Below are 57671 nucleotides of genomic sequence, written 5' to 3'. Positions count from 1 at the left end.
GCCGACGCTGGCGCTGGCCAAGAAGCTGATCCGCTCCGGCGTCGACGCGCTGGTGATCGAGGGGATGGAGGCGGGCGGCCATATCGGCCCGGTCTCGACCAGCGTGCTGGCGCAGGAGATGCTGCCGGAGATCGCCGACCAGCTGCCCGTGTTCGTCGCCGGCGGGATCGGCCGCGGCGAGGCGATCGCGGGCTATCTCGACATGGGTGCCGCCGGGGTCCAGCTCGGCACGCGCTTCGTCTGCGCCACCGAGTCGATCGCGCACCCGCGGTTCAAGCAGGCCTTCATCCGCGCCAGCGCGCGCGACGCGGTCGCCAGCGTCCAGCTCGACCCGCGGCTGCCGGTGATCCCGGTGCGCGCGCTCAGGAACGCGGGCGGCGAGCTGTTCACCGCCAAGCAGCGCGAGGTGGCGCTCTCGCTCGACGAGGGCCGCGTCGCGATGGCCGAGGCGCAGCTCCAGATCGAGCATTACTGGGCGGGCGCGCTGCGCCGCGCGGTGATCGACGGCGACGTCGAGCACGGCAGCGTGATGGCGGGCCAGTCGGTCGGCATGGTGACCCGGGAAGAGCCGATCGCGGACATCATCGCCGCGCTGATGGACGAGGCGGCGCACGCGCTGGCGCGCCGCGCCGGCTGAGCGGACGCCCCCGACCCCGCGCGTGCAACGTCGTCGCGCGTGGCGGGTTGGGGCGGGCGAGGAGACCCACGATCTTCCACCTGATCTTCGCGACGCCCGCGCTCTACGTCGTCGTCCGCACGCTCTGGCCGCTGGCGCTGCCGCTCTGGGCCAAAGGGGGCGCCGCGGTGCTGCTGCTCGCCGTGTCGCAGTTCCATTACTGGAGCAAGCTGTCGTCTGGCTCGGTGTTCGCGCCCGAGTTCCCGCGCGCGGCGGTGGTGCTGTTCAACTGGGCGTTCGGCGCGATCGTGCTGCTGTTCGCGCTCCAGCTGCTGCTCGACCTCGGGCTGCTCGCCGCGCAGCTGGTGCGGCGCGGCGCGGCGCTGCCCGACGGCGCGCGCTATGCCGCGGCCGCGCTGGCGGCGGTGCTCGCCGCGGTCGGCGTGGCGAACGCGATGCGCCAGCCGCCGGTGCGCGACGTGACGGTCGAGATCGCCGGGCTGCCGCCGCGCTTCGACGGCTATCGCCTGCTCCAGCTCAGCGACCTGCATCTCAGCAAGCTGTTCCCCGCGCGCTGGGCCGAGGCGATGGTGGCGCGCGCCAACGCGGCGGGCGCCGACCTGATCGTCGTCACCGGCGACTTCATCGACGGCTCGGTGGCGATGCGCCGCGCCGACGTGAGCCCGCTCGCCGCGCTCCGCGCCCGCGACGGAATCTGGGCGGTGCCGGGCAACCACGAATATTTCTTCGACTATGACGCGTGGATGCGCCACCTCGCGGGGCTCGGCGTGCGGCTGCTGCCCAACGCGCACACGGTGCTGGCGCGCGGCGGCGAGCGGCTGGTGCTCGCCGGCGTGACCGACGCCTCCGCGGCGCAGACCGGGCACGCCGCGCCCGACCTCGCCGCGGCGCTGGCGGGGGCGCCCGCGGGCGTGCCGGTGGTGCTGCTCGATCACCAGCCGCGCCACGCGCGCGCCGCGGCGGCGCGGGGCGTGGCGCTCCAGCTCTCCGGGCATACCCACGGCGGGATGATCGTCGGGCTCGACCGGCTGGTGGCGCGCGGCAACGACGGGTTCGTCTCGCGCCGCTACCAGGTCGGGGCGATGACGCTCTACGTCAGCAACGGAACCGCGCTCTGGCCCGGCTTCGCGCTGCGGCTGGGACGCCCGTCGGAGATGACTCGGATCACGCTGCGCGCGGCGCCGCCGCCGACGCCCTGAGTCGCGCGACGGCAGCCACACGCCTGTCACACATCCTCCCTAACGCCGCGGAAAGCATAGGGAACGTCGGCGCGCCGGCGTGCTGGGAGGATCGATCATGGCCGCCGACGTCTTCATCAACGAGCTCCACTACGACAATGTCGGCACCGACGCGGGCGAGGCGATCGAGATCGCCGGCGTCGCCGGCACCGATCTCAGCGGCTATCGGCTGGTCTTCTACAACGGCTCGAACACCCCCGCCGCCGCGCCGGTCTATGACACGCTGGCGCTGACCGGCACGATCGACGACGAGGGCGCGGGCTATGGCGCGCTGTCGTTCGCGCGCGCGGGCATCCAGAACGGCGGCGCCGACGGCGTCGCGCTGATCGCGCCCGACGGCAGCGTCGTCCAGCTGCTCTCCTACGAGGGGACCTTCACCGCCGCCGCGGGCACCCCGGCGGCGGGCGTCACCAGCACCGACATCGGCGTGTCCGAGGACCCGGCGCCCGCCACCGGCCTCTCGCTCCAGCTCAGCGGATCGGGCGCCGACCCGGCCGACTTCGCCTGGGTCGCGGGGCAGGCGAGCAGCTTCGGCAGCGTCAACGCCGGGCAGAGCTTCCTCTCCGCCACGGGCACCGGGCGGATCAGCGTCGCCGACGCGCAGGTGGCCGAGGGCGACGACGGTGTCTCCGAGCTGGTCTTCACCGTGCGCCGCGCCGGCGGCACCGCGCTGGCCGCGAGCGTCGACTATGCGATCCACCTCGACGGTACCGCCACCGCCGACGACCTCGCCCCCGGGGCGGCGCTGGCGGGCACGGTCAGCTTCGCCGCGGGCGAGGCGAGCAGGACGATCGTCGTGCCGATCCGCGGCGACAGCGTCGGCGAGCCCAACGAGACGCTGTCGCTGACGCTCGGTGCCACCACCGGCGACGTGGTGGTCGACGTCGCGCACGCCACCGGCACGATCACGAACGACGACCCGATCGCGCTCGGCATCGGCGCGATCCAGGGCGCGGCGCACCGCTCCGCCTATGTCGGCCAGAACGTCACCACCACCGGCATCGTCACCGCGATCGACACCAACGGCTTCTATCTGCAGTCGGCGCACGGCGACGGCAACGACGCCACCTCGGACGGCATCTTCGTCTTCACCAGCACCGCACCCGAGGTCGCGGTGGGCGACGGCGTGTCCGTCGCCGCGACGGTGACCGAATATGCCGGCGACGCGCAGGGGCTGACGCTGACCGAGCTCACCCGCCCGACCGTGACGGTGGAGAGCAGCGGCAACGCGCTGCCCGCCGCGGTGCTGATCGGCCAAAGCGGCGTGCTGCCGCCGAGCGAGGTGCTCGACGACGACAGGCTCACCCAGTTCGATCCGCGCCACGACGGGCTCGACTTCTGGGAGTCGCTCGAGGGCATGCGCGTGACGATCGACGCGCCGCAGGCGGTGTCGAACACCAATGATTTCGGCGAGACCGACGTGGTCGCCTCGCACGGCCAGGGCGCCACCGGGGTCAACGACCGCGGCGGCATCACCATCTCGCCCGGCGACTATAATCCCGAGAAGATCCAGATCGACGACGACAGCGGCGTCTTCGCGGGCTTCCAGCCCCGCTACACGATCGGCGACCAGCTCAGCGGCGTCACCGGCGTGGTCAATTACTCGTTCGACCAATATGAGGTGATCGCCACCGAGGCGGTGACCGTCACGAAGGACGTGACGCTGGCGCGCGAGGTCACGTCGCTGGCGGGCGACAGCAACCATCTCTCGATCGCGACCTACAACCTCGAGAACCTCGACGCGTCGGACCAGAAGTTCGACGTGCTGGCGGGCGACATCGTCTACAACCTCAAGGCGCCCGACGTGATCGCGGTGCAGGAGATCCAGGACGCCGACGGCGCCGGCGGCGGCAGCGACCTGTCCGGCACGGTCACCGCGCAGGGGCTGATCGACGCGATCTACGCCCAGTCGGGGCTGCACTATGCCTATGTCGAGGTGGCGCCGACCGTCGCCGGCTCGACCGGGGGCGAGCCCGGCGGCAACATCCGCAACGGCTATTTCTACAACACCGATCGCGTCGGCTACGTCGACGGCAGCGCCGAGCTGATCACCGGCGCGGCGTACCAGGGCACGCGCAACCCGCTGGTGGCGCAATTTACCTTCGCCGGCGAGACGGTGACCGCGATCAACGTCCATCTCACCTCGCGGCTCGGCAGCGAGCCGCTGCAGGGCGCCGACCAGCCCGCGGTCGACGCCGGCGACGCCGCGCGCACCGCGCAGGCGGCGGGGGTGAAGGCCTATATCACCGCGCATCTCGCCGACGATCCCGCGCTGAACATCGCGGTGCTGGGCGACTGGAACGGCTTCTACTTCGAGGACGCGCAGACCCAGCTGACCGACCCTGTCAAGGGCGGCGTGCTGACCAACCTCAACACGCTGCTGCCGAGCGAGGAGCGCTACTCCTACCTGTTCGAGGGCAACGCGCAGCAGATCGACAACGTCCTCGTCACCGCCGGGCTGGTCGGCGGTGCAGGCTATGACTCGGTCCATCTCAACGCGCAGGCGGCGGGCGAGCGACCGACCGACCACGACCCGCAGGTGGCGCTGCTGTTCGTCGGCGCCGCGCCGAGCGAGCTGACGCTCAGCCACGCCAGCGTCGCCGAGAACCTGCCCGCGGGCGCGGTGGTCGGCACGCTGTCGGCGACCGACACGGCCAACGACACGCTGCACTACGCGCTGGTCGACGACGCCGGCGGCCGCTTCGCGGTCGACGCGCGGACGGGCGTGATCACCACCACGGCCGCGCTCGACCACGAGGCGGCGGCGAGCCTCGCGATCGTCGCGCGCGCCACCGACAGCGCGGGCGCCACCACCGAGCACGGCTTCGCCGTCGCGGTGACCGACGTCAACGAGGCGCCCGTGGCCGCCGCGGACGCGGTGCGCGTCGACGAGGACGCGACCAGCGCCACCCTGTGGGCGACCCTGCTCGGCAACGACCGCGACCCCGACGCGGGCGACACGCCGACGATCGCCGCGGTCGACACGCAGGGCACGCTGGGCCACGTCGCGTTCGACGCGGCGAGCCAGACGCTGCGCTACGTCGCCGACGCCGACTCGTTCGACGCGCTCGCCCCCGGCGCGACCGCGACCGACCGCTTCCGCTACACCGTCACCGACGCCGCCGGGCTGACCAGCAGCGCGACCGTGGAGGTGACCGTCACCGGGGTCGCCGACGGGATCACGCGCACCGGGACGATCTTCGCCGACCGGCTCACCGGCACCGCGGGCGAGGACCGACTGTCGGGCGGGCTCGGCAACGACACGCTGTCGGGCCTGGGCGGGCATGACTGGCTGAGCGGCGGCCTCGGCAACGACACGATCGACGGCGGCGACGGCAACGACCTGCTGTACGGCGGCCTCGGCAACGACGTGCTGCGCGGCGGCGCGGGGCGCGACGCCTTGTTCGGCGGCCTGGGCAACGATCAGCTGTGGGGCGGCGCCGGCGCCGACAGCTTCCACCTCGGCCGGATCGAGGGCCGTGACACGATCGCCGACTTCGACGTGGCCGAGGATCGGATCGTGCTCGACGATGGGCTGCGCGTGCTGCGTACCCGGGTGAGCGACGTGAACCGCGACGGCGTCAAGGACCTCGACGTGACGCTCAGCGGCGGCACGTCGGTGACGCTGCTCGGGGTGAGCGACCCGTCCAAGGTGGTCTACGCCGGCCCCGACGCGGACTCGGACAAGCTCGCCGGTCTCGACGGGCTGCTCGACGACGTCGGCGATCTGCTCTTCGGTCTGGCCGGCCACGCGCGCACCGACCTGCTCCACCCTTTCGCCTGAGCAGGGGCGAAATCTTCCAGCGCTCACCGCCGCTTGTGCGGCGCGGCGCGGGCGGCGATAGGGCACGCATGATGTCCCATCCCGCCCCGCACCCGCATCCGGCGCCGCGGGGCATGCACCCGCGCGAGTTCGTCGCCTTCATCGCCGCGCTGATGGGGGTCAACGCGCTCGGCGTCGACCTGATGCTGCCCGCGCTCGCCGACATCGGGCACGACCTGGCGGTGAGCGCGGCCAACCACCGCCAATGGATCATCACCGTCTACATGATGGGCTTCGGCCTGGGGCAGCTGCTCTACGGGCCCCTGGCCGATCGCTACGGCCGGCGCCCGGTGCTGATCGTGACGCTCGCCGGCTTCGTCGCCGCCAGCGTCTTCGCGGCGAGCGCGGCCACGTTCCCGGCGCTGCTCGGCGCGCGGCTGCTGCAGGGGCTGATGTCGGCCTCGACCCGCGTGCTGGCGGTGGCGATCGTGCGCGACACCGCCTCGGGGCGGCAGATGGCGCGGACCATGTCGATCGCGCAGATGATCTTCTTCATCGTCCCCATCATGGCGCCGACGCTGGGGCAGGGGCTGCTCGCCTTCGGGCCGTGGCGCTTCATCTTCTACGCGCTGGGCGGGTTCGCCGCCTTCGTGCTGAGCTGGACGCTGCTGCGCGTGCCCGAGACGCTGGCGGCCGAGCGCCGCGTCGCCATCTCGCTCGCCAACCTGCGCGCCAATTATCGCCGGACGCTGACCGACCGCTATTCCGTCGGCTATGCCGTGGCGGCGTCGCTGACCTTCGGCGGGATCATCGCCTTCGTCTCCTCGGCGCAGCAGATCTTCGTCGACGAGTTCGGCGCGGGCGACCGATTCACCTTGCTGTTCGCGCTGTGCGCGGGCGCGATGGGCTGCGCCTCCTTCGCCAACAGCCGGCTGGTCGAGCGGCTCGGCACGCGGCTGATCTCGCAGACGGCGGTGCTGGCGCTGATCGCGCTGTCGATGCTGCACCTGCTGGTGATCATCGCGGGGTGGGAGACGCTGGTGAGCTACATCGTCTTCCAGGCGCTGAGCATGACCTGCATCGGCCTGTGCGGCTCGAACTTCGGCGCGATGGCGATGGAGCCGGTCGGCCATATCGCGGGCACCGCCTCCTCGGTGCAGGGCTTCATCACCAGCATCGGCGCGGTACTGGTGGGCAGCGCGATCGGCCAGTCCTACGCGGGGACGACGCTGCCGCTGGCGCTGGGCTATCTCGCGATCGGGCTGGCGGTGCTGGCGCTGGTCTGGGTGATCGAGGGCGGCCAGCTCTTCCGCGCGCGGATGGCGTAGAAATCGACGATCCTCCCCGCTCGCGGGAAGGGGGACCATTCGCAGCATGGTGGAGGAGGGCTTCCACAGGCGCCGCGCCCGTGGAGAGCCCCCACCACCACTCGCTGCGCGAGCGGTCCCCCTCCCCGCGGGCGGGGAGGAGTTGGTTCAGAACCCCGACCAGTCGTCGCTCACCGCGGTGGCGCGCGCCCCGGCGACGCGACGGACGCCCGCGGCGGCGCGCTGCTGCAGCTGGTGGACCGGGCTCGCCGCGCGCGGGGCGGCACCGACCTTGAAGCGCGCCACCTGCTGCGCCAGCGAGTCGGCCTCCACCGCCAGGCTGCGCGCCGCGGCGGTGGCCTCCTCCACCATCGCGGCGTTCTGCTGCGTCACATTGTCCATCTCGGCCACCGCGGTGTTGACCTGCTGGAGCCCGGTGGCCTGCTGCTCGGCGGCGGTGGCGATCGTGCGCACCAGCCCGCTGAGCTCGCCGACGCGCGCGTTGATCCGCGCCAGCGCGTCGCCCGCGGCGTTGACGAGCGTGACCCCGGCGTCGACCTGCCCGGTCGCGGCGGTGATCTTGCCCTTCACGTCGCGCGCCGCCTCGGCCGAGCGCTGCGCCAGCGCGCGCACCTCGCTGGCGACGACGGCGAAGCCCTTGCCCGCGTCGCCCGCGCGCGCCGCCTCGACCCCGGCGTTGAGCGCCAGCAGGTTGGTCTGGAACGCGATCGCGTCGATCACCCCGATGATCTCGCCGATCTCGCCCGAGGCGCGCTCGATCCCACCCATCGCCGCGACCGCGCGCTCGACCACCTCGGCCGACTGCTCGGCCTCGACGCGCGCCGCCTCGACCGTGCGGTTGGCCTGCGCCGCGCTCGCCGCGGTCTCGCGCACGGTGGAGGTGATCTCCTCCATCGCCGCGGCGGTCTCCTCCAGGCTGGCGGCCTGCTGCTCGGTGCGCTGCGACAGGTCGTCCGAGGCGGCGCGGATGTCGGCGGCGCCGTCGTTGATGCCGTTGGTGGCGCTGGTCACCGCGCCCATCACCTGGGCCATCGCGTCCATCGCCGCGTTGAAGTCCTGCTCCAGCTTGGCATAAGCCGGGGGGAAGCCGGCGAGCCGCGCGGCGAGGTCGGCGTCCGCCAGCCGCGCGAGCCCATCGCCCACCTCGGCGAACACCGCCTGGCGCTCCTGCTCGGCGCGCGCCTTCTCCACCGCGGCGTCGCGGAACACCGCGACCGCGCGCGCCATCGTGCCGATCTCGTCACGGCGGTCGGCGCTGGGCAGCGCGACCTCGTGGCGCCCGGCGGACAGCTCCTCCATCACGCCCGCGATCGCGGTCACCGGACGCGCGATCGAGCGCGACAGCAGCCAGCCCATCGCGCCCGCCAGCGCCACCGCGATCCCGCCGCCCAGCGCGAGCGCGAGCGTCACCATCGTCTCGGCGTGGCGCTGCGCCGCGTCCTGTCCGTCGACCCAGGCCTGCTGCGCCGCCTGGATCTCCTTGATCGAGTCGCGCATCGCGCCGAGCTGCTTCGAGCCGGCGAGCTCGCGCGCCTGCTCGCGCGTCGCCGGATCGGCGAAGGCGGCGAGCGTCGGCTCCACCTTGGTGCGCTGCCAGGTCTCCACCGCGGCGAGGAAGCGGCGCACCCGCTCGGCCTGGTCGGGGCGCGCGGCGTGGCGCGTGAACTCGGCCGCGGCGACCGCGATCGCGGCGGCATTCTCCTTGTACGTGTCGAGGAAGGCGGGTTTGCCCAGCAGCACGTAGCCGCGCACCGCGCTCTGCCCCTCGACCACCCCGTTGAGCATGTCGTCGGCATGGTCGGAGGCCAGCTTGGCCTCGTCGCGCGTCACGGCCACCTGATGGAGCGTGCGCACGTTGGCGAAGACGACGAGGCTGACGATCGAGAAGGTCGCGATCAGCACCGCGAAGGCGAGCGCGAGCTTGCGCGGGATGGCGACGTTGCGAATGGACACGAACCTCTCCTGGCGATCGTGCCGTGGTAGATGCGGGGAGTTAAAGCTCGGCTAACTCTGCGACCGATGGCCGATCCTCCCACGCATTTTCCGCGCTACGCTCGGCCGGCGCGTTAACTACATCGCAAGCGGGTGCGCGTACCGGGGGCCATGGTTCATCCGTCACCGCTGACCCGCCGCCTCGTCGCGGTCGCCGTCGCCGCGCTCCCCCCGCTGTCGTTCCATGCCGCCCCCGCGCTCGCCGACCCGATCACGCTCACCCCGAGCGAGGAGGTGCGATTGCGCTACGAGCATGTCGAGCAGGATGGCATCGCGCGCGCCGCCGACGCGGTGACGATCCGCGTGCGCGGCGGCGTGGCGGCGCGCAGCGGGCCGTTCTCGGCGCTGGTCGAGGCGCAGGGCAATCTCGCGATCGTCGACCATTATGACGACACGGTCGGCAACGGTGCGGGCTTCCCGGCGGTCGGCGACCCGGAGAATATCGCGCTGTACCGCGCGCAGCTGCAGTACAAGACCGCGCCCTTCACGCTCACCGGCGGGCGGCAGAAGATCGGCCTGGAGGACGAGCGCTTCGTGGGCGCCGCCGCGATCCGGCAGAACTCGCGCTCGTTCGACGCGGTGCGCGGCCAGCTGAGCCTCACCGCGCACCTGCGCGCGGACGTCACTTATGCCTGGAGCGTGCGCACGCCGAGCGGGATCAACGGCCGCGGCGCCAAGCCGACCGCGATCGGCGGCGACAACGTCTTCGCGCTGCTGGCGCAGGACACGCCGCTCGGCACGCTGACCGGCTTCGCCTATCTGGTCGACCAGGACGAGGCGGCGGTGCAGGGCTATCGCCTGTCGAGCCAGAGCTACGGCGCGCGGCTGGTGGGCACGCGCCCGCTGGGTGCGACGGTGAAGGCGTCGTGGCAGCTGAGCTACGCCACCCAGTCGGACTATCACCGCAATCCCAACGACTATCGCGCCGATTACTATCTCATCGACGGCGGGCTCGACGTGCGCGCGCTGCACGTCGGCGCCGGCTACGAGGTGCTGGGCGCGGGCGACGGCACCGCGCTGACCTCGTTCCAGACGCCGCTCGCCTCGATCTTCAAGTTCCAGGGCTGGGCCGACAAGCTCACCACCACCCCGCCCGACGGCGTGCGCGACCTGTACGGCAGCCTCGGCTGGGGCTGGCCCAGGCTGGGCGCGTTCAAGGCGGTGGGGGTGCAGGCGGTCTACCACCGCTTCGACGCCGAGCGCGTCGACCGCCGCTACGGCGACGAGATCGACCTGCTCGCCTCCGCCAAGCTGGCGCGCTACGGCGTCTCGGCGCGCTACGCGACCTACCGCGCCGACGGCTTCGCCACCGACACGCGCAAGCTGTGGCTGGAGCTCAGCTGGGCGTTGTGAGCGGAAGACGGAGCGCCGCGCTCAGATCGGGATCACCCGACCCGGCCCTTCCCGATACGGCAACAGCAACCGGTCCTTCACGGCTGAGCGCGGCGCCGTGACCCTCGGTCAAGCCACTGAGTTAAGCCAGTTTCATTGTGTTTCGCCGTAGCGCCGCGACAGGCTCGGGAAACATTGCCGCCATCTCGACCGATAGGACGGAGCGTGCATGCGCCGAGCTGTCGTCCGCGCGGCGAGGTCGTTGGGCGGTAGCCGGCGGGTGAGCGGCGCGCGCGGACCGCGGCGCGGCGGTGCGGCCGGGAAGCTATGGTGGAAGGGGCTTCTCTGCGAGCACCATCGTCAAGTCCTCGTGCTATCGGTCGATTATTATAGAGCGTTCGAGCAAGTACCCGCGTCGATACCCGCACGGCAGCGACACGAGCTTTACGGAGGCGTAGGTCTGATCAGGTGAGCGACGACGGGGCTTAGTAGCCGTGGCCGAGGCTGGTTTAAGGGGCTGGAGCTTGGGAGTGCAGGAAGGTTATGGTTGGTGAGATCGATCAGCTCGCGGCGGCGATGTTGCCGTAGCGTTGTGAACAGCACACCAACAGCGTGGGCTTGGAAAAGATCGTCTCGACCATCGGTAACCTTAGAGCTTGACGAGCGACATGCAGTAGCGTCTGCTTCTTTTGCGGGTCGGGTGACAACGGGTCGCGTACCCGCATGATGCCGGTCGCTGACTACACGAACTCAAGTCGCATGCCGCCTCGACTCTATCCAGGCGGCAACGTCGGCTTGCCACCAGCCGACCGTCTGCGTGGTGAGGCGAACGCGGTCTGGGAACGTGCCTGCATCTACCATTCGGTAGATTGTCGAATGGCTTAATCCGGTCGTCGCAATCACGTCATTGAGTCGGAGGAAGCGACCGAGTTCGCTTGGCCGACCAAGCGACTTGCGCTCGGCAAGGTTGGGCCGCGATGGACGCGGCAAGACGTGGGCGAGAGTGGTCATGCGCGATCTCCTGGATGCGGGGTCAGTGCAGTTGGGCCGCGATGAACGCGGCGATCTGGGTCGAGGGGGGCCATGCACATCCATCTGAATGCGCCGATCTCGCAATACGGGTGAGAGGGTCTGCCTGTGGCAGCCCCGCTCCACAGGTGAACAACACCTGCTAGGGTGCGCGACCCATCTGCCGGCCCTCCACATGTCGAGCGGCGATTGACTGAGCCGTCTCCTGTCGCATCGGCAAAGCCGATCACCTGCCATGACAAAAATGCTTGGACAGGTGCATCAGAGCGCACAGCACGATAAGCGGCGTGGCGCGCGCGGCCAGCTGCCGGTGATCGGCAGGCGGCCGTGCGTCACCTTCATCGAGGTACTGCCGGTCTGTGCGGCAGGGCCACGCACCGAGATCGCCAGATCGGTGGCAAGCCCGATCGGAGACATTCCCGCGGCGATGGCGGCGGGCTCACCACCGCTCGGACTGCCCGGCGTACGGGTAAGATTCCACGGATCATTCGAGCGACCGGAGAGCAGATTGTCGCTCTCGATCCAGTAGGAGAACTCAGGCAAGTTGGTCTTGCCGAGCAGAAAACCGCCGGCCTTCTTCATGCGGGCGCCGCTGGTCGGGTCCATCTCGGGCGCGAGGGCGACATCGCGATGTGGGACAATCAGGCGACGCAACAATACGCGCTCGACGATTATGGCGATCAGCGCCGCATCGTCCGCCGCGTTACCATCCACGGCGAGGCGCCGGTCTCGGTCGACGGACGCGCCAGCCGTCAGCTGCGCCCGGCGCGGCTACCGTACCTCAAGGTCGCCTGAACGCCGCAGCTCCAACTGGGTGATCGACTCGTCGCTCGATCGATCACTCGGATGCCGCCGGTCGGTCCGCAAGGGGTTTGTCTATCGGTCGGCGCGGCGGATCCTCGGCTGGATCCGCAAGATCAATACGGCCTCGTTCCCCGGATCGTGACCCGCTCCATGCGGCGGCGTTCCGGCCAATAGTCGGCCACCGGATAGTGCTGGGTCGCGCGATTGTCCCAGATCGCGACGGCGTTGGGCGTCCAGCGGAAGCGCACCTGGTACTCGGGCACCTTGAAGCGATCCAGCAGGTGCGCGAGCAGAGCGGCGCCCTTGGCCTCGTCCATGTCGTCGATCCGGCTGGTGAAGCTCGCGTTGACGAACAACACGCGCTCGCCCGACTCCGGGTGCGTGCGGACGATCGGATGGTGTTGTGGCGGGAACTCGGCCGCCATCGCGGCGCGCTTTTCCGGCGCGATCCGATCGCCGAAGTCGAACAACAGGTCGTGCGTCGCGGTCCTGCCCTCGATCAACGCCTTCACCTCGTCCGACAGGCCCTCGTACGCCGCTGCGGCGTCGGCCCACAGCGTGTCGCCGCCGATGCTCGGCAGCGCGCGCGCGCGGAGGACGGCGCCCAGCGACGGCGCCTCGCGGAAGGTGACGTCGGCGTGCCACTTGTCGAGCGTGCGGAAGCGCCGGTTGCCGGCGCTGTCCTCGACCCGACCGTCGGACCCCCGGATGTCGAGGATCGCTGGATAGCCCGGCACGTGCCCGATCACCGGATGACCCTCCAGCTCACCCCAAACGCGGGCCAGCGCGAGATGCTGCCCATGCGACAGGTCGAGGTCCCGGAGAAACAGTACCTTGTGCCGCGTCAACAGGGAACGAAGCACCGCCGCCGAATCGGGCGACACGGGGTCGTCGACGATCAGCCCCGCCACCTCGGCGCCGAGCACCGGGCCCGAACGGGTGACGGTCAGGCGAAGCGCCGCAGCCGCGGTGTCAGGGTCGTCCAGTGCCATAACCACCATCCATCACGCATTCCATCATCGCTGAACGCTCCCGTCGCGAGCCCGTGCCGCGACGCCGTGCGAGCCGGGCAGGGCGCCCCGGCGAGCTCCGTGCGCCTTCACCGCACGCTGGCGAGCGCCCGCGCGGGATAGCGCTCGCCCACCGTCGAGCCGACCGGGAAAGCGGCCTCGAGCCGAGCGATCGTGCTCGCGTCCAGCACGATCGTGTTCGCGGCCAGGTTGGCGTCGAGATGCGCGATGTGGCGCGTGCCGGGGATCGGGATCACGCCCTTCGACAGCACCCATGCGAGGCTGACCTGCGCGATCGAGACGCCCAGCTCGTCGGCGACGCGCTCGATCGTGTCGCGCCGGCGCGCGTTGGCGGCGAGCGCCTCGGCCTGGAAGCGCGGGTGCTGGTGGCGGCGGTCGTCCGCCTCCTCGGGCGCGCCGCCGGCGAGGAAGCCCCGGCCGAGAGGGCTGTAGGCGACGAACCCGACCCCGAGATCCCGCGCGGTCGACAGGATCTCCGTCTCGACCTCGCGCGTCCAAAGCGAGAGTTCGGACTGCAGCGCAGCGATCCGATGGATCGCCGCGGCGCGGCGCAGGGTCTCCGCCGAGGCCTCGGACAGTCCGATGGCGCCAATCTTGCCGGCCTGCTTCTGCCGCGCGAGCTCGCCGACCGTCTCCTCGATCGGCACCTCGGGGTCGATTCGGTGGACGTAGTAGAGGTCGATCTGGTCGACGTTGAGGCGGCGCAGGCTGCCCTCCAGCTCGGTACGGAGATAGTCGATCGCGTTATTGACCCTGCGATCGCCCTGCGTGCCCTCTGGCACGATGCCGAATTTGCTGGCGAGGACGATGGCGTCGCGCCGTCCCGCGATGGCGCGACCGACCAGTTCCTCGTTGTGGCCCCCGCCGTAAACGTTGGCCGTGTCGATCAGCGTGACGCCGCGATCGATCGCGTGCTGGATGGTGCGGATCGACTCCGCGTCGTCGGCGCGGCCGTAGCTGTGTGACAGGCCCATGCAGCCGAAGCCCTGGCGGCTGACGTCGAGCATCCCGAGTCGGGGCATAAGATCACTCCTTCGAAACAGTTGCGTGGTGGTGGCGACGCCAGCCGAGGCCCATGCCGCTAGGGGTAAGATGGCGGCCAACCGGCGAGGGCGCAGGCGCCCAGCCCGGACCTGCCGGCCGTCGCGATTGCCTCGGCGTCCGCCGCGACGGCGGCCCGGCCCTCGATCATGCCGCCGCGCGCATCGCGGCCGCCAGGTCCGCCATGTCCCCGCGATGGTAGAGGAGGACGGGTCGCGCGGTGACCTCGATGCTCTGCACGGCGCCGACGATGATCGCATGGTCGCCGCCCTCATACTCGCGCCACAGCGCGCACTCGATCACGCTGGCGGCGCCCGGCAGCACGGGGTTGCCGAGCGCGCTCAGCGACCAGTCGAGCCCAGCGGCCTTGGCTGCTCCCTTGGCGGCGAAGGCGAGCGCGAGATCCTGTTGGCCGGCGGCGAGGACGTGTATGGCGAAGCGCTGGGCGCGAAGGAGCTGCGGGTAGGTCGAGCTGGTGAGCGCCGGGCAGACGAGGACGAGCGCGGGATCGAGCGAGAGCGAGCAGAAGGCGCTGGCGGTGAAGCCAGCGACATCGCCGCGTTCGTCCAGCACAGTGACGACCGTGACCCCGGACGGGAACGAGGCCATCGCCCGGCGAAAGTCCTGCGGATCGATCGTTGTCATGCTCATCCTCGCTCTCCGTCGGCGCTACGCGGCCCGGTCGTCATCGACCGCTGCCTCGAAGGAGGCCTGATTGTGTCGGTGCAGGGTCGCGTAGAGCCCGCCGCTCGCCAGCAGCGCCGACGGCGTTCCCTGCTCCAGGATGCGGCCGTCGCGCAGCACGACGATCCGGTCGGCGTCGCGCACGGTGGCGAGCCGATGCGCGATCACGAGGCTGGTCCTGCCCGCGAGCAGGGTTCGCATGGCGCGCTGGATCTCGGCCTCGGCCGCCGAATCGATGCTCGCCGTCGCCTCGTCGAGGATCAGGATGGCGGGATCGGCGACCAGCGCGCGCGCGATGCTCAGCAGCTGGCGCTGTCCGAGCGACAGGTTCTGCCCGCGCTGGTCGAGCGGGGTGTCGTAGCCGAGCGGCAGCCGCCGGATGAAGGGGTCGGCACCCACGGCGCGCGCCGCCTCGATCACGCGGTCACGCGTCGCCTCGCTGGCGTAACGGACGTTGTCGAGGACGGTGCCGGTGAACAGGAAGGGCTCCTGCAGCACCATGGTGACGGTGCGCGCCAAGGCGGCGAAGCTCAGGTCGCGCACGTCGATGCCGCCGACCCGCACCGCGCCCGAGTCGACGTCGTAGAAGCGCCGGACCAGCGCGGCGACGCTGCTCTTGCCCGAGCCGGTCGGGCCGACCAGCGCGACGGTCTCGCGTGCCGCGATGGTGAGCGACAGGCCGTGGATCACGGGTGCACCGGTGCGATAGCCGAAGGTGACGTCGTCGAACTCAATCGTCGGCCCGAGCCGGATCGGATCCGCGGCATCGTCGCGCTCGGTGAGGGTGACGGGCACGTCGAGCACCTCGAAGATGCGGTGCGCCGCCGCGGTCGCGCGCTGGAGCATGGTATATTGCTGCGCGACCGTGCGGACCGGATCGAAGAAACGCTGGACGTAGAAGATGAACGCAACGAGGACGCCGAGGTCGATCCAGCCCTGCAGCGCGAGCCAGCCGCCGCCCGCCACGACCACCGCCATGGCGACGCCGGTAAGCGAGTCCACCGCGGGCGTCATGATCTGCGCCGACCAGGAGGCGGCGAGCTGGGCATCGCGGTTGCGCTCCGCCAGCGCGGTGAAGCGGGCGAGATTGAGCGGCTCACGCCGCGCGCCCTGGACCACGCGGATGCCTGCGATATTCTCGGCGAGCGCGGCGTTGACGACCGACGACGCGTCGCGCGCCCGCGCGAAGGTACGGCGCGAGCGCGGCAGCCATAGCGCGCGCAGCAGCCACAGGGCGGGCAGCAGCAGCAGCGTGAGCAGCGCGAGCCGCCACTCCATCGCGAATAGCGCCGCGACGATCCCGATCAGCAGCGCGAGGTCGCCGACCGCGATGATCGACGTCTCGAAGAAGTCCTGGAGCGCGTTCACGTCGCCTTGCAGCCGCGACATGACCCGCCCGACATGGGTCGAGTCGATCACCGCCATAGGCAACTGCTGGAGATGAGCGAACATCGCGCGCCGCAGCGCGAAGATGACGCGCTGCGCGAGCCGCGCGGCGAAGACGTCGGCGGCATAGCTGGCGGCGGCATTGGCGAGGATCGCCGCGGCGAAGCCGCCGAGGATCACCGGCATCGCGCTCGCCTCGCTCACGCCGGTGATGGCATCGACCCCGCGCCGGATCAGATAGGGGAAGGCCAGCTGCGTCGTCACGAAGGCCGCGATCGCGACGATCGCGGCGACGAGAAGCCCGCGGTGGGGCCGGACGAACGGTCCCAGCCGGCGCACGATGGCGCGGTCGAGCGTGGCGTCGGCACCATCGTCGATCGCGGGTGCGAGCCGCGCGCCGTCGGTCATGCGCTGCGCCTCCGTTCCGACGCGGCGGCGAGGTCCTGCAGCGCGAACAGCGCGGCGTAGCGCCCGCCCCGCGCGACCAGCGCCGCGTGGGTGCCGCGCTCGACGACCCGCCCGGCGTCGAGCACGAGGATCTCGTCGGCGTGCATCAGCGACGACAGGCGATGCGAGACGAGGACGATCGCCTGCGCCGCGGTGGCGGAGCGGAGTCCGCGGCGGACGCGGTGCTCGGTGATCGCGTCCACGGCCGAGGTGGCGTCATCCAGCACGAGGATGGCGGGTTCCGGCACCAGGCCGCGCGCGATGGCGGCGCGCTGGCGCTGCCCGCCCGACAGCGCCGCGCCGCGCTCGCCGACCCGGCTGGCATAGCCGTCACGCAGCGCGTCGAAATGATCGTGGATCGCGGCGGCGCGCGCGGCCTCGGCGATGTCGTGCTCGTCGGTGTCGGGCGCGGCATAGGCGATGTTCGCGGCGGCGCTGTCGTCGAAAAGGAAGACGTCCTGCTGTACCAGTCCGACCGCCGTTCGCAGCGACTCGAGCGTCACCGCGCGGATGTCCTGGCCATCGATGCTGATCCGCCCGGCGCTCGGGTCGTAGAAGCGCGGGATCAGATGCGCGATCGACGACTTGCCCGATCCGGAGGCGCCGACGATTCCGAGCGTCTCGCCGCGACGGACGGCAAAGCTGACGCCGGAGAGCGCGGGCGGCTGCCCGTCTTCATAGTCGAGGTGAACATCCTCGAACCGCAGCTCGCCGTCTGCGACGACGAGCGGGACGGCAGCCGCGCGATCGACGATCCGCGGCTGCGCGTCGAGGATCTCGAACACGCGCGCGCCCGCCGACACCGCCCGCGCGGCCGAGTTCATGATCAGGCTAACCTGGCGGACCGGCAGCTGCAGCAGCGTCATGTAGGCGAGGCACTCGGCGAGCTGGCCGAGCGAGATCATCCCGGCGGCGACGCGCCGCCACCCGACCCACAAAGCGAGCGCCATCGCCAGGTAGAAGGCGCTGTTGATCGTCGCCATCGCGCGCGCGCGGACCTGGATGCGCCGCTCGGACAGTGCGAGCGCCTCGTCCCCGGTGCGATCGAACCCGCGTAGCTCGTGCGACGCGGCGCCGAAGGCGCGCACCACGCGCGCGCCTTGCAGGCTCTCTTCCATGACGCGCGTCAGGACGGCCATGCTCCGTTGCAGCCGAGTCCAGGCGAGCCGCAGCCGCAGGCCCATCCGTCCCGCGCGCCACAGCACGACGGGCACGAAGCTGAGCGTCACCGCCGCCATGATCGGATCGATGCGGGAGAGGACGAGCGCACCGGTCACGAGCAGCAGCGCGAGCTGGATGCTGCGCTGGAGGCCGACCTCGATGAAGCCGCGCATGCCCTCCAGGTCGAGCATGCCGCGGGTGATGAGGTCACCCGAGTGGACGCGGTCGTGGAAGGCGAAGTCGAGCCGCTGCAGCGCCGCGAAATAGGCCAGCCGCAGGTCGCGGGCGACGTTCTGGCCGAGCAGCTCGCTGTTGTAGCCGGCGGCCATCTGCAACAGCCCGCGACAGGCGAGCACCGCGAAGAGCGCGGCGCCCAGCATGACCAAGGGTCCGCTGTCGCGGGCGGCGGCCAACGGCACGTCGGCGGCATCGACCGCGCGACCGAGGAGACGCGGAGCGGCGATGCCCGCGAGGCTGGCGGCGAGACTGGCACCGGTCGCCAGCACGAACCGTCCGCGGTAGCGGAGCGCCAGGCCGGTGACGCGCCACAGCGTCTCGGACGCGCGCGTCGGATCGATCCCCAGCTCGGCGAGCAGCCCCTCGGGCTCAGGCGTGGTGGTCATCGACAATGAATCCCGATCTGATAAGTAGGACTTGCTGGAAAGACAGACTGCGCGCGCCCGGCAGGGCTCACTGCGATAACGCTACGGATCATGAGGTTAGAGGCTTGCGCACCCAGCGCGAATAGGCCTATTTCAATCCATATCGGGTTAGTAGAAATTATTGATGCGACCCAGCAAGAGGTAAAGTTGACTAAGTTGGTAGGAATTGACGACATCCAGGGTGTCGCGGCGGTCACCGTCGCGGAGCCGAACGTCGCTGAAGACGGCGTCGGCGAGGAGCGAGCGCATCGCATCGCCGCGGCCCGGGGCCAGCGGCGCACTCGGGGGAACGACTCATGGCTGCCGGTCCACACCTTTCATCGGCGCGCGCGTCGCATCGTCGCCGGACCCTCGTCGGGGCCGCGTCGGCCGCTCTGCTGTTCGCGCCCCTCGCCACTGCCGCACAGGGCGGTCCGCGCGACGTGAGCGCCGACCCCGTCGCCGATGATGCGCGCGCCGGCGCGAGCGACGACGGGGAGACGGTCGTGGTCACCGGTCGCCGCAACGGCCGGCTGGAGGAGACGCGCAAGGCGCTCGACTCGATTGCCGGCGGGACTGCGCTGATCGACAACAGCGCCGCCGAGGACCGTGGCCTGATCACCAACGCGGATCTGCTCAAGTTCCAGCCCGGCATCTTCGCGCAGGCGGGCGGGGGCTCGGATGGCATCAAGATCTCGATCCGCGGCTCGGCGATCAACCGTGGCTCGGGCTTCTTCCGCTCCGGCGCGCTGTTCGAGTTCGACGGTCTGCCGGTGAGCGGGCCGGGCGGCACGCCGTACGAGCTGTTCGAGCCGCTCGGCAACAGCCGCACCGAGGTGCTGCGCGGCGCCAACGGCTTCGATCGCGGCTCGGTCACACTCGGCGGCGTGATCAATTACGTCTCGCTCACCGGCAAGGACTTTAGCTCGCCGCTCGGCATCCGGCTGGAGGGCGGCAGCTACGGCTATCGCAAATATCAGGTGAGTTCGGGTGGCGACTATGGCCCGCTCGACTATTACGTCAGCGTCACCGGCGCGCACCGCGACGGCTATCAGCAGCAGACGCGCGGGCGCAGCTTCGGCGTGCAGGCCAACCTCGGCTATGAGATCGCGCCCACCGTCCGCACGCGTTTCTTCTTCCGCTACCGCCGCACCGCGAACCAGTCGCCGGGTCTGATCACGGTCGCGCAGGTCGAGGCCGACCCACGCGTCGCCAACCCGCAGCAGGTCGCGCTCGACGCCGACCGGATCCAGCCGGGCTCCTTCTGGATCGCCAACAAGACCGAGTTCGACCTGAGCGACCGCTCCGCGCTGGAGCTCGGCGTCGTCTATCACGACTATCCGATCGACCAGCAGCTCGGCGTCAACCGCGGGCGCTGGGGCTATACCGACCTGACCGGCTCGCTGCGCTACACCCGCACCGACACGCTGTTCGGCCGCGACAGCAGCACGGTGCTCGGGCTGCTCTACACCACCCACCCGGACAAGGCGTATCTGCGCAACTATGTCCGCGTCCCCTCGGGCGCGACCGCGCGGCTGCCGGTCGGCGCGCTGGTGCGCGACGCTTATTACAAGGGCACCGACGGCAACCTCTTCCTGACCAACGAGAGCGAGCCGGTCGAGCGGCTGCACCTGCTGTTCGGCGGGTCGCTGATCCGCATCAAGCGCGGCACCGGGGTGACCTATCCGGTGATCCCGGACCTCACCACGCCGTACCGCCGCGAGAGCTGGGACTATGGCTATCGCGCCGGCTTCCGCTACGAGCTCACGCCCGAGGTGCAGCTGTTCGGCAACGTCAGCCGCTCGGTCGAGCCGCCCAACGACTGGGCGTTCCTGACGACGCCGCCCGCGATCCCGGCGGGCTATCCGGCGCAGGGGCTCGCCGCGCACGGGCTGGATCTCAGGGACCAGACCGCGACCACCTACGAGCTGGGCACGCGCGGCACGCTGCCGCTGCTCGGCGGGTGGAACCTCAGCGTCTACCGCGCCGACATCCGCGACGAGCTGCTCTCGGTCGTGGTCGACACGGTGCTCAACGTCACCGCGGAGTCGAACGCCTCGCCGACCCGGCACCAGGGCGTCGAGGTCGCGCTGGACACGCCCTTGTGGCGCGACGGCGCGGGCAGCAGCGTCAGCCTGCGCCAGTCCTACACCTACAATGATTTCACCTTCCGCCGCGACCCGACGTTCGGGCGCAACGAGCTGCCCGGCATCCCCAAGCATATCTACCAGGCCGAGCTGGCGGTCGACCATGCCTCGGGCTTCTACGGCAACGTCAACACCAGTGTCGCGGCGAAGAACTGGCTCGACTATGCCAACAGCGTCTCGACCCGCGGCTATCAGCTGTTCGGCGGCACGGTCGGGCTGAAGATCCCCGAGACCAGCTACCGGATCTTCGCCGACTTCCAGAACATCACCAACAAGCATTACGGCGCGGTGGTCAGCCCGGCATTCAACCTCAACGGCTCGGATCGCACCAACCCGCGGCTGACGCCGGGCGACGGCTTTACCGTGATCGGCGGGGTCTCGGTCGCGCTGTGAGGCGGTGGAAGCGCCCTCTGCGCCGGCTGGCGCTGGTCGCGGGCGCGGGCTTGCTCGCCGCCTGCGGCGCGGGGGGCGGTGACGCCGACCCGCGCGCGCGCCGCGGCGGCCCCAACGGCGACTTCACCTATCCCGCGACCGACTATGCCGAGCAGCGGCCCGGCAAGCCCGGCGGCACGCTGCACGCCAGCGTCGGCACCGACACCGGCACGCTCGACCTGCACGCGATCAGCCACACCAACGCGCAGTGGATCGGCCGCCTGATCTTCGACAATCTCGTCTACCTCGACGACAAGGGCGAGCCGACGCCGTGGCTGGCGCGATCGTGGGCGGTCTCGCCCGACGGGCTCACCTACACCTTCCACCTGCGCGACGACGTCACCTTCTCCGACGGCAGCCGGTTCGACGCCGAGGCGGTGCGGCTCAACCTCGAGCATATGCGCGACCCGCGCACCAAGTCCCCGCTCGCCGCGGCCTATATCGCCCCCTATGTCGACGGCCGGGTGATCGACCCGACGACGTTCGAGGCGCACCTCAGCCGACCCTATGCGCCGTTCCTCGACGTGCTCGCGCAGAGCTGGCTGGCGATGATGAGCCCGCGCCAGATCCGGCTCCACCCGGAGGAGCTGGCGACCCGCCCGAGCGGCACCGGGCCCTTCGTCGTCGAGCGCTACGAGCGGCAGAAGGGGCTGATTCTGCGCCGTCGCGCCGACTATCACAGCGCGCCCGATTACCTCCGCCACCGTGGACCCGCCTATTTCGACCGGGTCGAGATCGCCTTCGTCCCCGAGGCGATGGCGCGCTACGCCGGGCTCGCCTCGGGCGAGACGCAGCTGGTGTTCGACGCCCCGCCGCAGAACGCCGCGGCGATCCGCGCCGACCCGCGGCTGGTGTACGATAGCCGCATCCGCACCGGCCTGCCGTTCCGCGCGCTGACCTACAATCTCGACCGCGCGCCGTGGACCGACGTGCGCGTCCGCCGCGCCGTGGCGCAGGCGGTCGACCGCGAGGCGATCACGCGCAGCGTCTTCTTCGGCGAGGTGCTGCCCAAGACCGACTTCCTCGCGGGCACCACGGCTTACTACGATCCGGCCGCCGCGGGCGTGCTGCGCTACGACCCCGCCGCGGCCAACCGCCTGCTCGACCAGGCGGGCTGGACCGCGCGCGACGCCGCGGGATACCGGGTGCGGCAGGGCCAGCGCCTCGGCGCCGAGGTGCTCACCTGGAGCAGCCCGACGCTGACGCCGATCAACGTCGCGGTTCAGGCCGACCTGCGCAAGATCGGCTTCGACCTGCGCATCGTCGAGATGCCGCTGTCGCAATACACCGAGCGGCAGCATACGGGCGACTATCAGACGCTCTCTGCCGGCGTGTGGCATACCAACACGCCCGACGCGCTCTACATCCTCCATCACAGCGGTGAGATCAGCTCGGCCAGGCGGATCGGCCAGAACACCGCGCACGTGCGCGACGCCGAGCTCGACCGCCTGCTCGAGCGCGCGCGAGAGAGCAGCGACCCGGCCGAGCTGCGCCGGCTGTACGGCGCGGCGCAGCGTCGCCTAGTCGAGATCGTGCCCGGCGTGCCGCTCGACGAGAACCACTCGCTCGTCGCCTACGCGCGCCGGCTCCACGGCGTGATCTTCGACACCTCGCACAACACGCCGGTCCTGACCGGCGCCTGGCTCGACGGGGACGCGCGATGAGCTGGCGCGCACTCCTCCCGATCGCGCTGGCGCTCGCCGCCTGCGGCGGCGCGGGCGAGGGCGGACGCGGCGGCGACGCGAGCGATCCGCTGCCGCGCGTCGCCGCGGGGCAGCCCGTCACCTATCCGAGCCGCGACTATGTGGAGCGGGCGCCGGGGCGGCCCGGCGGCACGCTGCGCGTCGTCGCCGCGCGCGACAACGGCACGCTCGACGCGCAGCTGCTCGCCGACACCAACACCAAGTGGCTCGGTCGCACCACCTTCGACAATCTCGTCTACCTCGACGAGCGCGGGCGGCCGACGCCGTGGCTGGCGCGCTCCTGGACGGTCTCGCCCGACGGCCGCACCTACACCTTCACGCTGCGCGAGGACGTCACCTTCTCGGATGGCGAGCGGTTCGACGCCGCGGCGGTGAAAGCCAATCTCGATCGCATCCGCGATCCGGCGACGCGCACGGCGATGACCACCGCCTATATCGCGCCCTACGCCACCGGGCGCGTGGTGGCGCCGTTCGTGTTCGAGGCGCGGCTGAGCGAGCCCTACGCGCCCTTCCTCGACGTGCTGGCCCAGAGCTGGTTCGGCATGGTGTCGCCGCGGCAGATCCGCGAGGCGCCGGGCACGATCGCGACCCGGCCGATCGGCACTGGCCCGTTCACGGTCGAGCGCTACGTCCGCAACCAGGTGCTGACGCTGGCGAAGCGCCGCGACTATCACTGGGCGCCGGACGTGATCCGCCACAGCGGCCCGGCCTATCTCGACCGGATCGAGATCGCCACCGTGCCCGAGGGGCTGGCGCGCTACACCGCGCTGGCGAGCGGCGAGCGCGACTTCACCACCGACGCGCCCGCCGCCAACGCCGCGGCGATCCGCGCCGACCCCGGGCTGGTGCTGCGCAGCCGGATCAACCTGGGCAACCCGCTGCGCGGGATCAGTTTCAACGTCGAGAAGCCGCCGTTCGACGACGTCCGCGTGCGGCAGGCGCTGGCGCGCGCGGTCGATCGCGAGGGCCTCGCGCGGAGCGCCGGGCTCGGCGAATATATCCCGACGACCGGCTTCCTGTCCGCCTCGACGCGCTACTATGATGCGGCGGCGACGCGGGACCTCGGCTATGATCCCGCCGCCGCGGCACGGCTGCTCGACGCCGCCGGGTGGACCGGCCGGGCCGCGGACGGGATCCGGACCAGGAACGGCAGGCGGCTCGAGGCGACGGTGCTGACCACCGACGCCAGCCCGCTCGGCTTCGTGGTCATCGGGCTGCAGGCCGACTTCCGCAGGATCGGCGTCGACCTGCGACTCGAGCCGATCCCGCTGGCGCAGTTCGCGCAGCATCGCACCGCCAACGACTATCAGGCGACCGGCGCGGGCTATTGGCACACCAACACGCCCGACGGTCTCTACATCGTCTACCACGGCCAGCAGATCAATCGCGGCGGCTATACCGGGCAGAACATCACCCGGCTGGACGACCCGCGCCTCAACGCGCTGCTGGCGGCGGCGCGGCGCGGCGGCGACGAGGCGACGCTCGCGCGCCTGTACGCGCAGGCGCAGCGTCGATTGGCCGAGCTCGTGCCCGCGATCCCGGTGCTCGAGAACAGCACGCTCGTGGCCTACCGCCGCGAGGTGCACGGGCTCGTCTTCGACACGTCGCACAACACCCCGCTCTTCACCACCGTCTGGCTGGAAGGACCCGGCGCATGAGGTTCGTCCGCATCATCCTATGGCGGCTGCTCGCCGGCGTCGGCGTCCTGTGGGCCGCCGCGAGCATCACCTTCGTCGCCATGAACGTGACCGGGGGCGACACCGCCATCGCGATTCTCGGCGGCCCCGAGGCACTGCCGACCGCCGAGATCGTGGCGCAGGTGCGCGCCGAATACGGCCTCGATCAGCCGCTGCCGGTCCAATATGCGCGCTACATCGGCCGGCTCGCCACCGGCGACCTCGGCGAGTCCTACCGGCTGCGCGTGCCGGTCGCGGGGGCGATCGCGGAGCAGGCCGGCGCAACGGTGCGGCTGGCCCTCGCCGCGGGCGCGCTGGCGCTGCTGATCGCGGTGGTCGTCGCGTCGCTCACCGCCGGGCGCGAGACGCCCGCGCGCGCCGCGGTGTCGGGCGCCGAGCTGGTGCTCACCGCGATGCCCACCTTCGTGCTCGGGCTGCTGCTGCTGTTCCTGCTGTCGTTCCAGCTGCGGCTTCTGCCGGTGGCGGGAGAGGGCGGGGCGGCGCTGGTCCTGCCCGTCGGCACGCTCGCGCTGCCGCTCGCCGCGACGATGGCGCAGGTGCTGCGGCAGGAGCTCGACGCCATCCTGGAGCAGCCCTTCATCCTGGCGGCGCGCACCCGTGGGCTGGGCGAGGCCGCGGTCCGCTACGGCCACGCGCTGCGCCACGCGCTGGTGCCACTGGTGACGCTGTTCGGCCATATGTTCGGCTTCCTGCTCGGCGGCGCGATCATCACCGAGACATTGTTCGCGCGCCAGGGGATCGGTCGGCTGATGGCCGACGCCACCGCGGCGACCGACATCCCGATGGTGGTGGGCATCACCCTGCTGGTCGCCGCCAGCTACGTCATCGTCAACCTCGTCGTCGATCTGCTCACCGCCGCGATCGACCCGCGCGGGGCGACCGCATGAGCGTCGCCGCTGTCCTTTTCGTCATCCCGAGGAGCCCGTCATGGCTGTCATCGAACTGAAGCCCGTTGTGGCACGGCCCGCCTCCGGCAGCGCCGAGCCGCCTGCCTACGAGACGCTCGCCGCGCGCTTTCGCCCACTCTTCGCGGAGATCGCCGACGCGGCGGTACGACGCGAGATCGAGCGCGAGCTGCCCTATGACGCGGTCGCCGCGCTCGCCCGCGCGGGCTTCGGCGCGACCCGGCTGCCGGTCGCTCAGGGCGGCGCCGGTGCCACGCTGACCCAGCTCTTCCGGCTGCTGATCGAGCTGGGCGAGGCGGACTCGAACCTGGTGCAGACGCTGCGCGCGCATTTCGCCTTCGTCGAGGGGCGGCTCAACCACCCCGACACCGCCACCAACGCGCGCTGGTTCGAGCGGGTCGCCGCGGGCGAGCTGTTCGGCGCGGCGATGGCCGAGCGCAGCACCGGCACCGAGACGCTGGTGAAGCTGACGCGCGAGGGCGAGCGCTGGCGCCTCGACGGTGAGAAATATTACTCGACCGGCACGCTCTACGCCGACTGGATCCACGCCGCAGCGGCGGACGGCGACGAGCGGCTGAGCGTGATCGTCTCGGCGACCGCGCCGGGGGTCAGCCGGATCGACGACTGGGACGGCTTCGGCCAGCGCCTGACCGGCAGCGGCACCACCCGCTTCGAGGACGTCACCGTCGCCGAGGACCAGATCCTGCGGCGCTTCACCGCCGGCGAGTTCAAGGCGGACACCTACCTCACCGCCTTCTATCAGCAGTTCCACCTCGCCGCCTTCGCCGGCATCGGCCGCGCGGTGCTGCGCGACGCGGTCGCCTTCGTCCGCGCCAAGACGCGCACCTTCGGCGTGCCCGGCACCACCGACGTCGCCGCCGACCCGCTCGTCCAGCGCGTCGTCGGACGGCTCGGCAGCCTCTCCTTCGCGCTCGACAGCATCGTCGGCGGCGTGTCAGAGCGGCTCGAGGCGGCGCACGCGGCGTGGCGTTACGGGGCAGACCCGGACGATCCCGCCTTTCTCGCCGCCGACATCGCCGCCTATCACGGCCAGCAGCTCGCGATCGACCTGGTGCTGGAGGCGACGGGGCTGCTGTTCGAGGTCGGCGGCGCCTCGGCGACTCAGGAGGCGCGGCGGCTCGACCGCCACTGGCGCAACGCGCGCGTGATCGCCTCGCACAACCCTGCGATCCAGCGCGAGCGCGCGCTCGGCGACTATCACCTCAACGGCACCAACCCGCGCGCCGCCTGGGCGGAGCGCTTCGCCAAGGCGCGCGACGAGGCGGCGGCGGAGGGCGCGGCCACCGACGGGTCGGCGGGCGCGGTGCCGGCGTCGAGGGAGGGCTGACCATGGCACAGCGCCAGATGAGCATCGGCATGAACATCCTGGGGCTGGGCGGGCACCAGGCGGCGTGGCGGCTCGGCGAGGTCGCGCCGACCGCCTATCTCGACAAGGATTATTACATCAACATCGCGCGCATCTCGGAGCGCGGCACGCTCGACGCGATCTTCCTCGCCGACGGCCCGGCGCTGCAGGAGAATGTCGCGACTAATCCCGGAGGGCGGCTCGAGCCCACCGTGCTGCTCACCGCGGTGGCGCTGGCCACGACGCATATCGGCGTGATCGCGACCTGCTCGACCACCTACAACGACCCGTTCAACCTCGCGCGCCGGCTCGCCTCGATCGACCATCTCAGCGGCGGGCGCGTGGCGTGCAACATCGTCACCAATGCGGGCGACCTGCCGGCGCAGAACTTCGGCCTCGCCGGCGCGCCGCTCCACGGCGATCGCTACGGACGTGCCGACGAGTTCGTCGACGTCGTCCAGAAGCTGTGGGACAGCTGGGAGGACGACGCGATCATCGGCGACGCCGCGGCGGGGCGCTTCGCCGATCCCGGTAAGGTCCACCGGCTCGACCATGTCGGCACGCACTTCCAGGTGCGCGGGCCGCTCAACGTGCCGCGCTCGCCGCAGGGCCGACCCGTGCTGGTGCAGGCGGGCGCGTCGGAGGGCGGCAAGGCGCTCGGCTCGCGCCGCGCCGACGCGATCTTCACCACCCAGACGACGCTGGCCGACGGCGTCGCTTTCTACCGCGAGATGAAGACCCGCGCGCGCGCCTGGGGCCGCGACCCGGACCAGCTCAAGATCATGCCCGGCCTGTCGACGGTGATCGGCAGCACCGAGGCCGAGGCGCAGGCGCGCTGCGACGCGCTCGACGGCTATCTCGGCGAGGACGGGCTGGTCGCGCAGATCGCCCAGCGGATCGGCATCCCCGCCGCCGAGCTCGACCCCGACGCCGAGCTGCCGTGGGCGCGGATCGGTGACGTGGCGTCGTTCACCACCGGCTCGCACGGCTTCCTCCAGGCCCAGCTCGACCTCGCCCGGGCCGAGCGGCTGACCGTGCGCCAGCTCTCACGCCGGATCCGCAGCGGCCACCGGCTCGCGGTCGGCACGCCCGAGCAGATCGCGGACACGCTGGAGGAGTGGTTCCGCGCCGGCGCCGCGGACGGCTTCAACCTGATGCCCGACATGTTCCCCTCGGGCGCCGAGGTCTTCGTCGACGAGGTAGTGCCGCTGCTGCGCGCGCGCGGCCTGTTCCGCCACGAATATGCCGGCTCGACGCTGCGCGACCATCTCGGGCTGGACCGCCCCGCCAGCCAATTCGCCGCCGCCCCGCCCGCTGCGCGCGCGCGCGCCTGACCGACCGGAGACGCCGTCATGAGCACCTATCCGATCCGCGCGCTGGCCGAGGCCGGTCCCGCCCGCGCCGCCGTCTGGCCCTATGTTGGTACCGCGCTCGACCTGCCGCTCGCGGCCGCGGAGCCGCCAGACCAGGTGCAGGCGGCGGCGCCGACAGGGTTCGCGGCGCGCAGGCGCGTCCCCCTCGGCGTCGCGCTCGCCGCGCTGTTCCTCGCGCTGCTGCTCGTCGCCGCGCTCGCCCCCGGACTGGTGATCGGCGGCGACCCGCTGGTCGGCAGCGGGCGCGACGCCTTCTACGCGCCGAGCGCGGCGCACTGGCTCGGCACCGACGAGAACGGGCGCGACGTGCTGGTGCGTCTCGTGCATGGCGTGCACCCGTCGCTGCTGATGGGGTTCGCCGCGACCGCGCTCGCGCTCGTTGCCGGCACCGCGCTCGGCCTCGTTGCGGGTCTCGGCGGACGCGTCGCCGACGCGCTGGTCGGGCGCCTGCTCGACACGCTGCTCGCCTTCCCCGACCTGCTGCTCGCGCTCGTCATCATCACCTTCTTCGGCCAGGGGCTCGGCAACGCGATCGTCGCGGTCGGCGTCGCGGCGACCCCGCGCTACGCGCGCATGGTCCGCTCGCAGGCCAAGCTGGTGCGCGCCAGCGGCTATGTCGAAGCGGCGCGCACGCTCGGTCAGCCCGGCGCAGTGCTGATCTGGCGCCACGTCCTGCCCAACGCGGTCCGCCCCGTCCTGCTGGTCGCCGCCATGGGTGTGGGAGTGAGCATCGGCGCGGGCGCGGCGCTCAGCTTCCTCGGTTTCGGCGCGCCGCCGCCCGCGCCGGAATGGGGCGCGATGCTCGCGGTCGGGCGCAACTTCCTCGCCAACGCCTGGTGGCTGGTCGCTGCGCCGGGCGCCGCAATCACGCTCACCGTGCTGGCGGTCACCGCGCTCGGCCGCGCCGCGATCCGCCACGGCGAGGGGCGCGAGCTGTGACGATCGCCTTCCCCGCGCCGCGTGCGCCGCTGGTCGAGGTCGACCGACTCTCGGTCGCGTTCGGCGACGCCGCGCCGGTGCTGAGCGAGGTGAGCTTCACCGTCGCGCCGGGCGAGTGCCTCGCGCTGGTGGGTGAGTCGGGCTCGGGCAAGAGCGTCACCGCGCGCTCGCTGATCGGGCTGGCGGGGCAGGGCGCGCGCACCGCGGCGGGGCGGCTGGCGTTCGCGGGCGACGACCTGCTCGGCTATCGCGAGCGCGACTGGGGCGCGCTGCGCCGGCGCCGCATCGGATTCGTGCTGCAGGACGCGCTCGGCTCGCTCGACCCGCTGCGCACCGTGGGCGCCGAGATCGAGGAGCCGCTGCGCGCCGCGGGCGGGCTGACCCGCGCCGAGCGCCGCGAGCGGGCGATCGAGCTGCTCCGCGCGGTGCACGTGCCCGAGCCAGAGCTGCGCGCGCGCCAGCACCCTCGCCAGCTCTCCGGCGGCCTGCGCCAGCGCGCGTTAATCGCCGCCGCGATCGCCAACGACCCCGCACTGCTGATCGCCGACGAGCCGACCACCGCGCTCGACGCCGCGGTGCAGGCGCAGATCCTCGCGCTGCTGCGCGACCTGCGCTCGCGCGACGGCGCGCTGATCGTTGTCAGCCACGATCTCGCGGTGGTGGCGCAGCTGGCCGACCGGATCGCGGTGATGCGCCACGGCCGGATCGTCGAGCAGGGCAGCGCCGCCGCGATCCTCGGCGACCCGCGCCACGACTATACGCGCGCGCTGGTCGAGGCCGCGGCCGCGATCCACGGCGCTCGGCCGCGCGTGGCGGCCGCGCCCACCGCGGTGGTCCCGCTCACGCCGGCGGCGCCGCTGCTCGCCGCCGAGGGCGTGAGCAAGACCTATCCCGGCGCCGATCGCCGCCCCTGCACGGTGGTGAGCGAGGTGAGCCTCGCGCTGCATGCGGGCGAGACGATCGGTCTGGTCGGCGCCTCGGGCTCGGGCAAGACGACGTTGACTCGCATGCTGCTCGGACTGGAGGTGCCCGACGCGGGGGTGGTACGCTGGTCGGGCGATGACTGGCGCGACCTGCCCGCGCGCGAGCGGCGCACGCGGCGCCGCGACGTCCAGGTGATCTTCCAGGACCCGCTCGCCTCGTTCGACCCGCGCTATACCGTGCGCCGCGTGCTCGACGAGCCGCTCGCGTTGCGCGGTGTCGCGCGCGGTGAGCGCCACGACCGTGCCGCGGCGCTGCTGGGGCTGGTGCGGCTCGACGCCGGCCTGCTCTCGCGCCGACCGATCGAGCTCTCTGGCGGACAGCGCCAGCGCGTCGCGATCGCGCGCGCGCTCGCGCTCGAGCCGCGCGCGCTGATCTGCGACGAGCCCGTGTCGGCGCTCGACGTGTCGGTACAGGCCGAGGTGCTCGCGCTGCTCGACGATCTCAAGGCGCGGCTCGGTCTGGCCTGCCTGTTCATCAGCCACGACCTCGGCGTGGTGCGCCGCGTCAGCGACCGGATCGCGGTGATGCACGAGGGGCGGCTGGTCGAGGACGGGCCGGCCGACCGGCTCTTCGCCGCGCCGGCACACCCCTACACGCGCGCGCTCCTGGCCGCGATCCCGTCGCTCGATCCCATGAGGTCAGCCCATGCCTAAGCAGCTCCACGTTAATCTCTTCGAGATGAACTGCGTCAGCCATATCGTCCACGGCCTGTGGGTGCATCCCGACAACAACCGGCACCGGTTCAACGATATCGACTATTGGACCGAGCTGGCACAGCTGCTCGAGCACGGGCAGTTCGACGGCGTGTTCCTTGCCGACGTGATCGGCGCCTACGACGGCTTCCGCGACGGCGTGGAGACCGCGCTGCGCGAGGCGGTGCAGATCCCCTCGAATGACCCGCTGCTGGTGATCCCGGCGATGGCGGCGGTGACGCAGCATCTCGGCTTCGGTGTCACCTTCTCCACCACCTACGAGCCGCCCTTCGCCTTCGCGCGTCGGATGAGCACACTCGACCATCTCACCAAGGGGCGGGTGGGGTGGAACATCGTCACCTCCTACCTGCCCAACGCCGCGCGCAATTTCGGCCACGCCGACGAGGTGGCGCACGACCACCGCTACGAGATCGCGGACGAGTATCTCGACGTGCTGTACAAGCTGTGGGAAGGCTCGTGGGACGACGACGCGGTGATCGTCGACCGCGCCAACCGCGTCTACACCGACCCCTCGAAGGTCCGCTACATCCACCACGAGGGCACGCACTTCCGCGTCGCCGGCCCGCACCTGACCCAGCCCAGCCCGCAGCGTACCCCGGTCCTCTACCAGGCGACGGGGTCGCGCGCGGGCATCGCCTTCGCCGGGCGTCACGCCGAGGTGGTGTTCACCGGGGGCGCGACCCAGGCGGACGTGCGCGCCAACATCGCCGCGATGCGCGCCGCCGCGGTCGAGCAGGGGCGTGATCCGGCCGGCATCAAGTTCGTCGTCCAGGCCGGCATCATCGTCGGCAAGGACAGCGACGCGGTCGCGGCCAAGCTCGACGCCTATCGCCGCCTGCTGAGCGTCGAGGGCAAACTGGTCCACGCCATGTCGAAGGTGGACTACACGCGGTACCCGCGCGACACGCCGCTCGCCCAGGTGCCCGGCGCCGACCCGTCGCGCTGGGCGCGGCTGGCGCTGGCCGGCGGCAGCGCGGTGACCGTGGGCGACGTGCTCGACGCGCTCGCCGGCTTCGACGAGGACCGCTTCTTCGTCGCGGGCACGCCCGAGATCGTCGCCGACGCGGTCGAGCGCTGGCTCGACGAGGACGGCATCGACGGCATCAACCTGCGCCAGTATCTCTCGTTCGAGACCGCGCGCGACTTCATCGAGCTGGTCATCCCCGAGCTGCGCCGCCGTGGCCGCTATCGCGACGGCTACGTGCCCGGTGAGACGCTGCGCGAGCGGCTGTTCGGCGCCGGCCACGCGCGCCTGCCCGCCGACCATCACGGCGCGCGCTACCGCGATCCCGTCGCGCTCTCCCATCCCGCCGCGCCGCTCCGCCTCGTCGACGCCGCGCCGCTCCAGGCCAACGCAAGGATGCAGTCATGACCCTCGACTTCCACTGGTTCCTGCCCACCTACGGCGACAGCCGCCAGATCGTCGGGGGCGGCCACGGCGTGCCCGCGGGCACTGCCGGCGGCGCCCGCCCCGCCTCGATCGCCTATCTCGGCCAGATCGCGCGCAGTGCCGAGCAGCTCGGCTTCGTCGGCGCGCTGACGCCGACGGGGGCGTGGTGCGAGGACGCCTGGCTCGCCACCGCGATGCTGGTCGAGGTGACCGAGCGGCTCAAGTTCCTCGTCGCCTTCCGCCCTGGCCTGATCTCGCCGACGCTCTCGGCGCAGATGGCGGCGACCTTCCAGCGCCACTCGCAGGGGCGGCTGCTGCTGAACGTCGTGGTCGGCGGCGAGCAGCACGAGCAGCAGGCGTACGGCGACTTCCTGTCCAAGGACGAGCGCTACGCGCGCGCCGACGAGTTCCTGACGATCGTGCGCGCGCTGTGGCGCGACGGTCGCGCCGACTTCGACGGTGAGCATCTGCGCGTCGTCGGCGCGACCATCCCGCGCGTGCCGGATCCCGTGCCGCCGCTCTACTTCGGCGGCTCGTCCGCGGCGGCCGGCCCGGTCGCCGCGGCACACAGCGACGTCTACCTCACCTGGGGCGAGCCGCTCGACGCGGTGGCCAAGAAGGTCGCCTGGATCCGTGAGCTGGCCGCGCGGCAGGGTCGCACGCTGCGCTACGGCATCCGGCTCCACGTGATCAGCCGCGACACGTCGGAACAGGCCTGGGCCGAGGCCGAGCGGCTGCTGCAGGGGATCGATCCCGCCACGATCGCCTCGGTCCAGGCCGGGCTGGCGCGCAGCGAGTCGGAGGGGCAGAAGCGCATGATCGCGCTCCACCAGGGCTCCACCGCCAATCTCGAGATCGCGCCCAATCTCTGGGCCGGCGTCGGCCTGGTGCGCGGCGGCGCGGGTACCGCGCTCGTCGGCAGCCACACCGAGGTGGCGGAGCGGATCAAGGAATATGCCGCGGTCGGCATCGACGAGTTCGTGCTCTCGGGCGTGCCGCACCTCGAGGAGGCCTATTGGTTCGGCGAGGGCGTGCTGCCGATCCTCGAGCGCGACGGCCTGTGGCGCCATCCGTTCGGTCAGGTCGTCGACGGTGGCGCGGCGGACGTACCCTTCGCGCCCGCGAAGACGCGCGAACCCGTCGCGAGTGCCAGCTGATGGGCGTGTCGGACGATCTCGCCACCGGCGAGCGGCTGTTCGCCGAGATCGCCGCCAGCCTCGTCGGCGACCTGCTCGCCGACGACCCCGGTACGCTGGCCGAGATCGGTCGGCTGCGCACCCGTCTGGACGCGGCCGAGGCGCTGGCCGAGCGCGATGACGCGGCCGACGAAGCGGCGATCCTGGCGCGCTCGCTCCTGCTCGACCTCTTCGGCAGCTTCCCGTCGCGCGTGGCCTGGGCGCCGGACCGCAGCGACGAGGCGCTTCACCTGCGTCACGAGGCGATCGGCCGCGCGCTGCTGAGCGGGGAGACAGGGCTGTGAGCGTGGTGGTCGCGCGCGAGCCCGTGTCGTCGCGGACGGGGCATGTCATCGCCGACGCGGCGGAGGCGGTCGCGGTGGCGCGCGCGCTCGCGACCGAGATCGCCGCCGGTGCGATCGCGCGCGACCGCGACCGCACCGTGCCCTATGCCGAGCTCGATGCGCTGTCCGCCTCCGGGCTGCTCGCGATCACGGTGCCGCGCGCGTTCGGCGGTGCCGACGTGTCCTATGCGACCGTCGCGGAGGTATTCCGTCTGCGCTCGGTCGCCGATCCGGCGATCGGGCAGCTACCGCAGAACCACTTCCTCTTCGTCGAGGCGCTCCGCCAGGACGGCACGCCGGACCAGCAGCGGCGCTTCTTCGGCGAGGTGCTGCGCGGCGCCCGCTTCGGCAACGCGCAGGCGGAGCGCGGGTCCTCCGCGCTCGACCTGCGGACGCGGCTGACGCGCGAGGGCGACGCCTTTCGCCTGAACGGCACCAAATATTATTGCACCGGCGCGCTGACGGCCCAGTGGATCCCGGTCGCGGCGATCGACGCCGACGAGCGGCAGGTGCTCGCCTTCGTGCCGCGCGAGGCCGAAGGCGTCGCGGTGCTCGGCGACTGGGACGTGATCGGCCAGCGCGTGACATTCAGCGGCACGGCGCAGTTCAACGACGTGCACGTCCCCGCCGACGACGTGGTGGCGCACTGGCGGCTGTTCGACCGGCCGACGTTGTTCCACTCCTACGGGGTGCTGCTCCATGCCGCGATCGACGTCGGCATCGCGCGCGCGGCGCTGGACGATTTGGTCGCGTCCGTCCGGCAGCGCTCGCGGCCTCGGCTCGGCGCACGCGCGCCATCGGCGGGGGAGGATCGCCTGCTGCACGCCCGGCTCGGGCGAGCCGCGGCCGAGCTCCACGCGCTCGAGGCGCTGCTCTCCACCGCGGCGCGACAGCACGACGGGGCCGCGGCGGACGGTGTCGACGAGGCCGCGTCCGGACGGGCTGCCGTCGCCGCGTTCGCGGTCAAGGCGCTCGCCGAGGACGTCGCGATCGACGCGGCCAACCTGCTGTTCGCGCTCTCGGGCGCGTCCGCGGCGGAGAGCCGGCACGGCTACGATCGCCATTGGCGCAACGCGCGAGTCCACACCATCCATGACGCCAACGACTGGCGGCGCGTTCTCGTGGGAGAGCACGCGGTCCACGGCCGTTACCCCGCGAAGCCGGTGCGCCGAAGCCGATGATGAGCGTGCGCCGCGAGCTTCGGTCGATGCGGGCAGGTTGATCGATGGCCGCTGCCATCCTCTTCGATCTCGATGAGACGCTGCATGACCGGGCGGCGTCGCTCCGCGCGTTTTTGATCGATCAGCACCGGCGATGGTTTCTGGACCGGGTAGAGGAGGAGACGTTCGTCGAGCGCTTCACCCGGCTCGACGCGCACGGTTCGCTGTCGAAGGCGGTCCTCTACCCGAAGCTGATGGTGGAGCTGGGCATCGATGAGCCATCGGGGGCTGACTTGGCGACCGAGTACAGCCTGCGCTACCACGAGTTCGCCTGCCCGATGGCAGGCGCTGGAGACCTGCTCGCCGCGCTACGCCGTCAAGGGTTCAAGCTTGGGATCGTTACCAACGGATGGACAGACTTCCAGTCACGAACGGTCGCGACGATCGGCATCCGTGATGCGGTCGATGCGGTCCTCGTGTCGGAGGCCGAAGGCCTGCGAAAGCCCGACGCTCGCCTGTTCCGGCGCGCGGCCGAGCGCTTGGGCGTGGCGACCGAGTCGTGCCTCTTCATCGGGGATAATCCCACGGTTGATATCCTCGGCGCCGAGGCCGCGGGTATGCGGGCGATCTGGTTACGACGCGGCATACCGTGGCCCAATCACCATCCGCCCGCGCAGCTTCACGTGGACGAGCTGACCGACGTGGTTGAGCTGCTGCTCTGAATCAGCAGCAGCGTCGGGTCATCGCCGTCACTTGCACCTCACCGCCCTGCCCCTCCGCCCCAGCATTCAGCCAACTCGGTCGTGGTCCTCTTGAGGTATACCCGAAACGCACCACCGCGAAGTCGATCAATTTCACTGCGACGTTAAGACGGAGGGAGGACGGCGAGCTACGAACCCGCTGTCCTTACACCAGCTAACGCCCTCTCATGGACTGCAGAGCAGCGATGCCGTTACGAAAGGGCCGCTCCGCACCCGCTTCCTAATTGCTCCCCGAAGCGTTGTACTGAGCAGCAAGCATCCTCTGCTGCAAAATCGAAATGTAATTTGTAGTGATCCAGTAGATTTGCAGCCCGACCGCAAACGGTGCCATCACGAACATTAGTACCCAGGGCAGGATCGCGAACACCTGCTTCTGTGCATCGTCCATCGGCGCCGGGTTGAGCCGGAACTGGAAGAACATCGAGATGCCCAGCAGCACCGGCACCACGCCGATCGCGAGGAAATGCGGCAGCGTGATCGGGATATAGCCGAACAGGTTGAGGATCGTCGCCGGGTCGGGGGCGGACAGGTCCTTGATCCACAGCGCGAACGGCTGGTGGCGCATCTCGATCGTCAGCAACAGTGCCTTGTACAGCGCGTAGAAAATCGGAATTTGAATTATTGCGGGGATGCAGCCAGAGAGGGGACTAACTCCCTTCTGTTTGTAAAGGGCCACGATTTCCATCTGCTGCTTAGCTTTGTCATCCCCGTTTCTACTCTGTATTTCTCTGATGATAGGCTGCAGGGCCCGCATCTGAGCGGCTGAAACGAACTGGCGCTGCGCGATCGGGAAGACGAGCAGCCGGATCGTCAGCGTCAGGATGATGATCGCGACGCCGAAGTTGCCGATCAGCCGGAACAGCAGATCGAGGTAATAGAAGATCGGCTTCTCGACGAGGCGGAACCAGCCCCAGTCGATCGCATAGTCCAGCTTCGTCACCGCGCCGGTGTCGGTGTAGCGGTCGAGCAGCTTCACCTCCTTCGCGCCGGCGAACAGCTTGGCGGTCTGGCTCAGCTGACGGCCGGGCGGCAGCAGCTGCGGCGCGGTGGTGAAATCGGCCTGGAAGCTGTCGTTCGGCCCGGCGCGGAACTGGCCGTCGAAGGCGCGGCCCTGGTCGGGCACCATCGCCGCGAGCCAATATTTGTCGGTGAAGCCGAGCCAGCCGCCGGTGCTGGTGAAGCGCGCCGGACCCGAGGCGAGGTCCTTGAAGTTGGGGTTGTAATGCGCCGCGCCGTTGTTGACCGACATCGGCCCGGTGTGGATCGTCCAGCTGTCGGGGTCCTTGGACACGCCGATGCGGTTGACGAGGCCATAGGCCGCGACCGGCACCGCGCCGCTCCCGGCGTTGGCGACGGTCTGCTTGACCGTGAAGAGATAGTCATTGTCCACCGCCAGCTCGATCGCGAAGCGCTGGCCCTGCGCGTTGCTGGCGGTGAGCGTCACCGGCTTGCCCGGCGTCAGCACCGGCGCCGAGGCGGTCCACAGAGCGTCGGCCGCGGGTGGGCGGAGCCCCTCGTCGCGCCAGCCGAAGGCGGCGAAATAGGCGTCCTGCGTGCCCGCGGGCGAGAACAGGCGGATCGGCGGCGAGTTGGCGGCCACCGTCTCGTTGTAGCGCGTCAGCACCAGGTCATCGAGCCGGGCGCCCTTGAGGCTGATCGACCCCTTCAGCGCGGGCGTCTCGATGCGGACGCGCGGACTCTCCGCCAGCACCTGCCGGCGATCACGCAGCGCGGCGGGTGAGTCGGCGGTCGGGTCGGCACCGGGCTGCGGCAGCGCGCGCGACTTGCCCTCCACGACCTTGGTCGCGGGCGGGTTCGCCGTCGGGAAGAAGCGGCTCTGCACCAGCGGCCATCCGAACAGGATGAGCGCGGCGATGACCGCGAACAGCACGAAGTTCTTGCTCTCGTCCTTCAAGGTACCCTCTCGCAAAACAAGGCGCTCGACAGAAATCGCCCAGTTTAAATGATGTATGTGCACGCGCATCTTGCACTGGGCGGAGCAAAGAATGGCGCGACCAATAGCTTTCCCTCGGCACCCATCCAGTAGGCTGTTCACGCTGAACTAATCACCCAACCCCCGCTTGCAACCCGCGATCCGCAAACTGGGTCACACCATCTTCCTATTAACGCTCTGACAGGAACTTGGAAACCATACCGATGGCTCATTTTCGAGTAACGAGCCGGTTGACGACATCACTTGGCACGAGTTTGTCGAATATCGCTCGGTCAAGACGTTCGGGCCAATAGTGCGGAGTGGACGCTTCGAGTGGCGGAGGATAGCATTCTTCCCGCATGCGGCTGTTTGTTCTGATCTATTGCATTACACAGCTGTAAGGAAGTAAGATGAAAAAGCTTATCATTCGCGACCTCAAGCATTCGGTTGCTCCTGCCGGAACCGGTGGCGCGACCCTGCACCTCGCATTGATCCCGGCCGCAATCTTCATCGGCATGATTATGTAATTAGGGCGGGCGCGGTCGAGTCAAAAGATCGATCGTGCCCGTTGCGCTTCTAGGTAGAGGATTGCCATGAGTTTTCGCCTCACTAGGGCGCCGTCCTTGGTTCTTTCACAGGATCTACAGCTACCCAATCTAGCGCGCCTCGCCGAGTCCCTAGGTTCGGGAGCATCACGGCTCGACGACATACCTAACATTGACAGGCTCTTTGATGCCTTTGCGCGATCAAGGGAATACGAACGAATATACATTGCATACCTAGATAGCTTAGTAAGCCGTCCCCCTTCTCGCTTCGATCAGACTATTGGTTCGTCGTTCTCGGTATTTATAAACGAAAGTTTTCTTGTCGCCATCCAGTTGGTTGATGGTAGCCCTACGGATCAGCAGACCTCTCGGCCAAAGACAATCGCCACGACCCTCGAGAACGGACTTCAGGCTGTTATCAATCGAGGCTCTACGCTGACAATTGAAGAGTATCGCTTACCAAGCGGCACCGATGTCTCTGTTTTTGATCCAGATATAAGGCTGATATTCTCTGGCCATTATAAAATGGAACCTGAATCCGAGTCTCATCGATATAGTGCCGGATCAGTATACTTGACAGAACAAAGTGGCCTAGTTTGTATTTTAAGGTTGCGCGAGGTAGCGACCCTGGATTTCCAATGGACCTTTGATTCCACAGGTCTAACGCCTCTTTATCATAGCGTAAGCCTTCCTTCACTAGGAAGGTTCGAAACTATCATAGATTTAATATCCTCATTTGCAGGCGAGAGAATGTCGTTAGATACGGCGACGCTGCACCTCGCTGAGCTTTCCAAGCACCGGTTGCATTTTGTGAGATGGAAAGCCGTACAAAGCCTGGGTAGTATTGATGGTGCACTAGCGACTGACATACTTAAATCGATGCTAGACGACCCTCACCCACACGTGCGCTTGGCCGCAAACGAGATTTTAATCGCAACCGACAGATGAAGGCAGTGATTTGATGGCCCGCTTCTTCTCATTCTCGTCCGGGATTTCTTTGGAATTGTCAGACTATCTTTCCTGGGTCAACGACAACGTGGACGAGCAGGACCTCGATAGCCTTGCAGCTTCCGCGGAGATGCTATACCGGCTGACGCTGAACAATTCCTTATTGAATGACCACATTTTGGGCCCCTTGAAGGCCTCCTTGGATCAGGTGCAACCTAAAAACCAGTATACCGACGCGACTTTTCTTCTCGGGACGGCCAAAATGGGCGGCCTTCTCGTTCGTGCCAACCTATGGAAGCCACTTAAAGCAATAAACGGCTCGACAGCCTATGAGGCTGACATTTACTCCTACGACGTTCCACATGACCACAACTTCGACTTTCTTACGGCAGGTTACTACGGACTAGGATATAGGACTGATATATTTTCATACGAAACTCGAGACCTAAGCTTAGTGGAAGGTGAAAGTGTAGAGATCACCCACGTAAAAACGATGAATCTTACTCCAGATGATTTGATACTTTTTGAGAAATCCCGTGACATCTATACTCAAATACCACCGAAGAGCCCATCGATATCTATAAACCTGTTATGTGTGACGAACGCGCAGGCGCTGACCCAGCAGTGCTTTTTCGACATCGATAAAAAGAAACTTTCGGGGTACGCAAATGGCCCGACAAGTACTAGGGTCCAAATGATAAAGATGGTGGAGGTTATTGGTATCAAAGATGCAGTTGACCTTCTTATTCCTATCATTTGCCGGCATCCCTGCGTGAGGACGAGAGCGGCTGCCATAGAGTGTGTGTTGAGAATGTGTCCTGACTTGCGATCGCATCTTCATAGTCTGGTTGGTCATGAAAGGGCGCCATTACTCGTTAGGGCGCTCGCCACTAATTAGGCGATGTCACCGCGCCTATCGACTGCGCTCGGTGCTTTCGCGGCAGGTCATAACAATCGATACCTATAAAGACTGCCTGTGCGGCGCTGTTCGACGATATCGCCTTTGCGAGTTTAAGCGCGGGATCGCCCTCGGACGTCTGTGTAAGGGCTAACGTTCATCGAACTATACCCTGCCTGACAGTGCCGATTTTGGCTTGCCGCTGGCACCATTGAACATGTCGCATTGGCACCACCCAGATCGGACAGGTGGTGAGAGCGGAATGATGAGGCGGGGTAGGGGAGGGCGCCCGCCCATACCTAGCTAATCGTCTCGGCATCCGGCTCGGCTTTGAGCAGCCGGCGATCGCGAGCGATTTTTGCCAGCAAGGTGCGGCTGCATCCGGTCGCATCCATGATCTCCCGCCAGCTGCGTCCGTCGCTCAGCAGGGAGGAGATTGCGGCGTTCCGGGCCTTGTTCGCCGGCCGGCCTCTATAGAGCCCGGCCGCCTTCGCCTTGGCAGTGCCCTCGGCTTGCCGGCGACGCCGATCCTCATAGTCCTTGCGCGCGACCGCCGCGAGGACATCGAGCATCATGGCGTTGACTGCCGAGAACATGCGGGCAGTGAACTCGTCAGCCGGGGCCGTCAGGCTCCACGATGTCGGGAGGTCGAGAGCAACGATCCGAACCTCTTTCGCGTCGATCGAGGCGCGCAACCGCTGCCAGTCTGAGGAGGTGAGACGAGACAGCCGGTCAACCTGCTCCACCAGCAACACGTCTCCAGGCTCGCAGTCGGCGAGCAAGCGGAACAGCTCAGGCCGGTGCAGCTTAGCCCCGCTCTCATTCTCAACGTAGCGTGCGGCGATCCTCAAACCTCGCTCCACGGCGAAGGCATCCAGAGCTCCGCTTGCGCGTGACGCGTCCTGTCAAGGTTGTTGGGATACGTTGATCTCGGGGGGGCGGCTAGGAAGCGGGCGGGGAGCCTAGCTCGACAGCCATGGTCTACAACTTTCTTTCCAAAGGACCTTTTTGCATGCAGGTAAACTCAGAAGGCGAAGATACGGAGTCGGAGCGAGCTGAAGTGCACTTTCTAGCGGCGTTGCTCGATGAACTGATGCGTAAGGTCCTGGCTGCGGGCGTACTTACGCAAAGCGATTTGAACGAGGTCGAGGCGGCTGCAGCGAAAAGGGTCGGTGGCGCGCCGCGCGCTTGGTGATTAGCCAATATGTTGAGCGTTTGTGTGGTCTCGAGCGATCGAGAGCCAGAACGCTTCCTAGAAGAACCTTAGCCGGACGCAACAATGCGGTGGCGAGCTGTAACTGCCAACTTAGCGAAACCGATGAACTGCGCCTGTAACCGTATGTCGGTGACAAGCCGAACGTCGGCCTTGACCTTGCTTACGAATGTGTTGGCATCCTCGCCGGGTTCAATCGGTATTTCCATCGACCAGTCTGAGAACTCTCGATGTGTGACTGCCTCGTAGAAAGAGTAGATGATATCACTATGCCTGTCGTCTGCAGCGATTCGGGCCATAGTCGCCTTAACCTTGCTTTCGTCTCCCTCGATTGCTTGTAGGAACCGTACACCGTCGTAGAGAAACAGCCCGGTTATACCATCCTCTCGGTTGCGCTTGGAAGACCGAATGCACAGATCTCGCATCTCTCTTCTGTCATAGGAGCGGGTAGCGCGGCTCGCGTATATAATCCGGAACGTCATAGACGTCTTTGTTAGTGAGATAGCCGCGTGGCGTGAATTGTAAGAAATATAGTATCAGTGAAGCGCGGTCTGCTCAGTGGCTTCACCCCCTCCTCCTAGCTATGCTACTGAAAAAGGAGCGTGATTGGCACCTTCGCTAGGCACCATGAAGCGCGCTTGGTGCGGTTTTACGAACCTCAGGCACCCACGTCGCTGCTTACTGCGGGCTTTGATCTGATCATCTCCCCGCTTTTGGACTGTAACTGTGAGCCTTCGTCGCAGATCGCCCTCGAGCCACGGCGGGGAGCGCCTATATCCGCCTTCTTGGCTGCCGAGCCCATCGTAGCGGCGAAAGCCGTGGCAGGCCGCTGCTCGCCCGAAGCAAGACACTTTAGCAACGTTCCTCGCTGCCGTGGCTTCTGCATGTCATTCGGGGAGAGCCCGCGTCATCAGGGGGGACAACGTTGGAAAATACCATACTGCTGCTGGTGGTAGGCATCGCTGTTGCAGGCGTCTTCGGGCAGTGGCTCGGCTGGAAGCTGAGCCTTCCGGCGATCATCCCGCTTCTGGTGATCGGCGCGCTGCTTGGGCCGATCGGGGGTGTCATTCGCCCGTCGGCTGCCTTGGGAGAGGTCATGCGACCGGCGATCGGCATGGCGGTCGCGATCATCGTCTTCGAAGGCGGTTTGAACCTTAACTTGAGAGAGCTGCGCTCGGCCGGCTCCGGCATCGCCCGTCTCGTGGCAGTCGCACTGCCGCTCAACTGGCTGATGGGGACGCTTGCTGGACATTGGGTCGCAGGCCTGTCGTGGCCGGTCGCGATCCTCGTTGGCGCCATACTTGTCGTAACTGGCCCGACCGTCATCATGCCGCTGCTGCGGCAGGCCAAGCTCGAGCCACGCGCAGCGGCGTTCCTTCGATGGGAAGCCATAGTCAACGATCCGATCGGTGCCACGCTGACGCTGCTGGTGCTGAGCTACCTCACGCTATCGACGACGATGACCGGTAGTGCGGCAATCGTGCATCTGGCTTGGCATACGCTGCTCGGCGCCGGGTTGGCGGCGGCACTCGGGCTGGTCGTGCCGTTTGGCATCCGCACCCTTTTTGCTCGCGACCTGGCACCGGAGTACCTCAAGACGCCTATTCTGTTGGCCGGAGCGCTTGGCGTTTATGCAGCAGGGGAGGCGATCCAACCCGAGACGGGCCTGGTCGGCGCAACCCTCTTTGGCGTTGTGCTCGCCAACATCGACGTGACCGGGCTGCAGGAGCTGCGCCGTTTCAAGGAGTCGCTCACAGTCTTCCTCGTATCAGGGCTCTTCATCTTACTTACCGCCAACATCGATCGCACAACGGTCGCGATGCTGAGCTGGCCAATCGCGCTGACCACGCTGGTGATCCTGTTCGTCGTGCGGCCGCTCGCGATCTGGCTTGCTACCATTGGTGCTCGAGCGAACTGGCGCGAACGCCTCCTGGTGGGTTGGATCGGACCCCGCGGGGTCGTCGCCGCGGCGATCGCAGGCGTAGCCGGCGAACGTCTTAATGAGGCAGGCTATTCCGACGCGCGCCTCGTCCTGCCGCTGGTGTTCGCGGTGATCGCGTCAACCGTCCTGCTTCACGGCCTGTCGCTTGCGCCGCTCGCGCGCCGATTGAAGCTCGCTTCTGGCGGCCGGGGCGGCCTGTTGATCGTCGGTGCCTCGCGATGGACGGTTAGGCTCGGGGAGGTGCTTCACGGAGCCGGAGTCCCGGTGATCCTGGTCGACCGTTCGGCCTTAGCACTCAGAGCCGCTAAACTGGCGGGGCTCAGTACGCTGCGGGTCGAGGTGCTGTCGGTGATCGGCGAGGAGGTGGTCGACCTGCGCGACGTTCAGCAGGTGCTCGCAGCCACACCGGATGACGCCTACAATGCGCTTGTCTGTACACGGTTCGCTCCCGAGTTAGGGCGTGAGCGCGTTCACCAGCTTGCCACGGAGGGCGCTGGGACCCGCTACGAGGCCTCCAAGGAATGGCGCGGCAAGATCGTGATCGGCGAGAGCATGACCTTTTTGCGCTTGGCAGAGCTGATGGAGGCTGGCGCGTCCCTTGTGGTCGAGATCTACCGAGACGATGCTGGGTTGCCGATTTCGGAAGATGGGGATGGCTGGCCGATCGCGCTTGTGCGCCACAGCGGTGAGCTGGCCTTCCTGGGTGCGGAGCATGCCGCTGTGCCCGTTGCCGGTGACCTCATCCTGCGGCTCTACCAAGCCGCGCTTGCGCCAGCCGAAGAGGCCAAAAAGAGGCGCTGGCGACAGCTGTTGAAGCGACGAGCTCTTGCCGCTTGATCGAGGACAAGCGTTCTGGAGAGGGCTCGTGACCTGCTTTTGTCGCACATATGGCTAGTGGTGAAGCGTCAGACGCAATCATTTGAGAGAAACGGATAGGATATCGATATCGATATCCTATCCGCCGCAGCGCAGTGTTCGCAGCAACGACTGCGGCGGGTGGACGGACGTTTGAGCGCTAAAGGCGGGTGCTTCATGCCCTTCCGTGGGATAGATAGCGGCCCGTCCGCTTTCGGGCGGTCGACCGGGGAAACCGACCGTTCGCTCAGGAAGCAGGGGAGGAGGCGCGATCGCCTGCCAAGGGTGGATAGCTGCCCGTCCGCTTTCGGGCGGTCGGCGAAAAAACCCGGCCGTTCGTTCAGGCGGCAGGGGAGGGGGCTCGAGCGCCGGCCGAGGGTGGATAGCGGAACGGCCGCTTTCGGGCGGTCGGCCGAGAAAACCGGCCGTTCGTTCAGGCGGCAGGGAAGGGGACTCGAGCGCCTGCCGAGGGTGGAGAGCCGTCTGTCCGCTTTCGGACGCTGAGGTGGAGTAGGCGGCCGTTCGTTCATGAGGCTCGCGACGGCAACTATGCGCCCCGTTTTCAGTCACTCGACCGGCAGGGCCGCCGTCCTAGAAGCCGACGTTCATCCACTATCCGATCTGGGGCAATTCGGGCTACGTGATCGCAGAGATATCGATCTGAGGCGTTGTTAGAGCCGTGCCCTGCGTTCGGCTGTTACTCGCTCTCTCGAACGGATGGGGGCAAAATGTCGATCAAGGATGTCTGGGGTCGCTGGCGGGATCTCACTCGCTTTCGTCTTGCTTGCGAAATGGCTCTTTCTAGCTACCGAAAGAGCTTTATGGAATTGCCAATCAGAGACGTTGCGAACACGAAGATCTTTGATGAACGCGGCCCCACACGGTTTGAATGCGGTTACGATGACTTCGTTGATGCTCTTACCGACGAGACTTATCTCTATAAGTTACTTCTGACCGCTCATGCTTCATTAGTTGAAGAGTTTGGCCGCACGATCGTTGCTGATCTACTTATTAGAGGAATCCCAAGATCGGCATTTGGCGGGTTAGATAAAGCTAGCCCTATACATGAAGCCGCCGAGCAATATATAATGCGCTGCAACGTCGGATCTTGGGGCGGCGCCATTCTTAATGTGGTTGGGCGTGATTGGACGATAGTGCCAGGTGGCGTCGGAAATGTTGTTCATGCGTTTGTCGCTAGAAACATAATCTCGCACGGTGCGAAAGCCTACAACCAAACCGCGATTAATAGGCTTAACGGAGTTGCGCCGGGTAAGTTCGTTTTCGTGAGTGGAACGGCACTAGCTCTCGACCGAGAGACGTTTCAGCAGCATCTGTCCCGGTTACGCAATTTTGCTAGGGTCATTTGTGGCGTGCCCAGCAAGGTCACTGTGGCACCGTAGGCCACCAGCGGAGTCTGTAGAAAAACGGGCCACTACCGCCCAGAGAAGGCGCTTGAGCTATGCGCCCGATTTTCGGCCGTTCGACGAGCGGCAGCGTTATCCCGGAAAGCCGCCCTTTGTTCAGAGGACTTCGATTATTTGAGGTAAGTACCAGATGCCTGCTTCTGGTCTCCGAGCTGAGGACGTTGCGCTGCGAAGCGACGCCGAACTCCGCACGCTGCGCGCGAGGGCGAAGACCGCAATCATGCGGTGGGTCGACGACGCAGAGGCTTCCGCGGGCGCGCGGGCCGCGATGTCGCGTTCCGTCGATGCGATGCTGGCAGAGTTGGCCGAACGTGACGCGTGGTTCGAGGTCATGACAGTAGTGCTCAGGGATACCGCGGGTCTCGACTTCGGGCTGCGCTCCAGGACATGGCGTGCCTATCCATGCGAGACGATGCTGGCGGTCACGACCGTTGTCCCGGGCTGGGCGCGGGGCTGGCGCGAGGTGATTTCAGACGAGACGGCGCGTGACCACCTAACGTGGTTCCTGCACTATGCAAGGCAGTATATTCACCGCTCGCGTGTGGCGAGGATCTTGATGGCCGCGTGGGATCGGGACGGAAGGGTGCTGCATCCCTCTGGACCGGGCGGGACGAACCAGTTCTACAGCCCGGGGTTCAGGCCGGCGCCCCCGGTCGTACGGATGCTCGACGCGGCGGAGCGAGAGGCCAAGGTTCACTGGGGGGGGGGCGTCGACCAGGGAACGTCGGGTCCGTTCGGTTTGGTCAACGGCGAATACGCTCGACCCCGAGATTCATCAGGCCGTCTTCCACTTTATCCGCGCCCAGTCGCTGCTCGCCCATGACTTCGAGCTGGAGGCCGTTGTCGCGCTCGACTGTGCCTTGCAGGCTCTCGCAACGATGCTGATGCGCGGCGGTAGGCTGACGAACAAGGCGACGAGGGCCGAACTGTGCGTGGCGCTCGGCCTCAAACAGTCGGCGGCCGGCGCGGCGATGGAAGGCTCCTTTGTCCGCAACGTGGTCGGCGCGCATGCCGGCGGCTGGCGCTGGTGGGACTCGGGCGAGGTCACCGAAGAGTTGGTGCCGGCGCTGACGCGGACCGTGCGACAGGCGATTGGGCGCGCCGCCGCCATCGAGCCTGAGATGCGTCGCGTCGATCCGGATCCGGCCAGCTGGTACGAATGGCTCCTAGTCAACTTCTCGACGGTTTGGGACAGCGTATGGCTCCCCAAGGCTTCCAGTTCGCGCTAGCTCGGTCTCCCGTAGACCGGCGTCAACCTTTTTTCCGGCTGCCGCCGCCCGCCCGCCCGCCCGCAGCGGCCGTCTGCAGGCTAGCAACGAGAGCGACGGCTACGCGCCCCAATCTCGGTCGTTCAGATCAAGTCGGCGCGCTCCTGAAAGCTGCCATCGATTCACATGCTTGAAGTCGCGGCTGCAAACGACTGACGTTGGAACTAAGCGGCCGCCTTGTCGTGACATGCCGCTTGGCTGGTCTCGTCAGGAGCCACCCATTGGGGTTACCCGCATCGCCGCGTCAGAACCGGTCTCTGTCCTCGTTGGATGACGCATTATCTGTCGGCCCATCGTTGTCGTCATCCGGCTCGTCGCCATACCAGCTCGACAAATCGACCTTGAGCACGTCCACTTCGTCAGCGCGCTGCGCCACCAAATCGAGCCTCGCCGAGAACGCGAAGGGAAATAGCTCGGCGCCGATCTCCTCGCCAGCACCGGTCTGCAGTGTCACTGCCAAGCTTGCATCGCCGGATACATCAGCGGTCGTGCCGCTGATCCGAACCGAGTCCAGATCCACCCCGACAACCTCGTCGATCAGCGTGTGGCCAGCGATGTCAGATACCTCTGAGGGAGGATGCTGAAGGAGGAACTCGAATAGCATGCGCTCCACCCCATCGATCTCAAGTTCCATCTGTCGCGGTGGTCGCACCATTATCAGGCGAAACGCGGCGCCATGCTGCCGGGCGAGCTTCTGATAAGCCAGCAGCTGCGACGCCCAGCCATCGTAAGCGCTCGCACCGGCCAGCTTAAATTCGTAGAAGACGATCTCCTCGCCGCGACGGGCGATCAAGTCGACGCGCATCCCACCAACAGGGGCTTCGCGCTGAACCTCCCAACCGCTACTGGCCAGCTTCGAGGCCAACTCCTCCGCGGCCGCGTGCTCCAGGAACACGCCGCCTATACCTTGGGTTTGAACCTTCAAACCGCATCTCCTATTCCGAACGCCATCATCGCCGGCCGCAGCGGACCGATCTCTACATAGAGGAAGTGATCCTTGGCGGAGGCGATGGCCGTCGCCAGCTCCTCAAGCGCGCTGGGCGGGACACGCGTGAGATCAATCTCCTCCAGCCGAAGCGGGCCGTTCGCCGTCGGGCCGTAGTCGATCACGCCTGCCGTGACGATTCGAACGACGTGATCGTCCTCGTAAGCCGCTCCCTGCAATCCATCGAGGACTCGCTTGTGTACGTTCCCCGCGTCGGCGTCGTTGCTCGGGCGATACCCAGGAACGAAGTAGTACACGGCTGCGTAGGAGAACTCGTCAGATTTTGTGCCACCGGCAGCGATGTAGCGCCGGGAGTACTCGAGCTTGGCGCGTTCGCCATGCCTCCCTACCGTCTTGTTCGAGGAAGGCGGCCGTCCCGGGGCAACAAAGGCCACGACGGGCCGCGGCCCATCCGGCGCCTTAGCAGCGGCAATCATCGACGGATCGCCAACGCGGCGTGGCCCCGACCCGCGTTGGTTTTTGTGAAATTCTGCGGTTCATCGTTCCAGATCATCTGCGCGGCAGCGATTGTCCAGTGATGTTAGTGCGCCCTGGTGCGAAAAGCAGGCTTCGAATCTGATCCAAACCGGCCTAATAAACGGTTCTAAGATCGTGCCTAGTCGACCTAACTCGTCGTTGCCGCGCTAAAAACCGATGTACACCGATGTACACCGATGTACAAAGTGTCTCAATGCGCCTCATTCGCCGCCTCGTAAGGCTTGATGGCGACGTTTGGAAAGAAGCGATCCTCCGGGTCCATTTCGCTTAACGACAGCTATCGCCAGATCCGGGCGCTCGTACCAGGCTGCGTCACTTGCGATCAATCAGCATTGCCAAACAGCAGCGCACCCACCATCGTACCAGTTGGGTGGGAGCATCGGGCATCGTGTCAGAGATTGCCAAGGCATCGGACAGGCAGAGCGCGGTACGCCTTCTTGCCAGCATCAATGCAGCCAGTTCCCCCGTCGCCGCTGGTGCATGGGGGCCAAGCGTTGTCGCGGTGCTCCACTCCCAGTCACGGCTTCAGGCGCTCGATTTCTGGATGCGGAACCCTGACTATCTGGCGAATGAACTGCTCAACGAGTTCGAGGCAACGGGCGCGCAGGAGCTGCTTGACCTGGCTCGTCGCGTCTTCGAGGACCGCGAGCCTGACCTGCGCCGGCTGCCGATGATCCGTTATCATTTCGGCGCCTTCGAGCCACTCGACAATGCGCTCGCAATCCTGCGCGTGGCCGATCTCGTGATTATCCGCCGGAGCGGAACGCCGGGGAAGGTTCAGGAGCACCATTATCTCCTAACGATGAAGGGACGGGCCGCCATGGACACGCTCGCATCGAGCGCCGAGGAATTGGCTTGGTATCGGGACCGCGCGAAGATCGTTGCGCAAATTGCCGGAGATCTGGGCGGCAAGGCACTCAAGGATCGCCAGTATCTGCAAGCTGAGTATAAGGAGACTGAGCTCAAGCGCGTGATCGTGCCAGTCACCGAGCGCGTCCGCGCTCGCCTCGCAGCACTACTCGGAGGCTAGCCCGCTGATGTCCCAACAATGGATCGAAGCCGTTGCCGCGCGAGCGGACTTGCCGGTGAAGGACGCCGAGCTTCGCCTGCGCCGCTGGGGGATTTCGCCTGATCGACCTGCGCGCCGGGCACGCTCGCTGACGCTCACTAGTCTCGCCTTCAAAGGCGCGAAGGGCGGGTCAATGAGCGGCGACATCGATTTTGAGTGGGCTGATCTGGACCAAGGCGTGTGGGCCATCACCAGCGAGAAGAATTTCGCCGGCAAGTCCACGGTGCTCGAGATCATGCTCTGGTGCCTGCGGGGCGTAACGAAGAACCTCCAGACCGATGTCAGAAGCTGGATCCAGTGGGTGTCGCTCGACTTCACCCTCGATGGTCAACCTTATCGGGTGCGCTTCGATGTCTTCGATGCCACGCCCGTCGGCGGGCTTTTTCTCCTGCGCCCCGATGGCGGTGCCACCGAACTCGACCCGTTCACGACCAGCGAAGGCTTCGCGGCGGTCATGTCACGCTTTATGATGCAAGCGTTGAATTTGGATCCGATGCCCTCCATGAGCGGCGGCGAGGGAGAAAAGCAGGCCGTCGAGCATGGCTGGTCGGCACTGGCCGGGGGGCTGTATTTCGGAGGTGACCACAAGGTCCTGCTAGGCGATATCGCGATGGCCGGTCTGCCCGCGCGCATCTTACAACTTTATGTCGGCTTACCTTGGGCAACCACCAAGATGCAGACGGGAACGGCACGCAAAGAGTTGGAGCAACGCCGCGACCAAGCCAGTCGGACAGCGACCCAGCGCGCTTTGGATGCCGAGGTCGCGCGATTACGCATTGGCAAAGATCTGGATGAAGCACGCAAGGTGCTCGCGGCCTTGCCTGCCGAACTGGCCAGTGCTGCCGAACTCCAGCAGCGCGCGGAAGCGGTCGCAAAGCTGGGTGCGACCGGAGCGGAATTGCAGATAAAGCTCGCTCAGGCGCAGGCCGAAGCGAGCACGATGCGTGGTTTCGCCAATGAGGATGACCGTGCCTTGCGCGATCTTCGCGAGAACATCGTCGCGAGCCAGTTCTTTAATGGACTTGAGCCGACCTGCTGCCCCAGGTGCGAGACGAAAGTGGCGTCGACCAAGCTCAAGCAGGAAAGCGTGACACTGAGCTGCTCTTTATGCTCCGAGCACATCCCGATTGACGAGTTCGAAGGTGCCAGTGAAACGATCGTCGAAGCCGAGGCTCGCATGGAGGCCTCGGCAAAGGCCGCGGCGCATGTCGAGTTGCACGCCAAAGGCCTGCTCGCCCAGCTAACCGAAAACCAGAAGGCTCGGCAGGAAGCACAGGCTTCGCTCGATGCTGCGCTGCGCAGCGCGGATTTCCAGAAGCGACGGCACGCGGAATTGGAGGTCGCACGCCTCGAGGGCGCCATACGCGAGCGCCAAACACCAGCCGCGCCAGTGGCTGACGATCCGGACCTGAAGCTCGTCGTCGCCGCCGATTTGGAAACGCAGAAGGCCTATGAAGAAGGGCGCAGCGACATCCTCGAGGCCCTCAATGCCGAGATCCTTGAGCTAGCCCGGCGCCTCGGTGTCAAGGCGTTGGAACAGGTTGCGCTCAACACCAACGCAACCCTTGCACTGACCAAGGGTGGCATGAAGGATACGTTCTCGAGAGTGACGGCGGGCGAGCGGCTCCGGCTCCGGCTGGCGACCGCGATCGCCTTGCTGCGCGTCGGTGAAGCCCGCGGCGTCGGGCGCCATCCGGGCCTCTTAATCGTCGATTCGCCCGGAGCCGAGGAAGTGAGCGACGTCGACTTCACCGCACTGATTGGTGAGCTTCAGACGATCGCCCGCGAAACCGCCGGACTCCAAATCTTCGTCGCGAGCGCAAATCCGACCGCGATCTTGAGCCAGCTGAAAGCCGGTCGTTGCCGCGTGGCGCTTGGGGATGCCTATGTGTGGTAAGCGGGCCGCGCGCGTTTGCCCGTGAGTGTCGCCGAGCGCCTCGAGCGAGCTGTGTCGAAGGATTCTGCCTCGCTCGAGGACCTCGGCGGCGTGACGGCAATCATCGAAGCGGCGCCGCAAATCGTCGCCGGTCCGTTTCTCGACATTCTCGTCGCTGCGACAGCTCGGGCATCGGATGCCGATCGTGCTGCATTGGCGCCGGTCCTTCTGCAAGGATTCGCCGCCTGCCGTACGCCGGCCAGCTTTCGCGATGCCCTCGGCTTGGTCCTGGACAGCAAAGCGCTGGCCGACCTGCTGTCGCGCCCGCTCGTCGCAGTCTTGGTTTTCCGCGTCGAGGATCGTGCCGCCGTTGGGCAGTCCTTGCTAGCCACTTATGCTATGGAAGCTTTGTTTCGCATCGCGCTAGTTGAGCCCGCGGCGCGCTATCGGTTGCTTGGCATCATGGCCGAGCTGACCGCCGAGGAGCCCGGCTTGTTTGCCGAGCACGCCGCTGTGCTTGTCGGCGCGGCATTCCACCGCTGGCGAGAGGGGCCGCTGCTCGACACATTGGCGCGGCTTCAATGCGTGGACGATGCCGCACCCGGTTCAGCGTTCGAGCTGGCGTTGGCGCGCTTTGCTGAAGCTCTGGACGCGCCTTCATTGGACGACGCCCTTGCACGCATGGCTGTCGCCCGCGAGCTCTTCGAAACGGTGCTTCTTGCCGACCCCGATAGGGGCGACGCCAAAGCTTATCTCGCCATTGTCGATACGCTCGCGGGGTTCGCTATGGGCATGGCCCCTAAGAAACTCGAAGGACTACTCGCTGGTCTCGAACGTGCGGTAAATGAACGGCAAGGCCTCCTTGCCGTAGGTCCGGTGCCAAGCTGGCTGCAGCCACGCTGCGACCGCGAGGTTGAGTGGCTCAGGGTCGTGGACATTGCCCAGCAAGTCGCTGTCAACCTCACCCGTCCGAGCTGGCTCAATGCGGCGCAGCTGCTTGAACAGGTCCTCGTCCTCTACGAGGCTGACCGTACGATCCTGCTTGGCAGGAACCTGCACCAATTATTCGCGCCACGAATCGAGGCGAGCTTCGTTCGGCAGGCGGGCCTGATCGCTCATTTAGACGATCTGCTGGCGGACAAGGCTTGGCATCCACAGCTTCGTCCAGCAGCGGAAAACCTGCGTCTCGCAATTCGGGCGCGTCAGCCGGAGAACCGCCCGCGTATAGCGCTGGAGGACGCCAGCTACCCTCTGCTGAGCGGCGTCCTCCCCGATGAGCAAGCAGGACGAGACCTCCCCGCTGATCTGGCGCAGGCGCTGGAAACAGCATTGGCGGCTCATATCTCACAGCGAGAGTTGCCGGCAAGACCGGTGGTCAACCGCATCTTCGAAGAGATCGCGTTCTCGCTCGCTGCATGTCCGGATTATCAGGGCGTCGTGCGCCAACGCTTCGATGATCTGCTTTTGCAGATCATTGCTTTCTGCTCTGACCGCCAGGACGCAGACAAGCGCACTGCAGGGACTAGAATCGCGTATCTTCGATCCAAGGCAGCCAGCGAGGCGGACCTCCAGTTCGACCTACGTGAATGGCTCGCGGGCAATATGTCTGCGGCGGACGTAAGGTCCGAGGTTACCGGAGTCGCAGCGGGCCGTACTGACCTCTATATCGGCTTTGGAGCGTTTCGGTTCATTATCGAGCTCAAGAAGCATAGCGGGCGGGTCGATCCATCGGTGGCGATGAACTACCGCGGCCAAGCCGCAACGTATCAGGCGACGGGGGTGAGGCTGGGCTTCCTTGGTATCCTTGAACTTGCCGACCGAGTCGGACCGCCGCCCAGCCTCGAGGAATGTTTTTGGCTGGACGTTTTCGTTCCGACGGATGCCGAGCTGCCACGTTATCTAGTCACGTTCCGGGTTCCAGGGATGTTAAAGCCGCCTTCGTCGCTGCCGTGACGAGCCTTGGGAGAACGGCACGACGCTAACAGGTTCTTAACGGCGCACTGACCCCCGTGAACGCGCTACCGAACGGCGGCTCTCGCCCGCTCGTGATCCGAAAGCTGCTAGTCAGCTAACGGCCCAATATCAGCCGTTAATCGGCACCTGAACGGATGTCCGGAGTTCGCGATCGGGGAGGACAGCCTGAGCGTCCGGTCCTGGGTCTGCCCTCCTGAGCCTTCTGTCCTACTGTCGGCTTAGAACAAGCACGCCGCCTCATGTCGTGGCGATCGGACGCTCGTTTCGCGCGTCGTACTGGCGAACGTCTCCTAACATCTGGCCCTGCCACCGGGAGACAAAGGCGACCGTTTCGCTGGCCATCAGATGCGCGGCAAGTGCCGCCTCGTCACGCCACCGCTCGGCTACCAGCAGCCGCCCACCTGCCGCATCGAGCACGGCAACGTCGTAGGATAGGTTGCCGTCGCGCTGCCGCGTGACGCTCGCGAGATGGCTGACCTCCTCCACAAAGCGCCAGAGATCAGAGGAGGGAACGGCTATGTAGCCGGTGACGATCAGCATGGGAGGGCGCTTCCTGCTTGCGGGTGCGATGGTCAGGCGACAGCCAGGACGATCTTGCCCTGGATGCCACGCTTGGCGGCACGCGTGTGGGCGAGTGCCGCCTTGGCCAGAGGGTAGTGGCTGTCTACTACAACGCGGACCGTGCCGTGTTCGAGCAGGCGCCCCGCTTCTTGGAGCTGCGGCCCGTTGGAGCGGACCTGGGTGGACGACACGGTGATGCCGCGTTCGCGCGCCTCGTCATGGCCCGTGAAGCCAAGCGGGTTGACAAGGAACAGCGCGCCGCCGGGTTTGAGGACGCGGAGGAACCGCTCCATGCTGGCGCCGCCGACAGCGTCGACGACAAGGTCCGCGTCGTGGATCACCTCCTCGGCGGCCTGCTCGGTGTAGTCGATGAACCGGTCGACATGGAGATCGCGCATCAGCGTCGCGTTTTCACCCGCCGCGACAGCGATGACGTGCGCGCCCTGCCATTTGGCGAGTTGGACGAGCAGGTGACCCACTCCACCGCCGGCGCCGTTGACCACCACCGTCTTGCCCGCAAGCGGCACGGGTTCGTGGCGAAACGACTGGAACGGATTAGGCGCGTCATGGCCGAGGTCGATCAGGAACTGCCATGCCGTCAGCAGCGACATGGGGGCAGCGCCCGCGTGGATATGGTCGATCCCCGCGGGCTTGTGCGCAAGTTCCTTGGCGGACACCCTGACGTATTGGGCATAGGCATCGCTGCCCTTCATCAGGTCTTGTGGGAAGCGCACCATCGCGAAGACCTCGTGCCCAACGGCGAAGCCCGCCACGTCATCAGCCATGTCGATCACGACACCCGACACATCGGTGCCGATGATGATCGGGAATGCAGGATGAGGCTGCCACTCGGGCGGCATGGTCCGGTAGCCGTCGCGCAGGTACAGGTCGGGTGGATTGATGCCGACCGCGTGAACCCGGACCAACACCTCGCCCGATCCGACCGCCGGGCGCGGCGCCTCCTCGTAGCGCAAAACATCGGGCCCGCCGAATGCGTGCAGCTGTACGGCCATCATCGTCTCGCTCACCGCCATCTCCTTCGTCATGTCCGGGCGGCACGAGGTACGATCGCCTGGCGGGGTTGATAATGGTGGTAAGTGGCGCTTCAGTGATGCCGTGAAGGAACAGATAGCGCTTGAACGGCTCACTGGCCTCCTCGCGTTCGCGCGCGCGGGAACGCTGGGCAGTTACACCGCCGCTGCACAGTCGCTGTCGATCTCACCCTCGGCGGTGAGCAAGAGCGTCCAGCGGCTCGAGAAGCAGCTCGGCGTTCCGCTGTTCACGCGTACAACTCGCTCGTTGACGCTGACCGCAGAAGGCCGCGAGCTCCACGATCGGGCGGTCCGGCTGCTGCGCGACGCAGAGGAGATCGGGCAGGTGGCGGCGTCAACGCGATCGGAGCCGTCGGGCAGCCTGAGGATCGCGACCTCGCTGCCGATCGGGGTGCACGTGATCGCGCCGGCGCTCCCTGCATTCCGTCGCCGATACCCTAAACTGTCAATCGATCTGCGGCTGAGCGACCGCTTCGTGAACATCGTCGAGGAGGGCATCGACATCGCCGTCCGCATCGGCGATCTCGCGGACTCGCAACTGTTATCGCGCAAGCTGGCGCCCGTGCAGCTTTGCTGCTTCGCATCTCCTGCCTACCTCGCCCAGCGCGGTATTCCGACGCACCCAGACGACCTGGCCGATCATGATACGGTCACGCTGCGCTACCAGAGCACCGGACAACCGCTGCGCTGGCCTTTTCGGATCGAAGGCAAGGTGGTCGAGGTCGTTCCGCCCTCCACACTGACCGTCGACGTCAGCGAGGCCCTCGTTGCCATGCTCGCCGCCGGTGCCGGCATCGGCATGGGCGCCATGTTCGTCACGGCGCCATACGTCAAGCGGGGAGAACTGGTCCCTGTGCTGGCCGACTTCGCGGTGGAGCGTAACAATATCACTGCGCTCTGGCCGGAGAGCCGCCGGGTCAACCCAGCTGTGCGTGCGGCGCTCGGTATGCTGGAGGAAGCGTTCGCGAGCCGGGCTTAGCCTCCGGTTGCCAAGCTATACGGGTATCAACTCCGCCTCATTCGAGATGAACGAGTGACCGGAAGTGGCGAGCGACAAGGCGCATCTGAACGGCCGCATAGGGTCGTCGCCACGGTGTGCTGTCCCGTCGGTGCTGAGGTACGAACGGATTTGGTTTGGGGGACGATAGGCAAGTCCCGCTCGAGTCCTTCGCTTACGGAGCGCACGCGGAGGCGTCGGAACGAGAAGGATTTGTAGAACGTCAGGCGGGCTTGCAGCTCTACAGGCGGGCAGTACCTTGCCGCTTTGCGATAACGAGCGCCCTAGGAGAGTAGTGGATGCGGCTAGGTGGTTGGCGAACCAGCGGACTTCTGTTTGCGGCTCTGCTCCTTTCGACCGCGGGAGAAGTGCCTAGGACGGCCAAACAGGACCATGACGACATGATGCGGCAATTGGGCATCGTGCAACTGCGCCCCGGCCCCAGCGGTGATCCGGAAGCGCCGAACGCGGCCAACTACGATCCAGCCAGGGCGAACCCTTATCCGGTCTGGCCCGATCTCCTGACGATGCAGGACGGTCGCCCGGTGACCAGCGCGGCCATGTGGAAGCGGGAGCGCCGGCCTGAGCTGGTCGAGCTGTTCGAGCGCGAGATCTACGGACACGTTCCTCCCGCCGCGCCATCGGTCACCTGGCGCGTCGACAGCGCCGATCGTGAGTACATCGGAGGACGGCCGGCGATCGCGCAACAGCTGATCGGGCACCTCGACAATCGAGCGTCGCCGCAGATCGCGGTCGAGATGAAGGCCACGCTCGTCCTGCCCGCCCACGCGAAGGGACCTGTCCCCCTGCTCATCATGTTCGCGCCGGCACGGTATCCCGCGCCCTCTCAGCCCGACGCCCGCGAGGCCGCTCGCCTGGACAAGGCGATGAAGGCGCTTCTGCTCCAGCGCGATCCATCGCTTGCATCGATCTTCGCTGCGCATCCCGGGCTGGCATTCGTGGAGCCCGGCAGCTTCCCGCCGACTCCACCCCGCGACGATCGGGTGACCAAGCTCACAGCGGACGGTTGGGGCGTGGCGCTGCTCGACACCGCGAGCATCCAGGCCGACGATGGCGCCGGCCTGCGAGAGGGGGTGATCGGCCTCACTAATCAGGGGCGGGCGCGTACACCGGAGCAATGGGGCGCATTGCGGGCCTGGGGCTGGGGCGCGAGTCGGCTTCTTGATTACCTGACTACGCGCCCGGAGATCGACGCGGCGCACGTCGGCGTCGAGGGCGTGTCGCGTTGGGGTAAAGCAGCGCTCGTCGCCGCAGCCTTCGACGAGCGGTTCGCGATGGTTCTGATCGGCTCGTCGGGTGAGGGTGGCGTGAAGCCACACCGCCGCAACTTGGGCGAACAGGTCGAGAATCTGACTGGCGCCGGCAGCTACCACTGGATGGCCGGCAATTTCCTCAAGTACGGCACGGAGCGGGGACGGCTAGGCCGAAAAACGGCGGCGGACATACCGGTCGACGCACATGAACTGCTGGCGCTCGTCGCGCCGCGCTTGGCGTTCGTGAGCTACGGCATCCCAGCGCAAGGCGACGCAGCGTGGCTCGACCAGCAAGGCAGCTACATGGCGACGATTGCTGCTGGGCGTGCTTGGACCCTGCTCGACAAGCGGGATCTCGGTCGCGGCAATGACTACAGGACGGTCGATATCCCGCCTCCGACTACCGACCTTCTTGATGGCGAACTCGCTTGGCGCCAGCACGAGGGTGGTCATACGGACGCACCGAACATGGAGACCTTCCTGCGATGGGCTGACAAAAAGATCGGGCGGCGGTGACCCTGCGCCCGCTAGCGTCCACAAGCAGTACCCTGGCACGCCGCTTAATCGCTCAAAAAGGCCTACCGGACGCCTCTGCAGAACGCCCCGAACGTCGAGTGCGGGTATGAACGAGCGTCCGTGTGTGGACGCCCCACCGGATACAAGGGGGTGTTCGGGAGATTTGATCGCGCGGGTTCAGGTGCTTCCGTGTGTCCGGCCTGTGATGCAGCCATCATCACGGCTGCTGGCCTGTATGGA

The 57671-nt window shown here is 67.7% G+C and carries 44 protein-coding genes (1 of these 44 running past the window's edge); 29 read left to right on the top strand and 15 right to left on the bottom strand.

Annotated elements, in window-relative coordinates:
• The 4 genes from KZ813_RS16055 to KZ813_RS16040 form a co-directional block, all read left to right on the top strand.
• Positions 1–637, top strand: the 3' portion of a protein-coding gene (locus tag KZ813_RS16055; protein ID WP_219756103.1) for an NAD(P)H-dependent flavin oxidoreductase. 350 nt of this gene lie to the left of the window's left edge; only the last 637 of its 987 coding nucleotides appear in the window; the start codon falls outside the window, past its left edge; it ends in the stop codon at positions 635–637.
• A 47-nt stretch (positions 638–684) separates the two neighbouring features.
• The gene (locus KZ813_RS16050) at positions 685–1836 is read left to right on the top strand and encodes a metallophosphoesterase (RefSeq protein ID WP_258046873.1); all 1152 of its coding nucleotides are present in this window, start codon (positions 685–687) and stop codon (positions 1834–1836) included.
• Between the two features lie 97 nt (positions 1837–1933).
• A complete protein-coding gene (locus KZ813_RS16045; RefSeq protein WP_219755997.1) occupies positions 1934–5659 on the top strand; it encodes a DUF8508 domain-containing protein in 3726 nt (1241 codons plus the stop codon).
• Between the two features lie 113 nt (positions 5660–5772).
• Positions 5773–6966 carry a multidrug effflux MFS transporter gene (locus tag KZ813_RS16040; protein WP_219756101.1) on the top strand — a complete coding sequence of 398 codons (1194 nt, stop codon included), beginning with the start codon at positions 5773–5775 and terminating at the stop codon, positions 6964–6966.
• Between the two features lie 147 nt (positions 6967–7113).
• Here the strand turns inward: KZ813_RS16040 and KZ813_RS16035 are convergent, their stop codons facing one another.
• Positions 7114–8919: a methyl-accepting chemotaxis protein gene (locus KZ813_RS16035; RefSeq protein ID WP_219755996.1), complete on the bottom strand. Its 1806-nt coding sequence runs from the start codon at positions 8917–8919 to the stop codon at positions 7114–7116.
• A 150-nt stretch (positions 8920–9069) separates the two neighbouring features.
• Between KZ813_RS16035 and KZ813_RS16030 the strand changes: the two genes are divergently transcribed.
• Positions 9070–10311 (top strand): hypothetical protein, encoded by a 1242-nt coding sequence (locus KZ813_RS16030; RefSeq protein WP_258046872.1) that lies wholly within the window; start codon positions 9070–9072, stop codon positions 10309–10311.
• Positions 10312–11040: 729 nt separating this feature from the next.
• Here KZ813_RS16030 and KZ813_RS16025 read toward each other — a convergent pair.
• Entirely contained in the window at positions 11041–11301 is a 261-nt protein-coding gene (locus KZ813_RS16025; RefSeq protein WP_219755995.1) for a helix-turn-helix transcriptional regulator, read from the bottom strand.
• A gap of 279 nt (positions 11302–11580) precedes the next feature.
• Positions 11581–11925, bottom strand: coding sequence for an amidase family protein (locus tag KZ813_RS16020; protein ID WP_258046871.1), 345 nt, complete (start codon positions 11923–11925; stop codon positions 11581–11583).
• Between the two features lie 24 nt (positions 11926–11949).
• Here KZ813_RS16020 and KZ813_RS16015 point away from each other — a divergent pair, with 24 nt between their 5' ends.
• Positions 11950–12114 (top strand): hypothetical protein, encoded by a 165-nt coding sequence (locus tag KZ813_RS16015; protein WP_219755993.1) that lies wholly within the window; start codon positions 11950–11952, stop codon positions 12112–12114.
• Between the two features lie 122 nt (positions 12115–12236).
• Here KZ813_RS16015 and KZ813_RS16010 read toward each other — a convergent pair whose 3' ends face one another.
• The 5 genes from KZ813_RS16010 to KZ813_RS15990 all read right to left on the bottom strand — a co-directional run bounded on the left by KZ813_RS16010 (position 12237) and on the right by KZ813_RS15990 (position 18496).
• Positions 12237–13115: a TauD/TfdA dioxygenase family protein gene (locus KZ813_RS16010; protein WP_219755992.1), complete on the bottom strand. Its 879-nt coding sequence runs from the start codon at positions 13113–13115 to the stop codon at positions 12237–12239.
• Positions 13116–13222: 107 nt separating this feature from the next.
• Complete coding sequence (locus tag KZ813_RS16005; protein WP_219755991.1) at positions 13223–14176, bottom strand: aldo/keto reductase; 954 nt, start codon at positions 14174–14176, stop codon at positions 13223–13225.
• Between the two features lie 166 nt (positions 14177–14342).
• Positions 14343–14846 (bottom strand): flavin reductase family protein, encoded by a 504-nt coding sequence (locus KZ813_RS16000; RefSeq protein ID WP_219755990.1) that lies wholly within the window; start codon positions 14844–14846, stop codon positions 14343–14345.
• Between the two features lie 18 nt (positions 14847–14864).
• Positions 14865–16673 carry an ABC transporter ATP-binding protein gene (locus tag KZ813_RS15995; protein WP_219755989.1) on the bottom strand — a complete coding sequence of 603 codons (1809 nt, stop codon included), beginning with the start codon at positions 16671–16673 and terminating at the stop codon, positions 14865–14867.
• Positions 16670–18496: an ABC transporter ATP-binding protein gene (locus KZ813_RS15990; protein WP_219755988.1), complete on the bottom strand. Its 1827-nt coding sequence runs from the start codon at positions 18494–18496 to the stop codon at positions 16670–16672. Before KZ813_RS15990 ends, KZ813_RS15995 begins: the two co-directional genes overlap by 4 nt.
• Before the next feature lie 461 nt (positions 18497–18957).
• Here KZ813_RS15990 and KZ813_RS15985 point away from each other — a divergent pair, with 461 nt between their 5' ends.
• From KZ813_RS15985 to KZ813_RS15925, 13 genes are read left to right on the top strand one after another with little or no spacing between them, the layout of a single operon-like run.
• Complete coding sequence (locus KZ813_RS15985; RefSeq protein ID WP_219755987.1) at positions 18958–21054, top strand: TonB-dependent receptor family protein; 2097 nt, start codon at positions 18958–18960, stop codon at positions 21052–21054.
• The gene (locus tag KZ813_RS15980) at positions 21051–22757 is read left to right on the top strand and encodes an ABC transporter substrate-binding protein (RefSeq protein ID WP_308461915.1); all 1707 of its coding nucleotides are present in this window, start codon (positions 21051–21053) and stop codon (positions 22755–22757) included. Before KZ813_RS15985 ends, KZ813_RS15980 begins: the two co-directional genes overlap by 4 nt.
• Positions 22754–24454, top strand: coding sequence for an ABC transporter substrate-binding protein (locus KZ813_RS15975; protein WP_219755986.1), 1701 nt, complete (start codon positions 22754–22756; stop codon positions 24452–24454). The genes KZ813_RS15980 and KZ813_RS15975 overlap by 4 nt, the downstream gene beginning before the upstream one ends.
• Complete coding sequence (locus KZ813_RS15970) at positions 24451–25380, top strand: ABC transporter permease (protein WP_219755985.1); 930 nt, start codon at positions 24451–24453, stop codon at positions 25378–25380. Before KZ813_RS15975 ends, KZ813_RS15970 begins: the two co-directional genes overlap by 4 nt.
• Positions 25381–25420: 40 nt before the next feature.
• Positions 25421–26746, top strand: a complete 1326-nt coding sequence (locus tag KZ813_RS15965) for an acyl-CoA dehydrogenase family protein (protein ID WP_219755984.1) — start codon at positions 25421–25423, stop codon at positions 26744–26746.
• 2 nt (positions 26747–26748) lie between these two features.
• Complete coding sequence (locus KZ813_RS15960) at positions 26749–28098, top strand: LLM class flavin-dependent oxidoreductase (RefSeq protein ID WP_219755983.1); 1350 nt, start codon at positions 26749–26751, stop codon at positions 28096–28098.
• An 18-nt stretch (positions 28099–28116) separates the two neighbouring features.
• Positions 28117–29076 carry an ABC transporter permease gene (locus KZ813_RS15955; RefSeq protein ID WP_219755982.1) on the top strand — a complete coding sequence of 320 codons (960 nt, stop codon included), beginning with the start codon at positions 28117–28119 and terminating at the stop codon, positions 29074–29076.
• Positions 29073–30713 (top strand): dipeptide ABC transporter ATP-binding protein, encoded by a 1641-nt coding sequence (locus KZ813_RS15950; protein ID WP_219755981.1) that lies wholly within the window; start codon positions 29073–29075, stop codon positions 30711–30713. Before KZ813_RS15955 ends, KZ813_RS15950 begins: the two co-directional genes overlap by 4 nt.
• Positions 30706–32145 carry an NtaA/DmoA family FMN-dependent monooxygenase gene (locus tag KZ813_RS15945; protein ID WP_219755980.1) on the top strand — a complete coding sequence of 480 codons (1440 nt, stop codon included), beginning with the start codon at positions 30706–30708 and terminating at the stop codon, positions 32143–32145. The genes KZ813_RS15950 and KZ813_RS15945 overlap by 8 nt, the downstream gene beginning before the upstream one ends.
• On the top strand, positions 32142–33320 hold the full coding sequence (locus KZ813_RS15940) for an LLM class flavin-dependent oxidoreductase (RefSeq protein WP_219755979.1): 1179 nt from the start codon (positions 32142–32144) through the stop codon (positions 33318–33320). The genes KZ813_RS15945 and KZ813_RS15940 overlap by 4 nt, the downstream gene beginning before the upstream one ends.
• Before the next feature lie 5 nt (positions 33321–33325).
• Complete coding sequence (locus KZ813_RS15935) at positions 33326–33643, top strand: hypothetical protein (RefSeq protein ID WP_219755978.1); 318 nt, start codon at positions 33326–33328, stop codon at positions 33641–33643.
• Positions 33640–34863, top strand: coding sequence for an SfnB family sulfur acquisition oxidoreductase (locus KZ813_RS15930; RefSeq protein ID WP_219755977.1), 1224 nt, complete (start codon positions 33640–33642; stop codon positions 34861–34863). Before KZ813_RS15935 ends, KZ813_RS15930 begins: the two co-directional genes overlap by 4 nt.
• A gap of 44 nt (positions 34864–34907) precedes the next feature.
• The gene (locus KZ813_RS15925) at positions 34908–35564 is read left to right on the top strand and encodes an HAD family hydrolase (RefSeq protein WP_219755976.1); all 657 of its coding nucleotides are present in this window, start codon (positions 34908–34910) and stop codon (positions 35562–35564) included.
• A gap of 259 nt (positions 35565–35823) precedes the next feature.
• Here the strand turns inward: KZ813_RS15925 and yidC are convergent, their stop codons facing one another.
• Positions 35824–37518, bottom strand: coding sequence for a membrane protein insertase YidC (gene yidC / locus KZ813_RS15920; RefSeq protein WP_258046869.1), 1695 nt, complete (start codon positions 37516–37518; stop codon positions 35824–35826).
• A 1524-nt stretch (positions 37519–39042) separates the two neighbouring features.
• On the opposite strand from yidC, the gene KZ813_RS15915 reads away from it, so the two are divergent.
• Positions 39043–39927: a hypothetical protein gene (locus KZ813_RS15915; RefSeq protein WP_219755974.1), complete on the top strand. Its 885-nt coding sequence runs from the start codon at positions 39043–39045 to the stop codon at positions 39925–39927.
• Between the two features lie 299 nt (positions 39928–40226).
• On the opposite strand, the gene KZ813_RS15910 is transcribed toward KZ813_RS15915, so the two are convergent.
• Positions 40227–40805, bottom strand: a complete 579-nt coding sequence (locus KZ813_RS15910; protein ID WP_219756098.1) for a recombinase family protein — start codon at positions 40803–40805, stop codon at positions 40227–40229.
• Between the two features lie 98 nt (positions 40806–40903).
• Between KZ813_RS15910 and KZ813_RS15905 the strand changes: the two genes are divergently transcribed.
• Complete coding sequence (locus KZ813_RS15905) at positions 40904–41122, top strand: hypothetical protein (protein ID WP_258046868.1); 219 nt, start codon at positions 40904–40906, stop codon at positions 41120–41122.
• Between the two features lie 68 nt (positions 41123–41190).
• Here KZ813_RS15905 and KZ813_RS15900 read toward each other — a convergent pair whose 3' ends face one another.
• A complete protein-coding gene (locus KZ813_RS15900) occupies positions 41191–41622 on the bottom strand; it encodes a BLUF domain-containing protein (protein WP_219755973.1) in 432 nt (143 codons plus the stop codon).
• A gap of 443 nt (positions 41623–42065) precedes the next feature.
• Here KZ813_RS15900 and KZ813_RS15895 point away from each other — a divergent pair, with 443 nt between their 5' ends.
• From KZ813_RS15895 to KZ813_RS15885, 3 genes are all read left to right on the top strand, one after another.
• The gene (locus tag KZ813_RS15895; protein ID WP_219755972.1) at positions 42066–43919 is read left to right on the top strand and encodes a cation:proton antiporter; all 1854 of its coding nucleotides are present in this window, start codon (positions 42066–42068) and stop codon (positions 43917–43919) included.
• Positions 43920–44665: 746 nt separating this feature from the next.
• Positions 44666–45337, top strand: a complete 672-nt coding sequence (locus KZ813_RS15890; RefSeq protein ID WP_219755971.1) for a hypothetical protein — start codon at positions 44666–44668, stop codon at positions 45335–45337.
• 902 nt (positions 45338–46239) lie between these two features.
• Positions 46240–46590: a hypothetical protein gene (locus KZ813_RS15885; RefSeq protein ID WP_219755970.1), complete on the top strand. Its 351-nt coding sequence runs from the start codon at positions 46240–46242 to the stop codon at positions 46588–46590.
• Positions 46591–46873: 283 nt separating this feature from the next.
• Here the strand turns inward: KZ813_RS15885 and KZ813_RS15880 are convergent, their stop codons facing one another.
• On the bottom strand, positions 46874–47524 hold the full coding sequence (locus KZ813_RS15880) for a pPIWI-associating nuclease domain-containing protein (protein ID WP_219755969.1): 651 nt from the start codon (positions 47522–47524) through the stop codon (positions 46874–46876).
• A gap of 26 nt (positions 47525–47550) precedes the next feature.
• A complete protein-coding gene (locus KZ813_RS15875) occupies positions 47551–48051 on the bottom strand; it encodes a hypothetical protein (RefSeq protein ID WP_219755968.1) in 501 nt (166 codons plus the stop codon).
• A gap of 377 nt (positions 48052–48428) precedes the next feature.
• On the opposite strand from KZ813_RS15875, the gene KZ813_RS15870 reads away from it, so the two are divergent.
• From KZ813_RS15870 to KZ813_RS15860, 3 genes are read left to right on the top strand one after another with little or no spacing between them, the layout of a single operon-like run.
• Positions 48429–49142, top strand: a complete 714-nt coding sequence (locus KZ813_RS15870; RefSeq protein WP_258046867.1) for a hypothetical protein — start codon at positions 48429–48431, stop codon at positions 49140–49142.
• A gap of 7 nt (positions 49143–49149) precedes the next feature.
• Positions 49150–51078, top strand: a complete 1929-nt coding sequence (locus tag KZ813_RS15865) for an SMC family protein (RefSeq protein ID WP_219755967.1) — start codon at positions 49150–49152, stop codon at positions 51076–51078.
• 21 nt (positions 51079–51099) lie between these two features.
• The gene (locus KZ813_RS15860) at positions 51100–53010 is read left to right on the top strand and encodes a hypothetical protein (protein ID WP_219755966.1); all 1911 of its coding nucleotides are present in this window, start codon (positions 51100–51102) and stop codon (positions 53008–53010) included.
• Positions 53011–53268: 258 nt separating this feature from the next.
• Here KZ813_RS15860 and KZ813_RS15855 read toward each other — a convergent pair whose 3' ends face one another.
• Both KZ813_RS15855 and KZ813_RS15850 read right to left on the bottom strand, forming a co-directional pair.
• Positions 53269–53571 (bottom strand): putative quinol monooxygenase, encoded by a 303-nt coding sequence (locus KZ813_RS15855; RefSeq protein ID WP_219755965.1) that lies wholly within the window; start codon positions 53569–53571, stop codon positions 53269–53271.
• A 32-nt stretch (positions 53572–53603) separates the two neighbouring features.
• Positions 53604–54638, bottom strand: coding sequence for an NADP-dependent oxidoreductase (locus tag KZ813_RS15850; RefSeq protein ID WP_258046866.1), 1035 nt, complete (start codon positions 54636–54638; stop codon positions 53604–53606).
• Between the two features lie 70 nt (positions 54639–54708).
• Here KZ813_RS15850 and KZ813_RS15845 point away from each other — a divergent pair, with 70 nt between their 5' ends.
• A complete protein-coding gene (locus KZ813_RS15845) occupies positions 54709–55623 on the top strand; it encodes a LysR substrate-binding domain-containing protein (RefSeq protein WP_219755964.1) in 915 nt (304 codons plus the stop codon).
• Positions 55624–56042: 419 nt separating this feature from the next.
• Positions 56043–57431: a glucuronyl esterase domain-containing protein gene (locus KZ813_RS15840; protein ID WP_219755963.1), complete on the top strand. Its 1389-nt coding sequence runs from the start codon at positions 56043–56045 to the stop codon at positions 57429–57431.
• The last annotated feature ends 240 nt before the right edge of the window (positions 57432–57671 follow it).

This window comes from Sphingomonas folli, from assembly GCF_019429525.1.
Lineage (GTDB): Bacteria > Pseudomonadota > Alphaproteobacteria > Sphingomonadales > Sphingomonadaceae > Sphingomonas > Sphingomonas folii.
This window is presented reverse-complemented; position numbering and strand designations above follow the sequence as displayed.

Excerpts from the sequence above, each read along its gene's own strand:
- KZ813_RS16045 (WP_219755997.1), top strand. The coding sequence starts at position 1,934 with ATGGCCGCCGACGTCTTCATCAACGAGCTCCACTACGACAATGTCGGC.
- KZ813_RS16040 (WP_219756101.1), top strand. The coding sequence starts at position 5,773 with ATGCACCCGCGCGAGTTCGTCGCCTTCATCGCCGCGCTGATGGGGGTC.
- KZ813_RS16030 (WP_258046872.1), top strand. The coding sequence starts at position 9,070 with ATGGTTCATCCGTCACCGCTGACCCGCCGCCTCGTCGCGGTCGCCGTC.
- KZ813_RS16025 (WP_219755995.1), bottom strand. The coding sequence starts at position 11,301 with ATGACCACTCTCGCCCACGTCTTGCCGCGTCCATCGCGGCCCAACCTT.
- KZ813_RS16020 (WP_258046871.1), bottom strand. The coding sequence starts at position 11,925 with ATGGACCCGACCAGCGGCGCCCGCATGAAGAAGGCCGGCGGTTTTCTG.
- KZ813_RS16015 (WP_219755993.1), top strand. The coding sequence starts at position 11,950 with ATGTGGGACAATCAGGCGACGCAACAATACGCGCTCGACGATTATGGC.
- KZ813_RS16010 (WP_219755992.1), bottom strand. The coding sequence starts at position 13,115 with ATGGCACTGGACGACCCTGACACCGCGGCTGCGGCGCTTCGCCTGACC.
- KZ813_RS16005 (WP_219755991.1), bottom strand. The coding sequence starts at position 14,176 with ATGCCCCGACTCGGGATGCTCGACGTCAGCCGCCAGGGCTTCGGCTGC.
- KZ813_RS16000 (WP_219755990.1), bottom strand. The coding sequence starts at position 14,846 with ATGAGCATGACAACGATCGATCCGCAGGACTTTCGCCGGGCGATGGCC.
- KZ813_RS15995 (WP_219755989.1), bottom strand. The coding sequence starts at position 16,673 with ATGACCGACGGCGCGCGGCTCGCACCCGCGATCGACGATGGTGCCGAC.
- KZ813_RS15990 (WP_219755988.1), bottom strand. The coding sequence starts at position 18,496 with ATGACCACCACGCCTGAGCCCGAGGGGCTGCTCGCCGAGCTGGGGATC.
- KZ813_RS15975 (WP_219755986.1), top strand. The coding sequence starts at position 22,754 with ATGAGCTGGCGCGCACTCCTCCCGATCGCGCTGGCGCTCGCCGCCTGC.
- KZ813_RS15970 (WP_219755985.1), top strand. The coding sequence starts at position 24,451 with ATGAGGTTCGTCCGCATCATCCTATGGCGGCTGCTCGCCGGCGTCGGC.
- KZ813_RS15965 (WP_219755984.1), top strand. The coding sequence starts at position 25,421 with ATGGCTGTCATCGAACTGAAGCCCGTTGTGGCACGGCCCGCCTCCGGC.
- KZ813_RS15960 (WP_219755983.1), top strand. The coding sequence starts at position 26,749 with ATGGCACAGCGCCAGATGAGCATCGGCATGAACATCCTGGGGCTGGGC.
- KZ813_RS15955 (WP_219755982.1), top strand. The coding sequence starts at position 28,117 with ATGAGCACCTATCCGATCCGCGCGCTGGCCGAGGCCGGTCCCGCCCGC.
- KZ813_RS15945 (WP_219755980.1), top strand. The coding sequence starts at position 30,706 with ATGCCTAAGCAGCTCCACGTTAATCTCTTCGAGATGAACTGCGTCAGC.
- KZ813_RS15940 (WP_219755979.1), top strand. The coding sequence starts at position 32,142 with ATGACCCTCGACTTCCACTGGTTCCTGCCCACCTACGGCGACAGCCGC.
- KZ813_RS15925 (WP_219755976.1), top strand. The coding sequence starts at position 34,908 with ATGGCCGCTGCCATCCTCTTCGATCTCGATGAGACGCTGCATGACCGG.
- KZ813_RS15915 (WP_219755974.1), top strand. The coding sequence starts at position 39,043 with ATGGCCCGCTTCTTCTCATTCTCGTCCGGGATTTCTTTGGAATTGTCA.
- KZ813_RS15905 (WP_258046868.1), top strand. The coding sequence starts at position 40,904 with ATGGTCTACAACTTTCTTTCCAAAGGACCTTTTTGCATGCAGGTAAAC.
- KZ813_RS15900 (WP_219755973.1), bottom strand. The coding sequence starts at position 41,622 with ATGACGTTCCGGATTATATACGCGAGCCGCGCTACCCGCTCCTATGAC.
- KZ813_RS15890 (WP_219755971.1), top strand. The coding sequence starts at position 44,666 with ATGTCGATCAAGGATGTCTGGGGTCGCTGGCGGGATCTCACTCGCTTT.
- KZ813_RS15885 (WP_219755970.1), top strand. The coding sequence starts at position 46,240 with ATGCTGATGCGCGGCGGTAGGCTGACGAACAAGGCGACGAGGGCCGAA.
- KZ813_RS15875 (WP_219755968.1), bottom strand. The coding sequence starts at position 48,051 with ATGATTGCCGCTGCTAAGGCGCCGGATGGGCCGCGGCCCGTCGTGGCC.
- KZ813_RS15865 (WP_219755967.1), top strand. The coding sequence starts at position 49,150 with ATGTCCCAACAATGGATCGAAGCCGTTGCCGCGCGAGCGGACTTGCCG.
- KZ813_RS15855 (WP_219755965.1), bottom strand. The coding sequence starts at position 53,571 with ATGCTGATCGTCACCGGCTACATAGCCGTTCCCTCCTCTGATCTCTGG.
- KZ813_RS15850 (WP_258046866.1), bottom strand. The coding sequence starts at position 54,638 with ATGACGAAGGAGATGGCGGTGAGCGAGACGATGATGGCCGTACAGCTG.
- KZ813_RS15840 (WP_219755963.1), top strand. The coding sequence starts at position 56,043 with ATGATGCGGCAATTGGGCATCGTGCAACTGCGCCCCGGCCCCAGCGGT.